This is a genomic window from Burkholderia sp. MSh2, assembly GCF_000731655.1.
Taxonomy (GTDB): domain Bacteria; phylum Pseudomonadota; class Gammaproteobacteria; order Burkholderiales; family Burkholderiaceae; genus Burkholderia; species Burkholderia paludis.
Genome location: NZ_JPGM01000066.1, coordinates 1 through 56491, shown reverse-complemented (window position 1 = coordinate 56491; position 56491 = coordinate 1). Strand labels below are relative to the sequence as shown.

At 62.9% G+C, this 56491-nt stretch carries 48 protein-coding genes and 1 pseudogene; 11 read left to right on the top strand and 38 right to left on the bottom strand.

Features of this window, described 5'->3' with window-relative positions:
• Window positions 1–498 precede the first annotated feature (498 nt).
• From GQ57_RS31485 to tssH, 10 genes are all read right to left on the bottom strand, one after another.
• Entirely contained in the window at window positions 499–948 is a 450-nt protein-coding gene (locus GQ57_RS31485; RefSeq protein WP_031402507.1) for a hypothetical protein, read from the bottom strand.
• 74 nt (window positions 949–1022) lie between these two features.
• A complete protein-coding gene (gene icmH, locus GQ57_RS31480) occupies window positions 1023–2288 on the bottom strand; it encodes a type IVB secretion system protein IcmH/DotU (protein WP_034199908.1) in 1266 nt (421 codons plus the stop codon).
• Between the two features lie 18 nt (window positions 2289–2306).
• On the bottom strand, window positions 2307–6374 hold the full coding sequence (tssM, locus tag GQ57_RS31475; RefSeq protein ID WP_031402505.1) for a type VI secretion system membrane subunit TssM: 4068 nt from the start codon (window positions 6372–6374) through the stop codon (window positions 2307–2309).
• 25 nt (window positions 6375–6399) lie between these two features.
• Window positions 6400–7662 carry a type VI secretion system protein TssL, long form gene (gene tssL / locus GQ57_RS31470; RefSeq protein ID WP_034199898.1) on the bottom strand — a complete coding sequence of 421 codons (1263 nt, stop codon included), beginning with the start codon at window positions 7660–7662 and terminating at the stop codon, window positions 6400–6402.
• Between the two features lie 51 nt (window positions 7663–7713).
• Complete coding sequence (tssK, locus tag GQ57_RS31465) at window positions 7714–9060, bottom strand: type VI secretion system baseplate subunit TssK (protein WP_031402503.1); 1347 nt, start codon at window positions 9058–9060, stop codon at window positions 7714–7716.
• A 31-nt stretch (window positions 9061–9091) separates the two neighbouring features.
• Window positions 9092–9595, bottom strand: coding sequence for a type VI secretion system lipoprotein TssJ (gene tssJ / locus GQ57_RS31460; protein WP_034199897.1), 504 nt, complete (start codon window positions 9593–9595; stop codon window positions 9092–9094).
• Between the two features lie 169 nt (window positions 9596–9764).
• Window positions 9765–10250 (bottom strand): Hcp family type VI secretion system effector, encoded by a 486-nt coding sequence (locus GQ57_RS31455; protein ID WP_031402501.1) that lies wholly within the window; start codon window positions 10248–10250, stop codon window positions 9765–9767.
• A gap of 89 nt (window positions 10251–10339) precedes the next feature.
• Complete coding sequence (tssC, locus tag GQ57_RS31450) at window positions 10340–11833, bottom strand: type VI secretion system contractile sheath large subunit (protein WP_031402500.1); 1494 nt, start codon at window positions 11831–11833, stop codon at window positions 10340–10342.
• A 27-nt stretch (window positions 11834–11860) separates the two neighbouring features.
• Entirely contained in the window at window positions 11861–12400 is a 540-nt protein-coding gene (tssB, locus tag GQ57_RS31445; RefSeq protein WP_031402499.1) for a type VI secretion system contractile sheath small subunit, read from the bottom strand.
• 36 nt (window positions 12401–12436) lie between these two features.
• The gene (tssH, locus tag GQ57_RS31440) at window positions 12437–15118 is read right to left on the bottom strand and encodes a type VI secretion system ATPase TssH (RefSeq protein ID WP_034199896.1); all 2682 of its coding nucleotides are present in this window, start codon (window positions 15116–15118) and stop codon (window positions 12437–12439) included.
• A gap of 547 nt (window positions 15119–15665) precedes the next feature.
• Between tssH and GQ57_RS31435 the strand changes: the two genes are divergently transcribed.
• From GQ57_RS31435 to GQ57_RS40620, 7 genes and pseudogenes are all read left to right on the top strand, one after another.
• Window positions 15666–16328, top strand: a complete 663-nt coding sequence (locus GQ57_RS31435) for a TagK domain-containing protein (RefSeq protein ID WP_034199895.1) — start codon at window positions 15666–15668, stop codon at window positions 16326–16328.
• Window positions 16325–17176 (top strand): type VI secretion system accessory protein TagJ, encoded by an 852-nt coding sequence (locus tag GQ57_RS31430; protein ID WP_034199894.1) that lies wholly within the window; start codon window positions 16325–16327, stop codon window positions 17174–17176. Before GQ57_RS31435 ends, GQ57_RS31430 begins: the two co-directional genes overlap by 4 nt.
• On the top strand, window positions 17169–17726 hold the full coding sequence (gene tssE, locus GQ57_RS31425; protein ID WP_031402495.1) for a type VI secretion system baseplate subunit TssE: 558 nt from the start codon (window positions 17169–17171) through the stop codon (window positions 17724–17726). The genes GQ57_RS31430 and tssE overlap by 8 nt, the downstream gene beginning before the upstream one ends.
• A 38-nt stretch (window positions 17727–17764) precedes the next feature.
• Window positions 17765–19654 (top strand): type VI secretion system baseplate subunit TssF, encoded by a 1890-nt coding sequence (gene tssF, locus GQ57_RS31420; RefSeq protein ID WP_034199893.1) that lies wholly within the window; start codon window positions 17765–17767, stop codon window positions 19652–19654.
• Window positions 19654–20715 carry a type VI secretion system baseplate subunit TssG gene (tssG, locus tag GQ57_RS31415; protein WP_031402493.1) on the top strand — a complete coding sequence of 354 codons (1062 nt, stop codon included), beginning with the start codon at window positions 19654–19656 and terminating at the stop codon, window positions 20713–20715. Before tssF ends, tssG begins: the two co-directional genes overlap by 1 nt.
• A gap of 7 nt (window positions 20716–20722) precedes the next feature.
• Window positions 20723–21856, top strand: coding sequence for a type VI secretion system protein TssA (locus GQ57_RS31410; protein ID WP_031402492.1), 1134 nt, complete (start codon window positions 20723–20725; stop codon window positions 21854–21856).
• A gap of 206 nt (window positions 21857–22062) precedes the next feature.
• Window positions 22063–22272, top strand: a pseudogene (locus GQ57_RS40620) (IS256 family transposase); the annotation flags it as partial.
• A gap of 804 nt (window positions 22273–23076) precedes the next feature.
• Here the strand turns inward: GQ57_RS40620 and GQ57_RS31405 are convergent.
• The 15 genes from GQ57_RS31405 to GQ57_RS31335 form a co-directional block, all read right to left on the bottom strand.
• The gene (locus GQ57_RS31405; RefSeq protein WP_034199892.1) at window positions 23077–24231 is read right to left on the bottom strand and encodes an acyl-CoA dehydrogenase family protein; all 1155 of its coding nucleotides are present in this window, start codon (window positions 24229–24231) and stop codon (window positions 23077–23079) included.
• A 21-nt stretch (window positions 24232–24252) separates the two neighbouring features.
• On the bottom strand, window positions 24253–25332 hold the full coding sequence (locus GQ57_RS31400) for an acyl-CoA dehydrogenase family protein (RefSeq protein ID WP_034199891.1): 1080 nt from the start codon (window positions 25330–25332) through the stop codon (window positions 24253–24255).
• Between the two features lie 97 nt (window positions 25333–25429).
• Window positions 25430–26593, bottom strand: coding sequence for a CaiB/BaiF CoA transferase family protein (locus tag GQ57_RS31395; RefSeq protein ID WP_160257572.1), 1164 nt, complete (start codon window positions 26591–26593; stop codon window positions 25430–25432).
• A 154-nt stretch (window positions 26594–26747) separates the two neighbouring features.
• Window positions 26748–27866, bottom strand: a complete 1119-nt coding sequence (locus GQ57_RS31390) for a porin (protein ID WP_034199890.1) — start codon at window positions 27864–27866, stop codon at window positions 26748–26750.
• Between the two features lie 255 nt (window positions 27867–28121).
• Window positions 28122–29135 carry a 4-hydroxy-2-oxovalerate aldolase gene (dmpG, locus tag GQ57_RS31385; protein ID WP_034199889.1) on the bottom strand — a complete coding sequence of 338 codons (1014 nt, stop codon included), beginning with the start codon at window positions 29133–29135 and terminating at the stop codon, window positions 28122–28124.
• 13 nt (window positions 29136–29148) lie between these two features.
• Entirely contained in the window at window positions 29149–30090 is a 942-nt protein-coding gene (locus GQ57_RS31380) for an acetaldehyde dehydrogenase (acetylating) (protein WP_034199888.1), read from the bottom strand.
• 13 nt (window positions 30091–30103) lie between these two features.
• Window positions 30104–30892, bottom strand: a complete 789-nt coding sequence (locus tag GQ57_RS31375) for a 2-keto-4-pentenoate hydratase (RefSeq protein ID WP_034199887.1) — start codon at window positions 30890–30892, stop codon at window positions 30104–30106.
• 10 nt (window positions 30893–30902) lie between these two features.
• Window positions 30903–31769, bottom strand: a complete 867-nt coding sequence (locus tag GQ57_RS31370) for an alpha/beta fold hydrolase (RefSeq protein ID WP_034199886.1) — start codon at window positions 31767–31769, stop codon at window positions 30903–30905.
• 77 nt (window positions 31770–31846) lie between these two features.
• On the bottom strand, window positions 31847–32581 hold the full coding sequence (locus GQ57_RS31365; RefSeq protein ID WP_034199885.1) for a class II aldolase/adducin family protein: 735 nt from the start codon (window positions 32579–32581) through the stop codon (window positions 31847–31849).
• Entirely contained in the window at window positions 32578–32916 is a 339-nt protein-coding gene (locus tag GQ57_RS31360; RefSeq protein WP_034199884.1) for a non-heme iron oxygenase ferredoxin subunit, read from the bottom strand. Before GQ57_RS31360 ends, GQ57_RS31365 begins: the two co-directional genes overlap by 4 nt.
• A gap of 8 nt (window positions 32917–32924) precedes the next feature.
• Window positions 32925–33695: an SDR family oxidoreductase gene (locus GQ57_RS31355; protein WP_031402481.1), complete on the bottom strand. Its 771-nt coding sequence runs from the start codon at window positions 33693–33695 to the stop codon at window positions 32925–32927.
• A 5-nt stretch (window positions 33696–33700) separates the two neighbouring features.
• Window positions 33701–34645, bottom strand: a complete 945-nt coding sequence (locus GQ57_RS31350) for a VOC family protein (protein WP_034199883.1) — start codon at window positions 34643–34645, stop codon at window positions 33701–33703.
• A gap of 12 nt (window positions 34646–34657) precedes the next feature.
• Complete coding sequence (locus GQ57_RS31345) at window positions 34658–35200, bottom strand: aromatic-ring-hydroxylating dioxygenase subunit beta (protein WP_034199907.1); 543 nt, start codon at window positions 35198–35200, stop codon at window positions 34658–34660.
• Window positions 35201–35210: 10 nt separating this feature from the next.
• A complete protein-coding gene (locus GQ57_RS31340) occupies window positions 35211–36554 on the bottom strand; it encodes an aromatic ring-hydroxylating oxygenase subunit alpha (protein WP_235215157.1) in 1344 nt (447 codons plus the stop codon).
• Window positions 36548–37756, bottom strand: coding sequence for an NAD(P)/FAD-dependent oxidoreductase (locus tag GQ57_RS31335; RefSeq protein ID WP_034199882.1), 1209 nt, complete (start codon window positions 37754–37756; stop codon window positions 36548–36550). Before GQ57_RS31335 ends, GQ57_RS31340 begins: the two co-directional genes overlap by 7 nt.
• 113 nt (window positions 37757–37869) lie before the next feature.
• Here GQ57_RS31335 and GQ57_RS42365 point away from each other — a divergent pair, with 113 nt between their 5' ends.
• From GQ57_RS42365 to GQ57_RS31325, 3 genes are all read left to right on the top strand, one after another.
• A complete protein-coding gene (locus tag GQ57_RS42365) occupies window positions 37870–38391 on the top strand; it encodes a hypothetical protein (protein WP_152603399.1) in 522 nt (173 codons plus the stop codon).
• A gap of 11 nt (window positions 38392–38402) precedes the next feature.
• Window positions 38403–39077 carry a dienelactone hydrolase family protein gene (locus GQ57_RS31330; RefSeq protein ID WP_034199905.1) on the top strand — a complete coding sequence of 225 codons (675 nt, stop codon included), beginning with the start codon at window positions 38403–38405 and terminating at the stop codon, window positions 39075–39077.
• A gap of 62 nt (window positions 39078–39139) precedes the next feature.
• A complete protein-coding gene (locus tag GQ57_RS31325; RefSeq protein ID WP_034199881.1) occupies window positions 39140–40858 on the top strand; it encodes an AMP-binding protein in 1719 nt (572 codons plus the stop codon).
• Window positions 40859–40994: 136 nt separating this feature from the next.
• Here GQ57_RS31325 and GQ57_RS31320 read toward each other — a convergent pair whose 3' ends face one another.
• The 12 genes from GQ57_RS31320 to GQ57_RS31265 all read right to left on the bottom strand — a co-directional run bounded on the left by GQ57_RS31320 (window position 40995) and on the right by GQ57_RS31265 (window position 53068).
• Window positions 40995–41627 (bottom strand): TetR/AcrR family transcriptional regulator, encoded by a 633-nt coding sequence (locus GQ57_RS31320; RefSeq protein WP_034199904.1) that lies wholly within the window; start codon window positions 41625–41627, stop codon window positions 40995–40997.
• A 142-nt stretch (window positions 41628–41769) separates the two neighbouring features.
• Window positions 41770–42060: a cytochrome C oxidase subunit IV family protein gene (locus tag GQ57_RS31315; RefSeq protein ID WP_034199880.1), complete on the bottom strand. Its 291-nt coding sequence runs from the start codon at window positions 42058–42060 to the stop codon at window positions 41770–41772.
• Complete coding sequence (locus tag GQ57_RS31310) at window positions 42057–42707, bottom strand: cytochrome c oxidase subunit 3 (protein ID WP_081895000.1); 651 nt, start codon at window positions 42705–42707, stop codon at window positions 42057–42059. Before GQ57_RS31310 ends, GQ57_RS31315 begins: the two co-directional genes overlap by 4 nt.
• On the bottom strand, window positions 42700–43488 hold the full coding sequence (locus GQ57_RS31305) for a hypothetical protein (RefSeq protein ID WP_031402471.1): 789 nt from the start codon (window positions 43486–43488) through the stop codon (window positions 42700–42702). The genes GQ57_RS31310 and GQ57_RS31305 overlap by 8 nt, the downstream gene beginning before the upstream one ends.
• 164 nt (window positions 43489–43652) lie before the next feature.
• Window positions 43653–44966, bottom strand: coding sequence for a protoporphyrinogen/coproporphyrinogen oxidase (locus GQ57_RS31300; protein ID WP_034199879.1), 1314 nt, complete (start codon window positions 44964–44966; stop codon window positions 43653–43655).
• Window positions 44967–45019: 53 nt separating this feature from the next.
• Window positions 45020–46375, bottom strand: a complete 1356-nt coding sequence (locus GQ57_RS31295) for a phytoene desaturase family protein (protein ID WP_052001540.1) — start codon at window positions 46373–46375, stop codon at window positions 45020–45022.
• A gap of 33 nt (window positions 46376–46408) precedes the next feature.
• Window positions 46409–47791, bottom strand: coding sequence for an OmpP1/FadL family transporter (locus GQ57_RS31290; RefSeq protein WP_034199878.1), 1383 nt, complete (start codon window positions 47789–47791; stop codon window positions 46409–46411).
• A gap of 189 nt (window positions 47792–47980) precedes the next feature.
• Complete coding sequence (locus GQ57_RS31285; protein ID WP_034199877.1) at window positions 47981–49036, bottom strand: 2Fe-2S iron-sulfur cluster-binding protein; 1056 nt, start codon at window positions 49034–49036, stop codon at window positions 47981–47983.
• A complete protein-coding gene (gene styC / locus GQ57_RS31280) occupies window positions 49036–49572 on the bottom strand; it encodes a styrene-oxide isomerase StyC (protein ID WP_152603398.1) in 537 nt (178 codons plus the stop codon). The genes GQ57_RS31285 and styC overlap by 1 nt, the downstream gene beginning before the upstream one ends.
• 23 nt (window positions 49573–49595) lie before the next feature.
• The gene (locus tag GQ57_RS31275; RefSeq protein ID WP_034199876.1) at window positions 49596–50726 is read right to left on the bottom strand and encodes an alkane 1-monooxygenase; all 1131 of its coding nucleotides are present in this window, start codon (window positions 50724–50726) and stop codon (window positions 49596–49598) included.
• A gap of 49 nt (window positions 50727–50775) precedes the next feature.
• Window positions 50776–52260: an aldehyde dehydrogenase family protein gene (locus tag GQ57_RS31270; RefSeq protein ID WP_052001538.1), complete on the bottom strand. Its 1485-nt coding sequence runs from the start codon at window positions 52258–52260 to the stop codon at window positions 50776–50778.
• Between the two features lie 49 nt (window positions 52261–52309).
• Window positions 52310–53068 (bottom strand): SDR family NAD(P)-dependent oxidoreductase, encoded by a 759-nt coding sequence (locus GQ57_RS31265; protein WP_034199899.1) that lies wholly within the window; start codon window positions 53066–53068, stop codon window positions 52310–52312.
• 387 nt (window positions 53069–53455) lie between these two features.
• Here GQ57_RS31265 and GQ57_RS31260 point away from each other — a divergent pair, with 387 nt between their 5' ends.
• Window positions 53456–56212, top strand: a complete 2757-nt coding sequence (locus tag GQ57_RS31260; RefSeq protein ID WP_160257571.1) for a LuxR C-terminal-related transcriptional regulator — start codon at window positions 53456–53458, stop codon at window positions 56210–56212.
• 166 nt (window positions 56213–56378) lie between these two features.
• On the opposite strand, the gene GQ57_RS42360 is transcribed toward GQ57_RS31260, so the two are convergent.
• Window positions 56379–56491, bottom strand: a 113-nt coding sequence (locus GQ57_RS42360; protein WP_152603396.1) for an integrase core domain-containing protein, incomplete at its 5' end; no start/stop codon positions are given.

Here is a 56491-nt window from a genome sequence, read left to right as displayed (position 1 = left end):
TAGACGGGCAGCGTCGGTATGCTCAAGGTCTTGAGTTCCAGCGTGAATTCGGAAAGCTCGCCGAGCGCTTCGTTACCCCGAAGCTTGATCGGCAGGAGAATCGCCTCTCCAGCGACCTCAGGCAACGCCATACCCTTGATCGACACGACACGGGACTGCGTGGGTAAGTACATGAATTCCTCGTCTCAGCAAGAGCAGCGCCTCGATTCACTTCATCGTGTTGACGCTTCGCGTGTCTGCACAGATTCGCCCATCTCGATTGATGCAATACGACGCCCTTCAGAAATTACACGGCGGCGGCACGAGCACCAACACGGAAGGCATGAATTTTCGATATTTGACAATCAAAAATATCGACTCATTCATCAGTTAAAAATCATTGATCATTCAATCATCAACATCAGTCACTCAAATACCTGACATTCCAATCAACGCCACACCACTTGCCTTTTTAGTTCCAACACAATTCTTTACTGGCGAACACAATCCATTAGCCCGCTATCCTCCGCAGACTGCCTGATAAACAATAGCGACATCAGATCCTTCCATGAACGAAATTCCCTCATGCGAGGGATCATCCAGGAACGGATGCTCCAGTTGCTTTTTGACATCGGCTGCGCTGTCGATAAAAAGAATCGGCCAGTCCCTCTTGATTCCACACTTGAATAGCGCGCCGCTCAGACGAATCTTCCTTTCGTTCGTCAGATCTGGCTGACGATACAAGACCATCACTGCGCCATCGGGTCGACGGCCCACCACAAGGTACTTGTAGTCGGGACTTCCCGCGGACGGATCCTGCTTCCAGAGCTTCGAGTGCGGGTTCTTCAACAACGCGTCGGTGACGTTGACCTCTACCTGGAACCCGCTTGCGGCAAAAATTGAACTTGCATGAATAGCCGCTATCGCCAGAAGGCATGCCGCAACTACTTTGTGATTCCTTGAAAACATTTCCACAATCCTTTTCAAAAAAATACTTCATTTCCCTTTGGCATCAGCCAATCCGCCGCACATCGACTCGTGATTCAGCTTGATACGGTGACTTCGACGCGACGATTTCTGGATCGCCCCTCCTTCGAGGCGTTATCGGCCAGCGGCGCTGCATCGCTCTGGCCGGTTACGCTGATGTGATCCTTGGGCACGCCTGCCGCCACGAGAATCTGCGCAACCTGCTGCGCACGTGCCTCGGAAAGAACGTGATTCGAGCCCTGTTGCGTCTGGTTCGCCGGGAGGTTGTCGGTATAGCCGGTTACCAGCACGTGAGCGTTCGGTGACGAACTCGCAATCGCGTGCCCGACCGACGCCATCATCGACGCCCACCACGGTGCGACCGTCACGTCACCCGACGCATACATTCCGTTGAACCGGAGCGTCACACTGTCGGTGGCAGCATTCCTGATCAACGCCACGTTTCCGGCAGCGATTTCATCGCGCAGTTGCGCACGCAACACCTGATCCAGTCGATCGATCGGTGTCGACGGGTGAACGGACGGGTCCGCACGCTCCAGCTTGCCGACCGCGATGTAACCTCCCGCTCCCACCAGCAATGCCGTTGCAACGCCGATGACGATCCACCAACCCGACCGACGCCGGCGTGCCGGACGTACCCACGGATCAACCGTTCGTCTCGCCGATGGAGTCGCCTCACCCATCCGATCGGCCGCACCGACGCGCTCGACCGTCGCATCGTCCATAACAACGGGGGCCACGCTCTGTCCGCCTGCCATCACGACCCCGTGCAGACGCTCGCGGATATTCCACAGCCGTATCGAACCGTCGTGCTCGAAGCGGTATCGCCCGCGAAAGCCGAGATCGAGGACGTTCTGAAACAGTTCGAGCAGATCGAGATGGCCATGCGGGTTCCCGAGCACTTCGTTGATCACGTGGAAGACACGATCGCCGCCTTGTCGATCGTGGCCCATCGCCACTGCCAGGCTGTTCGTCTGCCACTCGACACTGGCGCCCTCGCCCCTGCCCCAACGCGTCTGCATGGCCGCCTCGTCGAGTGCCGCGCTCAGGCAATAGGTCGCTCTCACGACGTGGTCTGACGGAATCTGCAACTCGCGGCAAACCCGCAAGAACATGCGCAGCTCCTGTTCGAGCCACTTTCGCCGCTGTGCAACGGCGCCTGGCTCCAGCGCCTTCGGGGTATCGGCCAACGCCATCAGCAGGATCCGCGCCGACTCCAGCAACGGATTGGCTGCCTGCGCGGCTGCGTCGAGTCGCGCGCCGAGCGGCGGCGACGCCAGAATCCCGGCGTGCTTGCGTGTATCGACTGTCGAGATCGTCACCCTGTGTGCCCTCACGCGTTATTGGGTGACATTCGCCGGGCTGCCCGGCGTCGTACCGCGCGGTAGCCCCGGGGGCGGACCGCTATCCGACAGGTTGAACACCGGCATCGAAGTCGGACAGCGGAAAGTCCTCAGCACATCGCTCGTTAGCGGATTCGCCACGCTACCGGCGCTCGAGATGTCGAGCACCGCCTTGCGCCCGTCAAAATCGAATGCGACTCGGGTGCGGCCGGGCGTGGCGGTCTCGACTACCTGCCCCCGCTGGAGCAAGCGCATCAGCGCCCACGGGCCATCGGTCCCGATCGTCGACGTATCGGGACGAATGCGCGGATTCGCCGTGATTTCCGTATGGACGCCACCGCGCGGCCCGGGCCACGACACGGCAAACGGCGCGACCGGACCGTGCTGATAGAGCGAGGTCTGCCCGTCGATGTCGAGCGACAGGCTGGTGATGGTCGGATCCAGTTCGGGAATCCGGATGTCGGCCTTCCATGTCAGCTGCTTGTGGCCGGGATCGTTGAAAAAGACATCCCGGATCGCCTTTGCATGCTCGAACGGCTCCAGGTCCGGCCCCTGCACGGGCTCCGTTGCGCCCGCCAGCGTCTTGTAGCGCCAGGGCTTCGCGGAAGCATCGACAAACGGCGCCAGCGTCTTCACAAAGAAGTCGTCGATCACGCCACCCTGCGCAAACACACGGGTAAAGTCATCGATACTGACGTCGCGCTTGCTGTCGGGAGAGAACGGATAGTTCCCTTCGATGGTGAGTCGGCACGTGTCGCCGACGACCGCCTGCATCTGCCGCGACAGCAACTGACCGATCCCCTGATTGACCTCGTGCGAACCGTCCGCGGCAAGCTGCATCAGCACTGCCCGGAAAGGCGCCGGCATCGTGTTGGCGGTCATCTTGAGCTTTGCGGCCGTGTCGCTCGCCGGCGGCATGCTGTTGTTCGACAATGCGTTGTCGGAAACCGTCAGCGCCGTGTAGTAATCGTTCAGCAGGTTCGTCACGCCATCGAGCCCGGTCTTGCCGGCCTGCGCGGCCGCTGCTTGCTGCCCCGCCTGACTATCGGCATTCCCGGTCACGACCTCGCGCAGCGCAGCGAAATGGTTGTCGACCACATCACGCTCGACACGCTCCGAGGCACGAATACCCAGTGCCTTGTCGGCCTTCTGATTGAGCTGGTCGGCCGCCTTCTGCAAAAAAGACCCGTCCGTGCCTGTCACCGGTGCCGTGAGCGTCGTTTCGTGCACGGCCGCACGGGCAAGGCGGCCCAGCGGCGAATCAGGTGCGGCGAAGCTGCGCAGCACCTGGAGGTTGAATGCCAGGCTGGTGCCGCTCACCGTCCGGATGTCGTTGAGAAACGCATCCCACTGCTGCGCATACTCCATCAGATACTCGCGGCGAACGGCGTCCGTCAGTGCATCGTCCGTGCCGGTTGCCGTGCTCACGATCTCAGCCGTTTTTTTTTGAGCATCGCCCAGGTACGAGCGCCCCATCACCCATGCATCGTCGTCACGCGCGATCTGGACGAACTCGGGGAGACGTTTATCGAACAGGTTCCGATAGCCGTCGAAGGTGAACAGACCCGGCACGCCCCGCGACAGCGGCTGGCCGCTCGCCCGCGTGAACACGGTGCCGGCCTGCGGCCCGACCGCACGCAGCAGCGTGAACTCGTCCGGCGACTCCTTCAGCATCGCGGCCTTCGCACGCTCGTACAGGCGATCGGTCGCATTGCTGCCGTCCAGAAACGCCCGAGCCTGCTGGATCAGTGCATCGTTGCGGATAAGCGGCGATTTCACGACACGTTCGCCGGAAAAGAGCTGCTGCACGTGATCGACCATCGACGCCCGCCCGCCGAAAATTGCGGCACTGTCGTTTTTCGCCCAGTCGTCGAGTACCCACGTCTTCACGTCGCCGGCATTGAACTTCGCGTTGTCGTAGAGCATCAGGTAGACACGCAATGCATCGTAGGCAGTCTTCGAGTCCTTGCTGGCGATGGCCCCGGACATCACGTCTTCCATCCGGTGCACGATCTGCGGCACCAGCAGGTTGTCCTCCAGCGCGTCGTAGGTCCTGCTGCTCTGCGCCACGATGTTCGGCGGCGTATAGAGACCGTAACGCCAGGTACTGCCCGGATTGGACAGGTCCAGATTCGGAAAGGTCGGCAAATAACGCGCTTCCGTCAGCGTGTCGGGCACGGCCTCCGGTTTGGGCTCCTTGTACAACTGGGTCACGCGAGCCGCCAGGGCCTGAACCTTGCGGCCGATGACGTCGAGGTAGTCGCTATTGTTGCCAAAGCTCGCGCGCAGTCCGAGCGCGAGCCAGACGAACAGCAGCAACGCGAGCGCGTGGCCGATCAGCCGCAGCAATCGGTAGCGGTATTCCCAGCGCAGGTTGGGACTGACCAGGTGCGCCTCGGGAAACACGACCCGGGTCAGGACGTCGTGCAAGAAGTAGCTTCGGCTACCCTCGTGCGAGCCGAAACCCGTCGAATGCTCCTGTTTCGAAGCAAGACGCTGCACGACCGTGTCCCGTTCCGCGACGACCGGCTTCCCGCCTTGCTGCGCGCTCGTGAAATAGACGCCGCGCAGCGTCGAATGCAACTGGGTATCGTCGTAGCGCGAATCGAGAAACACCCGGTCGATCAGGTCGACGAGCGGCCCGATCAGCGCAGCGAACTCCTCCGGCAACGCGGCGAGTTGTCGACGCTTGTGGGTTTCGTCCTCGTCCTGAAGACGCGTGTGAATCATCCCCGACAGTCGGTCCGACAGTTGTGTCAGTTCATGGTGGCAACGTGCGCGCAGACCTTCCTTGACGACGGTTTCCTTTCCGTAGGGCAGCGTAAAGCCCCAGGCTTGCGCACGGCTCTCCGCCGCCAGCCCGGCAAAATACTCGGCAAACCCGGTCAGGCGGTCCATTTTTGTGACGAGCACGTAGACCGGGAAGCGGATGCCCAGCTCATTGCGCAGTTCGCCCAGTCGAGCGCGCAGCGCCGACGCCTCCGCGAGACGTTTCTGCTCGTCGGCATCGACCAGCGATTCAAGATCGACGGCCAGCAGCGCGCCGTTGATCGGAGCACGCGGCCGGTGGCGACGCAGCATGCCGAGGAAACCGAGCCATTCCGCGTGATCGAGCGCCTTGTGCTGTTCGGAGCCGGCACGCAGCGGAACGAAGGCGACGCTCGATCTGGCGACCGCGGCCGCCTGGGAATCGCCAGGCGTTTCGCTCTTCCTGTCGTCATCGGCTCCGGCCGCTGTTTCGCTGTCGGGGTAAGCGGCGGTCGATCGGTCCGACGGTGCGGCCAGCCCCTCTCCCTCCTTCACGGTCGAGGTGCCGGGGCGCGTGTAATAGCCGGCCGTGTCGATCAGCACCGCCTCGTTGGTCAACCACCAGTCCACGGCAGCCGCGTCATTGGACGACGTTCCGGCCGCCCGCTGCATTTGCTCGGCGATCGGAAACGTCAGGCCACCGTTGAGCAGCGCACTCGTCTTGCCCGCCCCACGTGAACCGAGTGTGATGTACCACGGCAGTTCGTACAGATAGCGCTTGCCCTGAAACAGCTTGCCCGGCCCTCGTGCACCCGTGCGCATCGACTTCAGCCGCGCCAGTGCGCTCGCTACGATGATTTCGACTTTTTTGAGGCGCGGTGCAGCGGGGGATGCTTCCTTCCTGTCGCCGAAGCGAAGCATCTTCTTCAGGAATGCCTCGTCTTCGCGCATCTTCTGCCAAAGCCGGAACATCCAGAACAGCGCGAACACCGCCCATACCAGCGCGATCGCACCGAGCCGGGCCGATACCGATTCGAACGGCGACGTGTGTCCGAACGACAGCAGCGGCGCTGCATACCAGATCAGCAGACACAGTAGCGCGACGAACACGATGCTCGTCGACCAGCCAGCGAGCCAAAGCAGCATGCCCGCGAGCACCAGTGCAATCAGCAACACGCGCATGCCGGCACCGGCCAACGGCTTGAGACCGCCGAACGCAAAGAACGGTCCGATGAACCAGATCATCAGCGCCACGACGATCAGCGCGAGGAACGCGAGAAACTGGCGCGACGTGATAAAGGACTGAAACTTCTTCATGGTTTATTCCGAAAACGGCTCCGGCCTATTGCGCGACGACAATCTCGACGCGACGGTTCTGCGCGCGTCCCGCGGCGGTGCTGTTGTCGCCGATCGGATCGGCGTCGCCCTTGCCAACCGCTTCGAGTCGGTTGGCCGGCACGCCAGCGGCCTGCAGCATCTGCATCACCTGCGTCGCCCGCTCCTCCGACAGCGCTTCGTTCGACGGAAACTGGCGACTCCGGATCGGCAGGTTGTCCGTGTAACCCAGAACGGTGACCTTGCCCGGCACCTTGACGGTCTCACCCGCGATCTTCGCGATAAGCGGCGCCATGGCACTCTTGATCGTGACGCCACCGGGCGGAAACATTGCGTCGCCCCGGAACGTCACGGCGCTGTGGCGTGCATCCTCGTCGACGCTCACCGTGCCCGCCGCAATCTCGTCCTTGAGCAACTGCTTCAAATGCAATTGAGGCGGTGCGGGTGGCGGCGTCATCCGGCCGATGTTGGCGATCTGCTTTTCCATGCCCGCGCTGCGGCTCATCAGTTCGTATTTGAACCAGCCGAAGAGACCAAGGAGCAGCACCGACAGGAACGCAACCGTGATCCAGACCGGGAAGTCATGGAAAGACGCCCGCTTTCCCTTCACGTCCGACTGCCAGCGCGGCGACAGTGCCGTGGGGGCGATCCCGCGCTGTGCCGTGATTTCGCTATAGAGACGTTGACGAACGGCATCGTGCTTGCGCTTGCCGTTCGCGTCCCCTCGATAGCGCCCCTCGAATCCCAGGCTGAGAATCTCGTAGATGACTTCAAGCAGGTCTCGATGCTCGCGCGGTTCGGCGAGCAGTCGGCCAATCAGCAGGTAGACCTTCTCGCCCCCCTGCCGGTCCTCGTGGAAGGTGGTCGCAAGACCACCTTTGATCCATTCGATGCCGGACGACTCACCCTTCCCCCAAGTGGTCTGCGTTGCAGCCTCGTCGAGTGCCGTACACAGGCAATAGCGTGCGCCGATCGTGTGGTCGCGGCGAATGTTCGCCTGCTCGCACAGCTTCTGGAAGGTGCGCACCTCCTGTTCGAGAAGATCGCGAAGCGCGAACGTCTCCTCCGCAACGAGGTGATCCGGCATATCCGCGAGCGCACGCAGAAGCGGCCGCGCCGCTTCACGCAACGGATTGGGCGCCTGCTCGACGGCCGCGAGCCGATCCCGAAAGGAAACGGCTGCCTCCCTGGAAGAAGCGGACGACGGCCGGGCGAAAACGGGCGGGTGCCGTTCCTCGGTCACATCGGTGCCGGTAGATGAATTGCTCATGACGGGACGTAGCAGATCGTGGTTCGTGATTTCATGGTTGCCGATGCGTACTTACGTACGTACGCCCCACAGTTCCAGCTTGATCGACGGGAAGTCGCCCGCCACGTGCAGCGCAAGACCACCGTGCCGCACCACCTCGTCCCAGAGCGGTCCCCCTTGGGTCAGCTCGTAATAGATGTAGCCGGCATTGAACGGGATCTGCCGCGGCGGCACCGGCAACGCCTGCAAGCCGATGCCGGGCAGGTGACTGCGCACGAGGCTCGGCAGCTTGTCGGAGGGTCCGGCCTTCGCTTGTGCGAGGAATTGCTGCTGCAACACGTCCGGCGGCATGGCCGCGTGCACGGCGAGCACCAGCGCGGTAAATCCCTGCATGTCGACCGGATCGACCACGGCGTTTCGCATGCCGTGGCCGCGGTCTTCGAGCGCAATGCTTTGCGCACTGCGCACCAGCACGGCATTCAGCAGCCGATGCGTATCGTCGACGATCGGTTTGAGACACAGGTGCGGCGCCGTGTGCTGGTACGGGGGATGCGAATCGAGGGGCCGGCGGGTGTCCGTGCGCAAATGCGTCGACAACTCGCCCGCCATGCTGATCAGCAGCGTATAGACTTCGGCCGGCGACGTCGTCGGCACGCGCAACATATGCTGCAGCAGCGGCTCATACCGGTTCAGGATTTGCAGCAGCAGGTAATCGGTAACCGTCGCGGCGCTTGCCGTGGTGTCGTCGGTGCCCGCCAGCCGCTGCGCCAGTGCGTTCGCGCGCAGCCGGGCCAGATCGTGAATTTTCGTGACCCAGCTCGTCAGCAGGCCGCTCGCGCCATAGCCTGAAACGGGGGGCACCAGCGTATCGTCGAGCTCAATGCTGCCATCCGCGCGAATGGTCCTCACGCGCGTGAGCGCAAGACCGATCCACGCGTCGCCAAGCTCCTTTTCGGGCATCAGGCGCAGGCGCAAGTTCGACAATTGAACCGGCTCGGGCGCCAGGCCGATCGAATTCGTGTCGCGCAGCTCGGTATCGAACACGAGGTAGCGCGCCAGCGAATCCGGTGTGTTCTCGAACGTCGTCTCTTCGCAATTCGGAAGCCGGACCGGCACCGCAAGATAGATCACCTGATCGAGGTGCTCCGGCCGGATCGTCAGCGGCGGCGGCAGCGGCGTGTTTCCCGGTGCGTCGAACGGCGAGCCGTCGGCGAACACGCCGGCGGCCGACTTGACGATCACCTTGCCCAGCGCCAGCGACTCCAGATCGAGCGCATAGTGCGCGAAGCCGAAGAAGAACGGCGACAAGGGGGCCGCACGCATGTGCGCATACTTTTCGAAGTAACGATCCTGTTGCTGGAACAGTTGCGGACGGAAAAACAACCCCTCCTGCCAGGCGACCTTGGCGTACCAACTCATGCGTATCGTCCGTTTCGTTGAGCGATGTGATTCATTTCCTGGCTTCCTCGATCCTGACCGCCTTGGCATCAAGATCGACAGTGAGTTTCAGCTTCGGCGTGGAGATGCGATACCACGCCTTGTCGGGGGCGACCGGCATCGTGTACACCGCGCGCCAGACGGAATTCCCCAGATCGCGATAGGCCGCAATCACGCCAATGGCAGTCGTATCCGCGCCGGGACGCCGCACGATCGTCTGGCGATCGCCGGGACGCAACTGCAACTCGTCGCGTTTGACAACGTCATCGGCCAGCACGGTCTTGTCCTGGGTCTGCAACGTGAAGAAGTCTGCTGCCTTGAACGCGTTGTCGTTCTTCAGCTCGTAAATGCGTACGACGATCGGTGCCGCCCGCCCGCGGTCGTCCGGATTGACATCAGCCCCGGCGTCGACGGTCATTTCGAGTCGGATCGGTTCCTTCGGTTTCGGCTCGCCGCTCGCACAGGCCGAAAGCAACACGACACCGGCGAGCGCGGCAACAGTCAGAATCGAACGCATGCTGAATCCATCCAGATGAACCTCTAGTTGCGCCGCGCACAAGGAAGCCGATCCTCCATTTGCGCACGACGCATGGCGGGCTCGCGCTCTCGCGCAGCCCTTGAGTAACCTGAAGCTGCACCGCACACGGCGAAGCCGATCCTTCGCCCGTGCGCGGTGCATCCCCGGCTTACGCTTCCTTGTTGCCCTTGATGTCGTAGCTGGCCGTGACGGCGCCGCCGCTGCCGCCCTGCGCGTTCTGAACGACATACTCCTGCTTCACCTTCGCGAACGACAGCGACACCGTCTCGCGGCTCTTTTCAGCGTCCAGCTTGCTGCCCGACGGCTTCACGCGCGTGACGATCACATCGCTCATCGTGACCTTCAGGTATTCGAGCGGGTTGCCGCCGGCCTTGCGCATCACCAGCGTCGCCTGGTCGATGTGCTTGCCCGTCAGCGCGTACTTCATCAGGTTCGGGCTCGCACGATCGATGTTGTGTTCGAACGTGAGATCCTTGACCGTCGCCTTGCCGGCGCCGCCGCCGCTGCCGGCATGCATCGACGATTCCTGGAGGATTTCCCAGTCCCAGTTCAGGACTTCGATTTCGTCCTTGTGCTTGTCGTCGAGCGACTCGCCGTTGATGCCGTCGATCTTCAGAAAAATATCCTGCGCCATCTGTAGTACTCCTTTTCTTTAATAAATAAAAAGATGCCGCGCACCACGAGAGTGATGGCTTTACGCGCGGCCGAACAGGCCCTTCACCCTCAAGCGGCTTCTTTGATCGACGGCAGCTTCGTCACGAGTCGCAGCGAAACCGTCAGACCTTCGAGCTGGAAGTGCGGACGCAGGAAGAATTTCGCCTGGTAGTAGCCGGGATTGCCTTCGACGTCCTCGACGAGGACTTCGGCTGCGGCAAGCGGCCGGCGCGCCTTGGTGTCCTGTGACGAGTTGACCGGATCCGCATCGACGTAGTGCATGACCCATTCATTCAGCCAGCGCTGCATGTCCTCGCGCTCCTTGAACGCACCGATCTTGTCGCGCACGATGCACTTCAGGTAATGCGCGAAGCGCGAGCATGCGAACAGGTACGGCAGACGCGCGGACAGGTTCGCGTTGGCCGTTGCATCGGGATCGTGGTATTCGGCCGGCTTCTGCAGCGACTGTGCACCGATGAAGGTCGCGTGGTCCGTGTTCTTGCGATGCACCAGCGGAATGAAACCGTTCTTCGACAGTTCGGCTTCGCGGCGATCCGAAATCGCAATCTCCGTCGGACACTTCATGTCAACGCCGCCGTCGTCGGTCGGGAACGTATGGCAGGGCAGGTTCTCGACCGTACCGCCCGACTCGACGCCGCGGATCAGCGAGCACCAGCCATACTGCTTGAACGAACGGTTGATATTGACGCCCATCGCGTACGCGGCATTCGCCCAGCCGTAGCGGCTGTGGTCCGAGCCGTTCGTTTCTTCCTCGAAATCGAACTCGTCGACCGGATTGGTCTTGGCGCCGTACGGCAAGCGCGCGAGGAACCGGGGCATCGCGAGACCCACGTAACGCGCGTCTTCGGTGTTGCGCAGCGAATTCCAGGCAGCGTATTCGAGGTTCTGCGTGAAGATCTTCGTCAGGTCACGCGGATTCGCGAGTTCCTGCCAGGACTCCATCTGCAGCACGGACGGAGCGGCACCGGTAATGAACGGCGTGTGCGAGGCTGCCGCGACCTTCGCGATGGAGCCCAGCAGATCGACGTCGGGCGGCGTGTGGTCGAAATAGTAGTCGGCGACGAGACATCCGTACGGTTCGCCGCCGAGCTGACCGTATTCCTGCTCGTAGATTTGCTTGAACAGCGGGCTTTGATCCCATGCCAGCCCCTTGTACCGGCGCATCGTGCGATGCAGTTCGGTCTTCGAGACATCGAGGACGCGGATCTTGAGATGCTCGTCGGTTTCCGTGTTCGACACGAGGTGGTTCAGGCCGCGCCAGGCCGATTCCAGTGCCTGGTAATCCTCGTGGTGCAGAATCAGGTTGATCTGCTCGGAGAGCTTGTGGTCGATCTGCGCAATGATGGCCGCAATGCTCTTGTACGCGTCGTCGCTGATCGTGATCGATTGCGACAGGGCCTGTTCCGCCAGCGTCTGCACCGCGAATTCGACGGCCTCGCGCGCCTGCTCGGTTTTCGGACGGAATTCCTTTTCAAGCAGTTGCGTGAAGTCGGATTGAGTTGCCGCGTGCGCCTGGACGGCCTGTGCTTGCTGTTTCGCCATGGTGGTCTTCCTCGGTCGGTTCGTCGGTCAGTTCGCTTCGTTTGCCTCGGCCGCGTCACCATCGTGACGCTCGGGCTTCGGCGCGGCGGCGAGCGACTTGAGCAATGCCGGGTCTTGCAGCAGTTGCGTCACGAGCGCTTCGGCGCCCGACTTGCCATCCATGTACGTCTGCAGATTCGCAAGCTGCGTACGTGCCTCGAGCAATTGACGCAGCGGCTCGACCTTGCGGGCGATCGCGGCCGGCGAGAAATCCTCCATGCTCTCGAACGTCATGTCGACCATCATCTGGCCTTCACCCGTCAGCGTGTTCGGCACGGCAAACGCGATGCGCGGACGGATCGCCTTCATGCGCTCATCGAAATTGTCGATGTCGATTTCCAGGAACCGTCGATCCGTCACGGCCGGGAGCGGCTCGACCGGATGCTTGCCGGACAGATCGGCCAGCACGCCCATCACGAACGGGAGTTCGACCTTCTTCTCCGAGCCGTAAACCTCGACGTCGTACTCGATCTGCACACGCGGCGCACGATTGCGCGCGATGAATTTCTGCGAACTGCTAGCGGACATGAACAATCTCCAGACGGTGGTAGAGAACTCCCAAGCTCAATGCGACAGCTCGGCGACATGGAAGGGCATCGCCTCAAACGTCAGTGCTTGTGCAGGCGGTGCGGAAGAATCGGCGACGCTGATCTCGATATGCGCCAGCGGGGCCTTTGAAGTGAAAGCATCGAGCCAGAGCGCGGACAGGCGCGGCAGGATGTGTTGCTCGATAAAACCGATGAGCACGCGCGCCCCCGTTTCCTGTACGAGACAGCGGCCGACGATGTAGTCGACCACCGCGTCGTCGAACGTGAGCGTGATGTCGTGACTGTCGGCCATGCGCTCGACCACACGCCCCAGATGCAGGCGAACGATGCGGGCGAGCCCGTCGTCGGCAAGCGGCCGGTACGGCACGACCGCCACCCGCCCGAGAAAGGCGGCGGGAAAGGCTTTGAGCAATTCGGGGACGAGCGCGTCCCGCAAGCCGTCCATGTCCGGCGCGAGCGCCGGATCGGCACACAGGCTCGCACTCAGGTCGGAGCCGACGTTACTGGTCAGCAGGATCGTCGTGTTGCGAAAATCGATGTGACGGCCGTCGCCATCTTCCATGTAGCCCTTGTCGAACACCTGGAAGAACATTTCGTGTACGTCGCGATGGGCTTTCTCGATCTCATCGAGCAGGACCACTGAATACGGACGTCGGCGCACGGCCTCGGTCAGCACCCCGCCTTCACCGTAACCGACGTATCCGGGCGGCGCCCCTTTCAGACCCGACACGGTGTGGGCCTCCTGATACTCGCTCATGTTGATCGTGATCAGGTTCTGTTCGCCACCGTACAACGCCTCGGCCAGCGCCAGTGCGGTTTCAGTCTTGCCAACGCCCGACGGTCCTGCCAGCAGGAACACGCCGAGCGGCTTCTTCGGGTCGGTCAGGCCGGCCCGTGCGGTCTGCACGCGCTCGCCGATCAGACGAAGCGCATCCGTCTGCCCGATCACGCGCGCCTCCAGCGTTTCAGGCAGCCGGCGCACGGCCGCGATCTCGTCGGTGACCATGCGGCCGACGGGAATGCCTGTCCAGTCCGACACGATCTCCGCGACGATCGCCTCGCCCACCTCCGGAAACACGAGCGGCGTATCGCCCTGGAGGGTTGCCAGCGCGCGTTCGAGTTCGCGCAGCGCGCCGAGCGTCGGTCGCCCGGTTTCGACCTCTCCCTCCGCGGCTTCACGCGCGGCAAGCAGCGCCTGCGCAGCCGCAGCCTCGTCGCGCCAACGGGCTTCAACCGCAGCCGCTTCCGTCACCAGCGTGTCGATGCGTGCGCGCACGTCGGCCAGTGCCTTGTCCGCCTCCAGGCCGATACGCGCCTCCCGTACGAGCAGCGTTTCTTCCGCACGCGCGGCCGCGAGACGCTGACGCACGTCGTCGAGTTCGCGCGGGGTCGCATGTTGCGACAGCGCCACCCGGGCGCAGGCGGTATCGAGCAGGCTGATCGCCTTGTCCGGCAACTGGCGTGCCGGAATATAGCGATGCGACAACGTCACCGCGCCGCGGATTGCTTCATCACGCACCACGACACCGTGATGCGTCGAAAACGTTTGCACGAGCCCCCGGACCATGTCGATGGCCGCGGCTTCGGACGGCTCCGCGACCTGCAGCACCTGAAAGCGCCGGGTCAATGCGGGATCCTTCTCGATATGCCGCTTGTACTCTGCCCATGTGGTCGCGCCAATGGTGCGAATCGTCCCGCGCGCCAGTGCCGGCTTCAGCAGGTTCGCGGCGTCACCCGTGCCCGCCTGACCACCCGCGCCGATCAACGTGTGTATCTCGTCGATAAAGAGAATCACGGGCACGGGCGATCTGGCGGCCGCTTCGAGCAGCCCCTTCAGACGGGCTTCGAACTCGCCTTTCATGCTGGCACCGGCAAGCAGGGCCCCGACGTCGAGGCTCAGCAGGCGCACATCTTTCAGTTTCGGCGGCACATTGCCGGATGCGATGGCGCGCGCAAGGCCTTCCACCACGGCTGTCTTGCCAACGCCCGCCTCACCGGTCAGCAGCGGATTGTTCTGCCGGCGACGCAACAGCACATCGATCATCGTGCGAATCTCGAGCTCGCGGCCGATGACCGGATCGATCTCGCCGGCCCCGGCGTGCGCCGTCAGATCCGTGCAGTACTGTTCAAGCGAGCCGCTCTTTTGTCCGTGCTGCATCGCGCCGGACGCCTCGCCCGGCGTGGCGGGCAACAACCCGGTGTTGTCGTAAGGAGCGTCGGCAGCCTCCGGCGAGCCAGCGATCCAGGCCGGCAGCACGTCATCGAGACCATCGACCGGAATCTTGCCGAAGGCAGGAGAAATGGAAAGCAGCACCCGCCGCAGGTCGGGGGTGGACACGAGCGCCCCGATCAGCCACGCACCGCGCACGCAGCGGTCGCCGTATTCGAGCGTCGCGAGCACCCAGGCGCGCTCGATCGCCGATTCGATATGCCATGAAAAATCGCTGATCGAGCTTGCGCCGGCGGGCAACGCGGCCAGCGCGCGCGCCAGGTCGCGCTCGAGCGCATCCCGATCAATGCCGGCATGGCGCACGATTCGTTGAAAATCACCATCCGGCTGCTGCAGCAACTGATGCAGCCAGTGGACGAGTTCAACAAACGGGTTCCCGCGCAACTTGCAGAAGTTCGTTGCGGATTCAATGCCACGGTAAAGCTGGACCCCGAGCTTACCGAATAGTGCTTGACGTGAAATCGTCATGTTGGTCTTTATTTTTACTACGACGGCCAGAACACCTGTCACTCCTGTCAGGATTACTAACTCAAAAACCTGACCTGATGGAGCCGAAAGTTCTCAATATATCGCTCTCTCACCGATGCAATTCAAACCACCCGAACCGCACGAGCTTCGCATTATCAACACGAAACAGGAAGGCCGTCAACGCATTATTCATGTCAATAACAGCGAGAACGAATCACGATCAATGCACCGAATCTCCACGCTTTTCCGGCAGCAATCCATCTTCCAGACCACGTTATCGGAAGGTACATCACACCGACAACACATACCGTAAACCATTGTTATCTCTAAATAAAATTCGAACGCATACAGACAATCCATCACCGTAACCCCGATTACTTCTTGATTTTCAACGAATCCGATCTTTCATTTAACTGTTTTTTACACTTAGGCTCCAATCTCAAAAATACCCCACCCATGAATTCACCGCGCGGATTATCAATATCAAGATGGACGAGACGCCAGCACTCATGTTTAAAATGCGAACTTCTTGTCATCGGACTCCCAGATGCGCTCTCTACGCTTCCGGTGGCGCCGTCAACCGGCGCCCTTGCACACCGAGCCTTTACTCGGCAATGCGCACGCGCTGCACACTTCCGACCAGGCAGACTTCGACCTTGTGGCGAGCGAGATGGGAGATCTTCCTCATGGTGACGGGGACGTGCTCGAACAGTTGGGAATCGGATTCCGGGACAGCACCTCGGCACATGTGAGCCCATCGGGCCATGCCCCCCACACTGCACCTGCGAGCGCCGATGCGCTGATCGACACGCTGCACGCGCAATACTGGCGCACCCTGAACGATCCCAACGCAGCGATCAGTCCGGAGTGGGCGCCGGCGGCAGAGGAAACCGAGGCGCCTGTCGCCAGGCCGGATTCGTCTGCTCCCCGCCACACGTCCGGTAGCGGCGGCGAATCCGATTCGATCGAAGCCCTGTTGTTCGGCGATCGCACGCTCAACGACGAGTTCGAACAATTGGACGGGCACGCCGAACCCGCATTCGACATCGTCCCTATTCCGGAGGTGTTGCGATTGTTCGCGCCACCCGAATTTCAAGCCGCAGCGGCTCGACGCGGTCCGGCGCTACCGCCCGCGCTCACGCGGCGCGAACACCACGCGCTGACCGTGGACAGTCCGCTCTCCGCCCCCTCGCAGAAGGACGAAGGATGACCCGGCTCACAGCCCCCGACACTGCCCTCACCCTTCGCCTGAGTGAGGCTTCGCTCGCCGAACAGATCGAGCGCGTCTCGGCCCGCCTGCGGGCGCAGCCGACCACGGCCGCCCATCGTTGGGCGCTGTTCCAGCTCATGTGTGTCACCGGTGAATGGACACGGGCGATTCAACAGTTGCAGACGTGGGCAAGGCTCGAACCGGATCAGGCGGCAACGGCTCAGGTCTATCGCGACCTGATCCGGGCCGAACGCTGGCGTCGGCAAGTGGTCGAAGGACACGAACGTCCGGGCTTCGTACTGGAGCCTCCAGCCTGGGTCGATGGTCTGCTCGACGCCCTGCGCCTTGCGGCGAACGGCCAGACCGAGCAGGCGGATGACGCGCGGGATACCGTATTCGACGTCGCACCGAGCCGTCCAATTCGGATTCCTGAAGGAAAAGCAACCTGGATCGTCGACAGCGATTCCCGTTTCGGCCCGATCTGCGAGGTCATCACGGCCGGACACTACCGATGGGTGCCGTTCGCCGATCTGGCCGCGTGGCGCGTATCGCCACCGACGAAGCCGATCGACCTGGTCTGGGCGCCCTGCACCCTCACCCTCGTCGACGGCGCGATCGTTCACGGCTTCATGCCGGCTCGGTATCCGAATTCCGAGGCAGGTGACGATGCCATGCGCCTCGGGCACACCACCGTCTGGCGGGAAAACGGGCGCACCGGCATCACCGCACTCGGACAAAAGACCTGGGCGACGGATCAGGGCGATTTCGGCCTGTTCGAACTGGCAAACGCGGAGTTCGGCGCGCGTGTCGCCGGCGCCGTCTCCCTCGGCGAGCAAGTCGATGACTGAACGCAAGAAGCGCTCGCCAGTGGACGGGCTCGCGGTTCGTACGCCTCGACGAGCGAATACGCACCTGATGCCGACCTTGCTCGACCGGCTTCGCGACGATGCACCGCATCGGCAGACCGAAGCTCCCGAGGAATATACGGTTACGCGCAAACAAATGCGCGACATCGTGCAACGCGACCTTGCCTATTTGCTCAATACCACGAGCATCGAGGACCAGATCGATCGCACGCGCCATCCACACGCCGCGGCATCGACCGTCAACTTCGGGGTGCCGCCGCTAGCGGGCGCATTTATCGCCTCGCGGCAGTGGAACGATGTCGAGCAGATGGTTCGGCAGGCCATTACCGATTTCGAACCTCGACTGCTTCCCGATTCGCTCGTCGTGTCCCCCCGCCCGAGTCATGACGCCGCGGGCGATCACCACAACGTCCTCGCATTCGAAGTTCGCGGCCTGATTCACATGGATCCGTATCCGCTCGAATTCATGGTGCAAAGCTCGCTGGATCTCGAAACGAGCGAGATCCGCATCACCGGCATGCGCACCAGCTAGCCACCGCGCGACCCAACGACAACAACGAGACCACACCGATGGACCCGCGACTGCTCGACTACTACAACCAGGAACTCATCTACATGCGCGAGCTGGCTGCCGAATTCGCGCATGCACACCCCAAGATCGCTCGGCGCCTGGGCATGCAGGCCGGCGAGGTAGCCGATCCGTATGTCGAGCGGCTGATCGAGTCGTTCAGCTTCATGGCGGCACGCATGCAGATCAAGCTCGACGCCGAATTTCCGCGGTTTACCGAGCGGCTGCTCGAGGTGATCTATCCGAACTACGTTGCGCCGACGCCATCGATTGCAGTCGCCCGGCTGTATCCCGGCCGGACCGAAGGCAACCTCGTCGGGGGGTACCGCATCGCGCGCGGAACATCGTTCACCGCCCGCATTCCCGAAGGGGAAAGGACCGCGTGTCAGTTCACGAGCGGACAGGACGTGACGTTGTGGCCGCTCACGATTACCGAAGCGCGCCTGACCGGCATTCCGCCGGATATTCCGGGGCTCTCCCGATACGTCCCGCCCGACACCCAGGTACGCGGCGCGTTGCGGCTGCGGCTGGCCACGACCGGCGACATGCGGATCGCCGATCTGAAGGGACTCGACCGGCTTCCCGTGTATCTGGCGGGCGACGAGCAGGTCGCTTCCCATCTGTTCGAGTTGCTGCATGCCGGCGCAATCGCTTCCGTGATCGGCGCGCCCGGCGAGTTCGGCGCCCCCGGTCGCCCGCCCGTCGCAGTCACCGGCAATGCGGTGGATCACGAAGGCTTGCGCACCGATCAGAACCTGCTGCCCCTGACATGGGCAAAGTTTCACGGGCACAACCTTTTGCACGAGTATTTCGCGTGTCCGGCAAGGTTCTGGTTCTTCGCCCTGAACGGTCTGGCCGAAGGCTTCTCGAGAGTGGTCGGACGCGAGGTGGAAATCGTCGTGCTGCTCGATCGCTCGCCCGCCGAGCTGGGCAACCTCGTCGACGCATCCCGCTTCGCCCTGTTCTGCACGCCGGTCATCAATCTGTTCAGCAAACACACCGACCGGATCGAGATCTCGCCGCGCGAAACCGAGTTCCATCTCGTGCCGGCGCGGCTCGCCCCCCTCGATTACGAGGTGTTCGCCGTCGAGAATGTATACGGCCGTGCGGCTGCGACGTCCGCGGAGCTCGAGTTCCGCCCGCTCTACCAGACACTGAACAACGACGAAGGCAATCACGGACGCTACTTCTCGATGCGACGCGAACGACGGCTCGTGTCCGATTCGGCACGCCGCTACGGCACGCGCACGCCGTACGTCGGAACCGAGGCCTTTCTGTCGCTCGTCGATCAGAACGAGGCACCGTACAACGAGAACATCCGCTTTCTGTCCGTCGATGCCCTGCTGACGAACCGGGATCTCGCCACGCTCGTGCCGCGCGACGGCGTGCACGATCTGGAGACGGCCGAATCGGCTCCGGTCGAGAGCATCGGCCTCATCCGGTCGCCGAGCCCTCCGCTGCCGCCGTACGCCGAGCGTGAAATGGCGTGGCGCCTGATCCGCCAGCTCAATTTCAACTACCTGCCGCTCGACGAGCTCGATCATCGTGAAGGCGGTCAAGGATTGCGCGACCTGCTTCGCCTGTACCTGGCCGACGGCGACTCCGGGCAAGGCCGGCAAGTGGAAAGCCTCGTCGGCGTCAAAACGCGCCCCGTGACGCGCAAGCTGCCGGGAACGGGGCCAATGACGTTCGGGCGCGGCATCGAGTGTGCGCTGACGGTCGACGAAACCGGCTTTTCCGGCGTGAGCCCTTATCTCTTCGGCGTCATCCTCGAGCATTGGCTCGCGCGGCACGTCTCGATCAACAGCTTTACTCAAACCGAGTTGCATTCGATGCAGCGTGGCCGGATTGCCCGCTGGCCCGTGCGCACCGGCTCGCGCGGAGTGCTGTGATGAAGCGCGCGACGCTACCGGCCCTGTTGCGCGACAGCACGCTTTCGCCTGAACTGCTTGAGCGGTTGCAGGCCGAACCGTGGCGGTTTGGCTTTCTGTCGCTGTTGCGACGCATCGGCGCGAACCCGGCGATCGACCCGATCGGCACCGCTCGCCGGCCGCGCGCCGAACCGTTTCGGCTCGGGCAGCAGCCAAGCCTTGCCTTTGCGCCGCGCGAGCTCGCGAGCGTACAGGAAGCCGAGGGGCGACTGAAGGTGCGCCTGTTCGGCCTTGGAATGCTCGGTCCCAACGGTCCGCTGCCGATTCACGTCACCGAGATGGCGAAGGATCGTGAGGACAGCCGGCGCGACGTGACGACAGTGGATTTCTTCGACATCTTCCACCATCGCTTTTTTACGCTGTTCTATCGCGCATGGGCCTCGGCCCAGTCGGCCGCCGGCCTCGACCGGACGAATGAAGAGCGGTTCTCGTTCTACGTTGCCAGCCTCACCGGACAGGATGTTGACGAGATTGGCCAGCGCCCCCTTCCTTCACATGCGCGTCTGGCGGCATCGGCGCACCTCGTGCGCGAATCGCGTAATCCGGACGGCTTGCGTGCCACGCTCGAACGCTACTTCAACGTGCCGGTCGCCATCGAAGAAAACGTATTTCACTGGATTGAAATCGATCCCGCCGATCGCGGCCGCATGGGGCGCCCTGGAGCGGCCGCAACGATGGGGCAAGGTGCAATGCTCGGCCGCGTCGCGCCGGATCGCCAGCATCGGTTTCGCATCGTGATCGGACCGGTGGATCTCGACGCCTATCTGCGCTTTACGCCACAGGGCGAGGATCTGCCACGGCTCGTCGAATGGGTACGAGCGTTTGTCGGCTACGAGCTGGAATGGGAGCTCGAGCTGCGCATCAAACCCGAAAGCGCGCCCGCAGCAGTCATGGGCGGACAGCAGCGCATGGGCTGGTCCGGGTGGCTGGGCCGTCCGTCGCCACACAAGCCGATTACCGGCATGCGCTTCGAGCCCGAGCGCTATGTACGCCACTTCGATCGTCGCGCCACGCATTCCTGAAAAGACCATGAGCAAGAAGCCATCCGCCGCACCGAAACAGCCCGGCCAGACACCCGCAGCAGGCAAGCCGCACCTCGACTGGCTCGCGCCCGTGAGCGACGCTGCGCCCTGCGGCCCGGATCTCGAATACGACCACGATTTCGTGGTGCTGTTCGCGAGCGCCGCACCCAAGCAGGATGTGCAATACGGGAATTTCGTCGGCGGAGCCGACCCGCTGAACTGGAGCGAGATCGAGCGGGATTGCCGGCGGCTCATGCTGCGCACGAAGGATATGCGTGTCGCCGTCATCCATACGCGTTGCCGCGCACGGCTGGGCGGCGCAGCAGGTCTTGCCGAAGGAACCGGGCTTCTGGCCGCATGGCTGCAGACGTTTCCCGACCAGATCCATCCGCAGGCGGGCGTCGAAGACGATCGCGAGGCCGTGCTGGACATGCGGATGAATGCGTTGCAGGGGCTCGCCGACCCCGATGGACTCCTGGCCGACGTACGGGAGATCGTGCTGGTGAAGTCGACCGCCACTCGGCTGCAGGTGCGCGACGTCGAACGCGCTTTCGCGCATCCGCGCCCGGCCGACGCCCTCGCACCCGATTCGGTCATTCAGCAGTTGCAGGATCTGCGCCTGCAACAGCCGGCAACGATGAAAGCTTTCGACGAGACCATGTCGAATCTCGCCGCCATCGACAGGTGGTGCACTGAGTTTCTGGATGCGTATCTGCCCGACTTCTCGTCCTTGATGCGCGTTCTTCAACTCCTGCAGCAGGGCGAGCAGCGCATCGAATCGGTACGGGATACCGCATCGGAGCCTGACGCCGACGGTCACGATCGGCGCACGATGGATGACGCGCATACGACCGACGCCTTTCCCGATCAGTACAACGACGAATACATCGATGCCGACCGGCCGTCGGGTGCAGCGTCGCGCACCGACGACCCGCCCGACGACCGACAGGAGGCGCTGGCATTGATTCGTGCGGCGCGACAATGGTTCGAGATGCATGAGCCCAGCAGCCCGATCCCGGTATTGCTGAAACGCGCCGAACAGTTCGTTGGCAAACGCTACGCGGAAGTGGTCAAGGCCATCCCCGCCGAGCTTCTGGCGCAATGGGAAGAAGATTCCGTCGCAGGAAACGGTCCGGATTGACAGGCAAGATTCGACACGGCTTCTACCCACAATCAACGTCATACATCCGGATCCGGAATCCGAGTGTTATGAGATTCCTTGATGTGGATCGGTATTCACGCAAGCGCTTGAATGCCCAATCTACAAGAGTTACGCGGGAAATTTCCAAATTTTTATACCGACCGCTCGGCGCGGAAACGCGAGGCACCGGCTAGATCATGCCGGTTACGAGCGCTATCGAGAATATCAACTCGCAGCTACGCAAGATCGCCCAGACCCGGGGCAACTTCCCGACCGACAAGGCGGCAACGAAACCAATTTGGCTAGCACTTCGCAACATCACGGCTGACTGGGGACATGCCGCTCACGACTGGAAAACAGCCATGAACCCGTTCGCTATCTTTTCTGCGGATCGATTCATTCGACCATCCGCCTGAGTCTCAACCTCGTCTTGAACACGGAAATTCTGACATCCCCGCCGTGCACTACTCATGCATTGTTATAACGAGTTCATGTTCCTGTCGCGTTTCCTTCCGTTGCTGTTCCCCGGCGATAACCGGGAAACACTCGACATCGCGTTTCCATGGTGAACCCACTCACACGCGCCAATTGCCACGAGAAGCAACTTCTGTGCATTGTCGCCCCGATTGACGAGCCGCATCGACGCGCTGCTCGTCTCCCTTCGCGGCTGGATGTGCGCCGCGATCAAGCTGTGCGCCCAGGGCGAAGTCCTCTTTGTGCTTCGAGATATCGAGCGCTGCGAGACAGGGCACGCAAAAGCAGGCGGAAAGTGCAGTGCTGGAATCGACACCGGGTCACAAAATGAGGCCGAGAATGACGACTTATCACGCTCATTCAATTCGTGACGAACACAACCCGACTGCTTACCCTGGCAAATCCTGACACACTCGTCTGGATACCTACACTTTCGATGTCGACCTCCAAATGGGTTCACTGTGTCAGATTCGGCAGCTTGCCACGCTGTTCCAGTCGAGCACGGGAGGCGGCTGTTCGGCTGTTCGGCTGTTCGGCTGTTCGGCTGTTCGGCTGTTCGGCTGTTCGGACGATCGGACGATCGGACGATCGGAAATGAAAAGTCCGGGGGGAGTAAAAAACCTGCTTCGGCATCGGCCTGCGGGCTCACGCCGCCTATCCGGAATCCCCCCGGTATTTGGTCGTCTCGGGCTCAATCGATCTTCGATCGTCGTTTCCTCACAGCGCGTCTCCCGTGTCAACCGATCCTAGTTCAGTTCCTTGTTCGAATATCCGAGCAGCCATCGGGCAACGATCAGACGGTTGACCTCGCCCGCACCTTCGAAAATATCGAATATGCGGGCGTCGCGAAACCACTTCTCGGCCAGTCGCGCCTCCGTCAACGCGAGCGGGCCGAGGATCTCCATGCAATCCTGGCTGATGCGCCGCGTAGCCGTACCGCCTAGCGCCTTCGCCATCGAGGCCTCGATCATCGTTCGCTCGTCGGTCACGCCGTTCTGCTGCTCGGCCCATTTCGCATGCAGGATCATCAGTTCCGTCGCGTCGTGCAGCGCTTCAAGAGCGATGATGCGATCCTGTACCGCGGAGCGCGCATTGCGCCCGCATTCGTAATCGATCGCGCGTCCTTCGTCTAGCAACGTATCCCGGACTTCGTCGAGCAAATTCCTGGCGGTCTTCAACCCAAAGGCGGTCACCATCGCGCGCGACCCGTTGAACACCATCAACGTACGCTTGAGATCCGTATCGAGCTTGTGCGTCGGCGGCACCCGACAGTCCTGCAGCACGAAATCCGCGGTGTCCCATGCGCGTATGCCCATCTTGTCGACCTGGCCAAGCAGCACCAGGCCCGGCATATTCTTCTCGACCACGAACGAGTGGAACGGGCGGATACCCCGTTCATCCGGCGGCCCCTTCAGCAATACGACCGCACCTGCCGCTTCGCCGAAGCCAGAACAATAGATCTTCTCGCCATTGAGTACCCACTCATTCGTGGCTTCGTCGTAGCGCGCGTGCCCGGCCATCGCGCGCGGATCGGAGCCGGCGCCCGGCTCCGAGATCGCGATCGAAAGCAGCTTGTCGCCGAACCGGTCGACCTGATCCGGCGTCCCCGCATATTCGATGATCCTGGTTCCGAGGAACCGGCTCGTGTCGCGCCTCATGCGAACGTCCGGATGCTCCAGAAACAGCAGGGACTGCGTCACGATCGGGCCGCTCGTTCCGGCAGGATCCGCGTCGAGCAGTGCATAAGGATCCGGACGATCCGCCGATTCCGGAAGCGCAACCGGCTCCAGTTCTTCGTGATTCTGATCGTAGTACCGTGCATATTTCCGGGCAATCTTCGCATCCTCGCGAGCCATGCTCACCAAGTGCTCGTCCCGCGGCGTGAGCGTAAAGTCAACCATGTTCGATCTCCTTGGTTTATGTCAGATCCCTGCGACGCCTTCGAGCATCGAGACGGCCCGGGCATTGCGATACCACATTTCGATCGGATGCTCGCGCACGAATCCGTGCCCGCCGAAGATCTGCAAACCCTCGTCCGCGATCAGCATCGCCTGACGAGCGGCATAGGTGTAGGCAAGTCGGGCCGAGCGCGTGGCGTGTTGGCCGTTCCCCAGCTCGAAAGCGGCACGCCATGCCATCAGTCGCATTGCCGACACATCGATGTACGCATCCGCGATACGAAAAGCGACCGATTGCTTGCTCGCCAGCGCCGCGCCATGCACCACGCGGTCCTTCGCGTAAGGGATGACGTATTCCAGGATCCCGCGCGACAAGCCGACCATCACGGCGGCAAGACCCGCGCGCGACGAATCGACAATGCGTTGAATGTCGGCGTCCGCGTGTTCACCCAGGCGCGCCTTGGGTGCAATCTGCACGTCGTCGAAACACACGTCGCTCATCGCGAGCGCGCGCAGTCCGACGGTCGGAACGGGCGCCTCCACGCGGACGCCCGGCGCGGCGCGATCGACGATGAAGGCCGCGCGTTCGCCGTCAGCTTGAGCAATGACCAGGAAATGGCTGGCGGCGGAGGCAAGCGGCACCAGGGTTTTGCGTCCCGTGAGCCGCCACCCGTCGCCATCGCGAACGGCCTCTGTCTTCGGCATCGAGACATCGGCGTCGACGTGCGGCTCCATCACCGCAATCGCGGCGGCATGAAACGAGTTGCGTTGGAAGAGCGGCAGCAGAGCCTGACGCTGTGCCACCGACCCCTGCCCCATGATGGCTTGCTCGAATGCAATCGGTGTTGCGAGTGCGAGCGCCAGCGTCGCGTCGGCAGCGGCCAGTTCCTCGAGCACGATCGCATTGAGAACCGAGCCTTGACGCTTGTTCTCGGTGTCCTGCATCTGGGCGAGCCCGGTCGACCACAGCAAATCCAGCGTCGACGCCGGAATGGCCGACTCGCGGTCCAGCTTCTGCGCGATCGGCCGCAATTCCCCTTCCGCGAAACTTCTCATCGCGGATCGTGCGATTTCCTGTTCTTCGCTCAAATCGAAAGTAATCACGTGTCTCTCCTGTTCTCCTGCACGATGCAGTTCAAGTCATTTCCGCGATGCTCGTCGATATGCAACCGGCATCAGCAAGCGGCGCCGGGAAAAACGGTCACGAACGCTTCTCTTGTTGTTTCGTCATGCCTGTCACTTCTTCGGTATGCTCGCCAAGAACCGGTGCGCGTCTTCTGACGTCGATCGTCGAGCGTTCGAAACGCACCGGAAAATTCATCTGTCGAATCACGCCGAATTCAGGGTCTTCGTGATCGACATAGATGTCGCTGGCCCGGACCTGCGGATCCTCGAAGAATTCGTCCAGTGTGTAGATCGGACCAAGCGCCACACCCTCGGCTTTCGCGCGCTCCAGAACGTCGGCGCGGGTCATCGCAGTCGCCCGCCTGCCGAGCAGTTGCCACATTTCGCCATTTCGTTCGATTCTTTTCGCCGGCGACTTCCAGGTTTCGTCATCGAGCAGGTCTTCTCGCCCGAAAAGGCGACAGGCCGCCGCAAACTGGTCGTCGGTCTGGATGTGGCCGATGACCCATCCGTCGCTGGTTCGAAGCGGGTGATGGATGTCAAGAGGAGACGCCTTCCGGGCGTCCGGCGTCAGGAACGTGTGGTTCCCGATATTGTCGGTAAGCCCGAACCACGAAAAGGCGTTCAATAGCGACGCATCGATGCGCTGCCCGCGTCCGTCGTTGCGCGTTCGGTGCAGCAGCGCCGCCAGAACCGCACTCGCCGTGATCGTCGCGGTGGACTTGTCCACCAGCAGGTTGCGGATGGGTTCCGGCGTATCGCCACGCCCCTGGAGATACATGACGCCGGTCATACCCTGCAGAACGTGGTCGTACGCAGGCTGGGACGCATACGGCCCTGACTCGCCAAACCCGGAGATCGACGTGTAGACGAGCCTCGGGTTGGCATCGCGTAGCGCGTCGTATCCGAGGCCGAGACGGTCCATCACACGAGGGCGCATGTTGTGGATCAACACATCGGCCGACAGCGCCAGCCCGACCGCTTGCTCCAGATCCCTGGGCGATTTCAGATCCAGAACCACACTCTTCTTGCCCCGGTTCACCGTCATGAACAGCGCACCCATGCCCTTGTGGAACGGTCCGACACGGCGCATCGGATCGCCTTCCGGCGGCTCGATCTTGATGACCTCCGCACCCATGTCCGCCAGGATCTGACCAGCCAACGGCGCCGACACCATCGATCCGAACTCCAGAACGCGCAGCCCTGAACATGGCCCGCTTGCCTGTGCTTCTTCGCTCATCATTTCCTCCAGTAACCACGCGCCGGCAACGATTTCCCGATACCTGTTTCCATCAATAAAATTAATAGTAGTCCGAATTTATTATTCGACTACTTCCGACTCTCAAACCACCTTCAGAAGGCGTATCAATACGCCCGGCGCGTCGATGCCGCGATCAGAACAGGTGCCGGATACCGACCATTGCTCCCGCCTGCCCCACGCCCGCGGCAGGAACGGCCGTAACAGGACTGCTCGCCGAAACCGAGTAAACCGCACCGCTACCGCTGTTCTTCATGTACGCAACCAGGCCGTAGACGGAAGTCCGCGTGGAAAGCCGGTAGTTGGCGCGCACCACACCCATCGTTCCGTCCGCATCGTACGAGCGATTCCTGACATGAGAGACCTGGGCGTCGAAGGTCCACGCCACATAGCTCACCGATGCGCCGAGGTAGCCGAGATCCGTTCGCACGGTCATGACATCTCCGTTGATTTCCCGGTGCACCCATCCGCCCGCGACCTTCACGTTCCCGACGAGAACGTAGCCGTTTACCTGATAGCGCCGGTCGCTATCGCCTGAACCGCCGAACGCGACACCGCGCACGCCCGGCACGACCGTTATCGCAGTCGCACCTGCGCCGCCGCGCTGTTCGTCGTAAATGAGCGCGGTGCCCCAGGCAGGACGGTCATACTTCAGCATGGCGGTCACGGCGCGGCACGACATCATGTCGCCCGGCAACTGCCCGCCGCAATTGCCGGCCGGCAGGCCGTCGCGTCCGAACGAATAGCTGACGCCCAGCGTCAGGTCCGAGAATGTGCCGCGGTATTCGATGCTGTTGTCGGCGCGTGCCGCGGCAAGATAGCCGTCGAACGACCCCAGGCTGAACGCTGCCGGACCGATCACGTCCGCATCGGCCATCCCGTACATCGTCATGTTCATCTGCCGCCCCATGGTCACCTGTCCCCACTCGCCCTTGATCCCGACGAACGACTGGCGGCCGAACAAGCGGCCGTTCTGAAGCAAGGTCCCGTTGGCCGGCGCGAAGCCGCTTTCGAGCGTGAACACCGTCTTGATTCCACCGCCCAAATCCTCCTCGCCACGTATCCCCCAACGCGACGGCAGGTCACCGCCGCTGATCGTCGGGAATCGCACCATTGCACCGCCCGTGGCTGACGCATGCGTGAAGAACTCCACGCCGGTATCGACGATTCCATACAAGGTAATGGCCGGTTGTGCACATACGGGGGCGCAGATACTCCCCGCTATTGCGAATAGCGCTGCTCGTTGATGCCTCATGTGTCTCCTTCACCTCTATCCGACGGCTTTTTTTTATTCCTGAACAAGAGACGTCCGGCAGATCGCCATTGAAGCTGCGTTGCCGAAGTGCACGTGTTCATTCAATACAGGCTCGTCTCTCTTATTTCGTGACGCTGGTCTCTGGTGGCCTCCTTTTGACAATGCGGATCTCCGTCTCGCGGCGATATCGTCAGGGGGCGAAACAACGGCTCGACCGACGCGTCCGGTGTTTGCCCCACGCTTGCGGCTTCGGCGTTACGCGGTGTCGCGCAACAGATCCAGTGCGACATCCACGATCATGTCCTCCTGCCCGCCCACCATGCGCCGCCGGCCAAGCTCGACGAGGATGTCCACGGTCTTCAGGCCGTATTTCCGCGCGGCCGCTTCCGAGTGGCGCAGGAAGCTCGAATACACGCCCGCATAACCAAGCGCGAGCGTCTCGCGATCCACCCGTACCGGGCGGTCCTGCAGCGGGCGCACGATGTCGTCGGCCGCGTCCATCAGCGTGTAGAGATCCGTGCCGTGCCGCCAGCCGATGCGCTCCGCAGCCGCGATGAACACCTCCAGCGGCGCATTTCCCGCACCGGCGCCCATGCCGGCGAGGCTCGCATCGATGCGGTCGCAACCCTCCTCCACGGCGACGATCGAGTTCGCGACACCCAGGCTCAGGTTGTGGTGCGCATGGATGCCCGTCTGCGTGTCGGGCTTCAGCACCGCCTTGATGGCGCGAAAACGGTCGCGCACGTCGTTCATGCTGAGCGCACCGCCCGAGTCGACGACATAGATGCAGGTCGCGCCATAGCTTTCCATCTTCTTCGCCTCGACGGCCAGTTTCTCCGGCGTCGTCATATGGCTCATCATCAGGAAGCCGACCGTATCCATCCCGAGTTCGCGCGCATACTCGATGTGCTGCTTCGAGATATCCGCCTCGGTGCAATGCGTCGCGATGCGCACCACGCGCGCACCTGCACCGTATGCGGCTTTCAGGTCATGAATCGTGCCGATGCCGGGGAGCAGCAGCGTGGCGATCTGCGCGTGCTCGACGACGTCGGCCGCCGCCTCGATCCACTCGAGATCGCTGTGCGCGCCGAAGCCGTAGTTGAAGCTCGATCCCTGCAGGCCGTCGCCGTGCGCGACCTCGATGCTGTCGACGTGCGCGCGATCCAGCGCGCGGGCGATCGCCTGAACGTTTTCGATCGAGTATTGATGGCGAATCGCGTGGCTGCCGTCACGCAGTGTCACGTCGGAAATATAGAGTTTCTCGTTCATGCCCGTGCTCCAGTCAGACGACACGCATCGATCGCGCCATGCGCTCGCCGGTGGCGAGCGCGGCTGACGTCATGATGTCCAGATTGCCCGCGTAGGCCGGCAGGTAGTGCGCCGCGCCCTCTACTTCAATGAGGATGGACGTCTTCAGGCCGCTGAATTTTCCGATCCCCGGAATGCTGAGCGGCGCGCTCGCGGGAATCTCGTCGAACTGCACCTTCTGCTTGAGCCGATACCCCGGCACGTACGCGCTCACCGCCTTCGCCATCTCTTCGATCGACGCCGCGATCTCGCCGCGGTTCGCGGCCTCGGACAGCACGTAGACGGTGTCGCGCATCATCAGCGGCGGCTCGGCCGGGTTCAGGATGATGATCGCCTTGCCCTTGGTCGCGCCACCGACCGCCTCGATCGCCTTCGATGTCGTTTCGGTAAACTCGTCGATGTTGGCGCGCGTGCCGGGCCCCGCCGATTTGCTGCTGATTGACGCGACGATCTCCGCATAATGGACGTTCGCGACGCGCGAGACGGCCGCGACCATCGGAATCGTCGCCTGGCCGCCGCACGTCACCATGTTGACGTTCAGCGCATCGAGGTGCGCGTCGAGGTTCACGACCGGCACGCAATACGGGCCGATCGCGGCAGGCGTGAGATCGATCACGCGGACACCGGGTTTCAGCGCGTGCAGCAATGCGTCGTTCTTCACATGCGCGCCGGCCGAGGTGGCATCGAACACGAAATCGATTTCGTCGAACACCGGAAGGCGTACGAGCCCCTCGACGCCTTCGTGCGTCGTGGCGACGCCGAGCCGCTCGGCGCGCGCGAGACCGTCGGACGCAGGATCGATGCCGACCATCGCCGCCATCTCGATGTGCTTGCCGTGACGCATGATCTTGATCATCAGGTCGGTGCCGATGTTGCCCGAACCGATGATCGCGGCCTTGTGCGTGTGATGAATCATGTGAAAACCCTCGTCAGGAGAAGATCGCCCGCACCGGGGCGAAGCCGTCGATGTGCGCCGTATAGGTCAGGCCCGCCTGCACCGGTACCATCGGCCCCAATGCGCCGGTCAGGATCACGTCGCCCGCACGCATCGGCGTGCCGACCTCGACCAGCGTGTCGGCCAGCCAACGCGCGGCGTTCAGCGGATTGCCGAGGCACGCGGCTCCCATGCCCTTCGACACCGTCTCCGCCCCGCAGATCATTCGCATCGATAGCCCGGCAAGGTCGAGCGTCGACAGCGCAACCGGCTGCGTGCCGAGCACGAACAGGCCCGACGAAGCGTTGTCCGCCACCGTATCGACGAAGCGGATGTTCCAGCCGGCAATTCGGCTGTCCGCCACCTCGATCGCCGCCAGCGCATAGGCCGTCGCATCGATCAGATCGGCAACGGTGTTGCGCTCGTGGACGAGATCCTTGTTCAGTACGAGCGCAATCTCTGCCTCGACCTTCGGCTGCATCAGACGCGACGTATCGATCGGCTCGCCGTCGACGATCGCCATGTCGTCCAGCAGCGTGCCGAAATCCGGACGGTCGACGCCAAGCTGTTTCTGCACCGCCAGCGATGTCAGGCCGATTTTCCTGCCGACGATTCGCCGGCCCGCCGACAACTGACGCTGGATGTTGAGCTGCTGCACCGCATAGGCGAACGCCGCCTGCGCGTGCTCATCCATGCCCTCCAGGCGATCGCGGACCGGCGGACACGGCTCGTTACGCTGCTGCGCGCTCCACAGTCGTTCTGCAATGGTGTTTTCTTCGGTCATTTTCGGATGCTCACTCCACCTTCCCGGTCTTGAAGAATCGGACCGCGAGGTCGTTGAACTCGTCGATCGCCTCGTATTGCGGCCAGTGGGCCGCGTCGCCCTTCATGAAATACAGGAGGCTTCCCGGCACCCGTGCGTGGGCGGCCTTCACGGATTCGGTGTCGTGGATCGGGTTGTCGTGCGTCCACAGGAACAGCGTTCCCGCCGGCAGCTGGTCGAGCGGAATCAGGTACTCATCGTGGCGCGCGAGGATTTCGTTGAGCTTCGGCAGCACGGCGCGGCTTTCGGGACGCAAGTAGATGCGCAGGCGCAAATCGACGAGTTCGTCGTCGACGAGATGGCGATTGTTCGGGTGCATCAGCCAGTGCATGCGCGCCTGGACGGAATCGTAGGTCGGCGTGTTGTCGATGTTGCGTTTGTTCAGCCCGATGAAGGTCTGCAGATCCTGCTTGCCCTTGTCGGTCACGATCGGAATGCCGCCCGCCGTATTGAGCATCAGGCGTCGCACGCGATGGGGGTTTGCCGCGGCGAAATGGCCGGACACCCAGCCGCCGAGCGACTCGCCCGAGAGGTGGGCGGCCTCGATCCCGAGGGCGTCCATCAGTTCGCCCAGTTGCCCGGCCAGCATGATCGGGCTGTATTCCCGAACCGGCTTGCTGGACAAGCCATGCCCGACATAGTCGAACGCGACCACATGAAAGTCTTTCGACAGCGGGACGATGTTCTTTGCGTACGCTTCCAGATGGCCATTGATGCCGTGCAGGAAGATGATCGTTTCGGGATTGCCTTTCCCGGCCTCGGCGATTCGAATCGTGCCGAAGGTCTTCGTGTCGACGTAGCGGATTTCCGCGCCGAGCAAATCAAGCCAGAGACTCATCGTATGTTCCTCGAGTAGAAGCAGGCACCGCGACGTGCCGCTCAGGGTTGTAGCGGGGTATTACGGATCGCCGGCCATCACGACCCGCTCCCCCAGAGTGGAACGGGAAACCCGGCTTCGTTCGCCGCAGCCTCGGGGTCCCCTGCCGTCAGGAATTCCCACAGACGTTCGAATACCGCGCCGGAGCTGACTTGCCGCGCGCCGACCTCGTCGGGCGTCAGGCCCTCCGCATCGGCAATCCGGTCGCCGGTCATCGACCGCACGAGCCCCTCGATCCGAGCAGCGTCTTCGAGACACCATGCGAAGCCCGTGGCCAATTCGATGCCCGGTCCGACCGTGATGGCGCCATTTGCGCGCATGACCAGCGACGGCGCATCGCCCAGGCGGGCGGCCAGTTGCGCGGCCAGCCCGTCGTCGCGCAGCAGCCGGGGGTCGTCCCAGAACTTGCAGGCCGCATTGAATGCGCCCACGCCATGACGGGGCGTGGGCACGAGCCGGAGCGTGGACAGCGCGACGACGTTGGGCGGCATCACACGACATACGCCCCCGACGTCGGGACGCAGCCTGTAGACCTGCTGGTGAATGCGCACCTCGCCCAACACACCGGGCGGCAGCGGTGCGTGGATCGGCACCACCGTGCCCGGCTCTCCCGGGGCGATCTGCCCCATCGGCCGCGATGCGCAGACCAGAAACGACGCGTCGTCGATTCGTGCGCTGCAATGGCCCCATGCCTGCACCAGGCCATGGCGCGCGAGCGCGCGCGCCGCAACGCGCACGCGACGCTGGAGGACGGTGAGATCGATGCCGCTCATGGCGCGTGGGCTCCCGCATCGACAAACACGCGGCCGCCTTCGATCGTCACCGGCCAGGTGCGGATCGCATGCTCGCACGGCATCGCACAAGGCTGGCCGTTGCGAATATCGAAACGCCCGAAATGCCAGCTGCATTCGACTTCGTAACCTTCCAGCGAACCGTCTTCCGACAACGACGCATCCCCGTGCGAACAGATGTCGTCGGTCACGTAGAACGCGCCGTCGACGCAGTAGATCGCCACCGCGTGCCCCGACGGCAGCGTCCCGCGGCGGATGTCGCCGTCTGCCAATTCGTCGGTTGCACACAGGTCTGTCAATTCAGTGATCGTATTCATCCTGATCCTCACAGCATCGTGCTGCCGCCATTGACGCTGATCACCTGCCCGGTGACGAACGCCGCTTCCGGCAACGCCAGATACCCCACCATCGAAGCAACCTCCTCGATTTCGCCCACCCGGCCGACCGGGATGACGTCCACGAATTCCTGCGCGAGCCGCGGGTTCGACTTCTTCACCATGACCCAGGCCTCGGTATTCACCGCGCACGGGGCCACCGTGTTGACGGTCACGCCACTAGATGCGAACTCGCGCGCCAGTCCGGTCGTCAGGGCATGCATGCCGCCCTTCGCCGCGTTGTATCCCGCGTGGGCCGGCAGCCCGTTGCGAACCGAGTCGGCGCCGATATTCACGATCCGGCCGTACTTCGCAGCGAGCATGCCGGGCAGGAAAATCCGGCTGCACCAGATGCCCGTCCAGAGATTCCGGTCGATAGTCGCCTTGAGCGTCTCCGGCGTGTGTTCCAGGAACGGACGAATGACACCGCCGCCCGCGCAATTCACGAGAATCTGCGCGGCGCCGAATCGTCTGGCGACCGCACGGTGCAGCGCCTGCGCACCGCGCTCCTTCGACAGGTCCGCCGCGTGCGTCGCGATCGAACGGCCGAACGACTTCGCGAGCCGTTCGCGCGCCGCCGACAGCGACGCCCGATCGATGTCCGACGCCACAACGCTTGCACCCAGTTGCAGCAAGCGCTCGACGATGCCGAATCCGATGCCGTGCGCGCCGCCGGTCACCACCGCCACCTGGCCTTCCAGATTGGTTTCTGTTTTCTTCATGGCGCTCAACCGATCACTTTCTGCATCATGGGCGCAGCGATGACGGCCACGTCCCGTTCGATCGGGCCGCTGCGACCGAACTCGCCATCCGGTACCGCGCCCCAGACGTCGAGCGATTCGGGCACGGGCTCCAGGTAGCGCGGCGGACGTGCGCCGTGTTCAGCAAACTCTTCCATCCCGAAGCTGTACTCCACCGTGATGCCGTCCGGATCGAGAAAGTAGAAAAACACGCTGTCGGAAGGCGGATGCCTTCCCGGGCCGAACACCACCTTCACGTCATGTTTCTTGATCCGGTAGAGCGCCTGCCCGATGTCATCGATATTCGTGACCATGAAGTTCACGTGATGGAAGTGACTGCTGCTCGCGGGACCGACGGCGAACGTGTGATGGAACGGATTCGGATGGCAGCGCATGAACACGATGCGATCCTCGATCAGATCGGAAATCCGGAAGCCGAAATCCCGAACCAGCGAATCCCGGCTCGCCTCGAAGTTCTCCGCGCCGATCACGATATGGCCGATCCGCGCGATCTTCGCGACCGTCGGCACGAACGGTTTGCTCAGGTGCATGCTGCCCGCGAACAACTCGAACAGCAGGCCGCTGTGCCGTTCCCGTACGCGGAAGCCCGGCCCCTGCTTCATCCGTCGGGCTTCGTCCTTCGGCACCCATACCGGCGCCATGTCGAGCTGCTCGAAATGCGCGAACGCGGCCCGCACGTCGCTTTCCTGCTCCAGCTCAAAGCCGACGCGCTTGAGGCCGTGCCCGGCCGCCTGGCAGAGCACGACGTTGTGATGGTCCCGGCTGCATCGGAGGTAGGCAATCTCTTCATCCTGCTGCACCACCTCGAGGCCGACGACCTGTTCGTAGAACGCGACCGAACGGCTCAGGTCGGTGACGTTGATCGCGGCGTAGCCGAGCTTCTTGTAGCGAAACGGAAGCGTGATATCCATGGTCACCCCATTTCAAAGAATGATGCTCACCCGCCCGTGCGGGCGGAGCGCTTCGAGGTCCAGGAAGCAGCGCTTCTCGACGATCCTGAGCTGCTGGTCGACGCGGCGCAGGCGATAGTACGAGCTGCCGACATAAGCATCGTTGTTGCCGAACTTGATTCGGTACGTCACGAACGCGGCGGCCACCTTGATCTCGTCCGGGCCGGCTTCGAGAATGCGAACATTGCTCACCAGGTGGCGCGTCCTCGAACGCGGGTACTCGGAATGGGCGGTCTTCTTCATCAGCCGGATCACGCGTTCGCGCAACCGGACCGGATCGTCCGCGATATAGAACAGGCTGTCGTCCGCGCTCGCGGTGCGCGGCAGATCGGTCGACGGCACGTAGTAGCATCCGTCGCCGGCGAACAGGGCGAGCCAGTCGTGGAGCTGCCAGGTGTCGAGCAGTTCCGCTTCGTGGTAAAGCAGGTCTTCCACTTCCGTGCGCGTGACGTACGGCGCGAAGTCGCTCGACGAGGGGACGCGCATGGGCGCGCTTTCGAGTGTGACGGCATTCATGGGCGTGTCCTCAGGCTGCTTGAGCCGGCGCGGGCCGATCGGCATCCGGCTGCCGAGCCGGCGCGCCGCCGATGGTCTGGTTCCAGCGCGTCCAGAAAGCGCGCATCTGCAGCTCGTCGTCGTAGTTCGGCATCTCCTTGCCCATGCCCTTGGAGATGTCGCTCCACGGAACCAGGCGATGGTTGCTGAATCCGTTCTGGCACGACTCCAGCGCCTCGACATCGTCCGGCGTGGCGAATCCGCCCGGCCCGAGGAACTCGAGGAAGTTGCTGAGCCTGAACTTCCTCGCCCAGTCGGACTCTTCGTTGGGTGCCAGCGACCAGCCATTGACCAGCATGTAGTCCGGCGCCTGCGGGTAGAACGTGCGAACCGTGATCGCCATGATGTCGTTGATGACCAGATTCGGGAAAATCAGCAGATTGCGGTTCTTGTGCGCCATGCGGTCGGCCATCTCCTCGCCGTGCAATTCGACGAGGCGCGCGAAGATCCGGTCGATCTCCTCCTTGCCTTCCTCGCCCCAAAGCGGCACCCATGACGCGATCGGCCGCCCCCACGGCGCGGTGTATTCGAGCACCGCGTGGCCGTTGCCGAGGTCGTGGCTGCGGCCCTCGAGCTTCGCGCTCGTCAGGCCGCCGTTCGTGTTCTTCAGGTAGTCGAGGTAAGTCGCATGCGTGCTCACGGCGTGATAGCCGTCGACGCTGTTCTCCACCAGCAATTTCCAGTTCGCGCGAATCGCATATTCCTGCGTGCCGCTGGAGATCGCCATGCCGCTCTCGGAGTACTTCGACACCAGATCGAGGTACTCCTTGGCGCCCGCCAGGTAATCGGGCAGCGGCTCCACTTCCGCGTTAAAGCTGACGAAGCAGAAGCCGGCATAGATGTCGAAGCGCGGCACGGGCACGAGATTGCCAGCCCCGCTCGCGATGAAATCGGCGCAATAGCGCTCCTTGCCCGGCTGGCTCTTCAGATTGCCGTCGCAGCCGAAAACCCAGCCGTGATAGAAACACTGGAAGTTTTTCGAATTGCCCGCGCGATCCCGGCAAACCGTCGCACCGCGATGCGGACACGTATTGAAGAACGCATTAATCTGCTGGTCCGTTCCCATCGTCACCAGCAGGTTGCGGCGCGCGATCGTACGCGTGACGAAATCGCCGGGCTTCTTGAACTCCGATACGTGTCCGACATAAAGCCAGCAGGTATCGAAGATCCTTTCGTATTCATCGGCCAGGATGCCGTCGCTGACGAATGCCTCCCGCCTTACCTTGAACTGGAGGCGTGCTTCGTCAACCTCCACCAACCTCGTGTCTCTCTCCATGGTCTTTTCCTCGTGGTTCTGACCTTGCGTGTTCAGCACGCACAACTGCGTAATGCAATGCCCGGATCGGCGAGCCGCTGCGGGTCGACCCGGCTTCCCTGCTTCACCCAGCGACGCGCCATTGCCATGTCCTTGGGTGAATTCACTGTCGCGCACCCCGTCACGCGGTCACCGTCGTCGAGCCAGAAGACGCTGAAGGTGTCCGCATTCGCGTCGCCGCGCACGATCCGGTTGCCTCGCGTCGCATTACCGGCCACCTGAAGATTGATCTCGCCCTGATCCGACCAGAACCAGACCGGCGACGTGTACGCCACGGGCTCGCCGAGCAGGTTGCTGACGACGTTCAGCGCGTGGTCTTGTGCATTGGCCCAGGTTTCCACCCGTCCGAATCCATCGCCGATGGGTTGCGACGCGACATCGCCGGTAGCGAAAATCCCGTCGATCTCCGTCCGGCCATACGCATCGACGCGAACGCCGGCAGCGTCGGTAATGCCGAGATCGTCGAAACCTTCGATGTTGGGAATCACACCGATGCCGGCCAGCACGCTATGCGCGGCTACGGTGCTGCCGTCGGACAGCGTCAGGCGACCATCGTCGGGCAGCTCCGTCGCGTGCACGCCGTAGCGAATGTCCACGCCGTTGCTGCGATGCGCGCGGTCGAGATAACGGGACACGGTTTCGTCCACGCTTCGCGACATCAGCCGGTCGGCGGCTTCGATCACCGTGACCTCGCATCCCAATGCACGTGCGGCCGCCGCGACTTCCAGGCCGATCACGCCGCCGCCCGCGATCGCGAGTGGCATGCCGGCTTCCAGGCCCGCACGCAGATGGCCCGCATCGTCGGCGGTGCGCAGGCAGCGCACGCGTTTCGAATCGCCCAGCCTCCCCGGCAAGCGGCGCGGTTTCACGCCGGTTGCGATCACCAACCGGTCGAACGCGATCTCGCGGCCGTCGTCCAGCACGATGTGCCGGCGATCCGCATCCGTCTTGACGACCTTGTGACCCAGGACCAGGCGGATCCGCTGGCCTTCGAATTCGACCTCGGTCTTGATCGACCGGATCTCGCTCCGGTCACGTCGCAACATTTCCTTCGACAGCTGCGGCCGCTCATACGGCAGATACGCTTCGTTGCCCACCAGCGTGATCTCGCCGTCGAATCCACCACGACGCAAGCCGAGGGCTACCGTCGCGCCGGCCTGGCCCGCGCCAACGATCACGACTTCCTTGATGCCTTCTTTCATTCCGGTTCCGCGTGACTTGAATTGATTGCCCGACCATCCACTCAAACAAACAGACTAACCCGTCTGTTTTTTTGAAATTGTTGTGCCGACTGTCACACCTGTCAACGAGAAATGTGCGCTTTCGCTTCTGCGGCGCAGCAATCCAGTGGGCGGAGAAGGCCGATGAACACCTGCCGAAATCGATGTTGTCGGGCCTGTCGGCGCATCGTTCGCGAAGCTGGCGCATCGACGTGCGAATGCGTGGCAGAAACTTCGAAGCGGCGCGGGAGCACGCCAGGCAGGCCTTTCACTGCGACGCGGAGGCACACGTGCCGCCCCCTGCTGCGCTCGTCGTTCGCATCGCGAAGCGGGCACATAACGTCGATGCGGCAGTGCAAGGCAGGTTCGCCCGTTCGCTCTTGCAAATTCACAACAAACAGACAATCCAGTCTGTTTGTATATTGCGAAACGCAGCTCGAGCTTCTATGATGCGCTTCGTCATCGATGTTGCCATCCGAAGAGCGGACGCCGCACGGCACGCGAACGACATCGTCGAGATCCGCTCGACGCCGGCGGCGAATCGCTTGGGAGATGACCGGCTGCAGCGACGTTCCCCTGCGGCTTCGACACAAGCGAGGTTCGCTTTCTATTGTTGAAAGAGGTGCAGATGAGTCATTGGATCACGTTGGTGACCGCGCACGGCCCGATGAACGGCTGGTTGGCACAACCCGACGACAGGCCGGTCGGCGGCATCGTTCTCGTTCACGAGATATACGGGGTTAACGCCGATATGCGTCACGTCGCCGAACGGCACGCGGCCGACGGATACCTGACGGTCGTGCCCGCATTGTTCGACAGCATTCGACAGGAAGTCGAACTCGATTACGCGCCTGCCAACCGCCTTCTCGGCAACGCACTGGCATGGCGACTCGGCGGCGAGACGGCCACGAGGCTTGTCGCAACGGCAGCCGACGCCATTGGTCACGCGGGTGACGTCGCCATCGTCGGCTATGGATGGGGAGCGGCGATCGCGCTGCGCGCCGCGCGGACCCTGTCGGCCCCCTGTGTCGTTCACTGCGGCATGAGCGATCCAGCCTGGATCGACGAGGAAACGAACACGCCGACGCTGGTGCATCGCGGCGAGATCGACTCCCAATACTCACCCGGGGAATGGTACGCACTCGAACGCGCCGCATCGGGGCCGGCCGTGTACACCCATCTTGCGGGACCAGGGCTCCACCGGGCAGGCGATTGGCCGTGCGACGCGCCGGGAAATGTCGCGGAGGCGTTCGAGAGAACCCGCGAATTTCTTCACGAGAACGTCCATCGCACCGGCGATTGACCGAAACACGATCACCCGTTTCAGTTTCCCGGCAGTAATCCAGCTACACAGGACAGCATGAGATGACAACCACCCACTCTCCCCCTTCCACCAAGGCTTTCCTCGATGCACGCGATCTGCTGCTGCGGCATCGCACCGATTACGAGCGCGCACGCCAGGAATTCGCGTGGCCCCGGCTCGACACGTTCAACTGGGCACTCGACTACTTCGACGTGATCGCCCGCGACAACGACAATCCGGCATTGTGGATCATCGAGGACGCCGCCGCCGGCGGAACACGATTCTCGTTCGCGCAGATGGCCGACCGCTCGGCGCGCATGGCGAACTTTCTTCGCGCGCAAGGTGTCGCGCGCGGCGATCGCCTGCTGTTGATGTTGCCGAACCGGGTCGAGCTGTGGGATGTGATGCTCGGCGCGATGAAGCTCGGCGCCGTGGTGCTGCCCGCGACGACGCAGCTGTCGCCGGACGATGTTCGAGATCGCATCGAGGCCGGCGGCGTGCGCTACATCGTGGTCGACGCCAGCCTGGTCGCGAAATTCGACGAGCTCGCTGTCGACGTGAAGCGCTTCTCCGCAGGCACCGTCCCGAGCGGGGTTGAAGGCTGGATCGATCTTGCGGCCGCGTATGAAGCGTGCGCCCGATTCGAGCCGGACGGCCCGACGCAAGCGACCGACCCGCTGCTGCTGTACTTCACGTCAGGGACGACGTCGAAGCCGAAGCTTGTCGAGCATACGCATCAGAGCTACCCGGTCGGGCACCTGTCGACGATGTACTGGATCGGCCTGCAACCCGGCGACATCCATTGGAACATCAGTTCTCCGGGATGGGCAAAGCACGCGTGGAGCTGCCTGTTCGCACCATGGAATGCGCAGGCATGCGTATTCGTCTACGACTACGCGCGCTTCGTGCCGAAAGACACACTGAACGTGCTGGTGCGGTGCGGCGTCACGACGCTCTGCGCCCCGCCGACCGTCTGGCGGATGATGGTGCAGGAGCCGCTCGCCACGTATCCGGTCAAGCTGCGCGAGATCGTCGGCGCAGGCGAGCCGCTGAATCCGGAGATCATCGAGCGCGTGCGTCATGCGTGGGGCATCACGATACGCGACGGGTTCGGCCAGACCGAGACGACCTGCCAGATCGGCAACTCACCGGGCCAGCCGATCGTTGCCGGATCGATGGGAAGGCCCATGCCGGGTTTCCACGTCGAACTGGTCGATGCGGACGACCAGGTCGTCGACGAAGGCGAGATCGCGCTGTCGCTGTCATCGCGTCCGCTTGGACTGATGTCCGGATACGCCAACAGCACGAAGGCAACGGCGGAAGCGATGCGCAATCACTTCTATCACACGTCCGATGTCGCCATGCGCCGTGACGACGGCTACTTCGTGTACGTCGGCCGCGCGGACGACGTCTTCAAGTCGTCGGACTACCGCCTGAGCCCGTTCGAACTGGAAAGCGTGCTGATCGAACACGAGGCGATTGCCGAGGCTGCCGTCGTACCTAGCGCGGACCCGTTGCGGCTATCGGTGCCGAAAGCCTTCGTCACGGTGCGACAGGGTTATGAGATCGGTCCGGAACTTGCGCGCACCGTGTTTCGTTTCTCGCGAGAGAAACTCGCGCCGTACAAGCGCATTCGCCGCATTCAGTTCAGCGAATTGCCCAAGACGATTTCCGGCAAGATCCGCCGCATCGAGCTGCGGCGTCGCGAGATGGAGCGCACGGCTGAGCCCGCGCGGCTGCCCGACGAATACTGGGAAGAGGATTTCCCGGAATTGCGCTGATATATCGGCCCTGCGATCGGGCCAGCGGACAATGCCCGAACGCGCGCGGTAGCAGCGCTGCGCCACTCCTGCGGACCCCTCAAGGGTGGCGCCGTATAACCGGAAATGCGTGGGCACCGGCCGCACGCATGCGGTTTCAGCTTGACGAAGCGCTGCTCTGGTCCATGTACGCACGTGCGATCTTGGACCACTGGTCGACAGTGAAACGCGTGTATTCGGGATCATTGCGCAGGAAACGGCGCATCACCATGCCGCGGTAGATGCTCTGCGTAATGTTCAGGACGGTTCGCGCCGGCTCTTCCGCAAGCCCCGAGCGAAGCAGCGCGTCCAGCCAGGCTTTCTCGATCGGCAACCGGTACTTGCGCGAGACCGCGCGCACCTTCTGCCTCAGCCCGGGTTCGTGATCCCCAAGATTCAGCAGCGACATCGAAATGATGAAGTTCGGCCCCAGGTAGAACTTGGACGAATCCCGCATCAGCGCATCCAGCAGATCGTCGCCGGGCTTCAGGCCGTCGATCAGCTTCATGCTGGCTTCGGTCGACGCTTCGTAGAGCTTTTGCAGCGCCGCCATCACCAGATCTTCCTTGGTCGGAAAGTGATGGGTTTGTGCGCCGCGCGATACCTGCGCGGTAGCCGCGACCTGCTCCACCCGGAAGCCGGCGTAGCCCTTGTTCAACAGTTCGCTGACAGCCGCTTCCAGTATCCGCGAACGCGTCTCCTCGCGTCTCTCGGCCTGCGTGCGGCGTCGCTCGGGAACTAACTTTGTCATCGTCATGTGCTGAGTCAACCGGGAGGGATATTACACTATCCCGCCCGGCCGCCTGGCAACCGCCTCCCTGCAGCCGCGGCCGCTCGAACCTGGGCGCCGTGATGCGCCCTCCCGCCCCTGATCGGCGGCCGCCGGGCGCGCGTCAATATCCACGCGCGCCGATAGCCCAGAGCCCGACAATCGCCCCGCATACCGCCCATATCCATCCCTCGAACACGAGGCGCCACGACCACGGGACAGCCTTGATCTCCATGAAATGCAGCATCACCGCGCGGCACTTGATGGCCGCGATGAACATGATGGCCACGACGGCTGTCAATCCGCCGCTGAAGCCGTGATGCTCGCCCAGCAAGCCGCTGCAAAGCGTGGCCAGTATCAGGAACGACCACACCCGAAACGCGCCGGCCAGCGTGGTATGCGCTTCTCCTTTCATTGTCGCCCCACCAGATAGAGCATCGGAAATATCACGATCCAGAGCAGATCGACCATATGCCAGTACAGCGCGCCGCCCTCGATCCATGCGAACAGCGGCCCCTCGTGCACCGGTTCGCGCGCTGCCCGGAACCAGAGCGCCGCGAGCACGATCATTCCGGCGAGAAAGTGAATGAAGTGCGCCCCGGTCAGCACGTAATAGAACATGAAGAAATCGTTGGTCAGCATGCCGATGCCGTGAGAGAACTTGTCGCCGTACTCGATCGCCTTGTTGACGCCGAACCCCACGCCGACCAGCATCCCGTACATCAGCCACCGCCGCACTTCGGCGGCCCGCCCGCGCCGTGCCGCATCGACGGCAAACGCGACGAACATGCCGCTCGTCATCAAGATCAACGCATTCAACAGACCGGCCTCGACATTCAGGCTGCGCGACGCCCCATCGAACACGCTGATTTGTCGACGTCGTTCAATCATGAAGGCCACGAAGAAAATGCCGAACGTCGCGATATCCGCGATGATGAAGAACAGGATGCCGGGCACCAGCGCCGCCCGGGCATCCTGCGGCACGACATCCGCGAACTCGTCGATCGAAACCCGCGTGTTGAAATCATCCATGGCGCCTCTCAGGTTTCCCGGGTCACGCATTCGACAGGCCGGCAGCGACCGGCGCAACCGCCGCTTTGCCGGCCGGCGCCGATTGATTCACGCGCTCGCGCTCCAGCCGCGGAATCGCCTTGAAGACGTAGAGCGTGACCACGACGATGTAGCCGAACCAGACGAGGAATTCGATCCAGAAATTCAACCAGCCTTGCCGTGCAAACGGCCCCGTCTTGAAGACCGGCATCATCAGCTCGAACAGAAAGCTCAGCCCGGCCCAGATCGAATACCAGCAAGCCCAGCGGGGAAAGAGCGGCTTCGCGCGAGGATCGGTCAGCCCGGCAACCCCGATGGCGACCATCGGAATGGTCGTGATCGCATAGAACATGTCGATCAGCAGCCAACCCATGTCGTAGAGCATCTGCAGCGTGACCGGCGAGAGCACGTCCGGGCGATACGCGCCGGTCAGCCAGAACACCGACGACGTCACCAGCGGCACGACCGTGATCCCGCCCCCCCACATCTGCAAGACCGGAAGAATGTCGTTTTCCTTCGGGTTGATCCGTTCCATCACCTTCGTGATCGACAAGGTCCACGGCAAATACAGCACGCCGAACAACATCGCGCCAGCCATGCCGGCACGCACTTCGCCATAGTGCGTACGGAAGAAATCCGCCATCTGCTCCGGGGTGCGGTCGGCCGGGATCGGTGGAATGTTGTGTCCCAGAATGCCCCAACACACGATGAACGCAGTCAGGAAGATCGGGCCGCACGCGGCACAGAGCCGCCAATACTTGAAATACGCACGATTGCTCATCGTCGAATCCATCACTTTTCTCCTGTTTCGAATTTGCATGGGGATGCCTTGAACGGCATCGGAATTTCGCAGAGCATCCCTCGTTAAGCCGGAAACAACATCGTCGTTTTCTCGTTTATATGGAGTCCTCCATTTATCGTCAGTGCGAGATCATTCGCTCGTGACACGCGATGGGCCTACGCGTGTCCCATCACGCGGTTCGCAGCCAGCTCGCCGCTCAACACGGCTGCCTCAACACCTGCGTGAGCGAAATAATCACCTGCCAGATAGATTCCTTCCGGCATCTCGCGATGCAGCGAGTTCAGCATTGCGTAGTGCCCCGGCCCCGCGATCGAGAGCCCTCGCTTGTAGCGGAACAGGTGTACGAACGTGGGTTCCGGCGCTGCGCCGAACACCTCCGTTACCGCAAGCAGGGCTTCACGCTTGATGTCGTCATCCGTCATTTCCGCCAGCGGCGGCGTGTAGAAGTACACCCCCACGGCTTCCCCGCCAGGCGGCACCGCATCCGGATGCCTTTTGCTCTGCAGGACACAGGCCCCCCAATTGCGGAGATCGTTCGCGGGTAGCGCAACGCTTACCGGGAAATCGGGCCACGGGTTCTTCGCATAGCAGACCTGGACATGGGCATACTCGGAATACAGGCACTGCCTGAGCTTCTCGGCGGACTGTGCCGCTGCAATCCCGTCAAGCAAGTCGGCGGATACACCGGGCTCGGAAGCCAGAATCACGGCGTCCACCGCGTGCAGTTCGCCGTTAGACGCGACGCTGTAGCCGCTGCCATCGTGGCCGCGCTTGCGGATCGCCGTCACCGGGCTCGACAGACGCAGGTCGAGGCCATGCGCGCCTTCAATGAGCCAGTCGCAGATTTGCCCCATGCCTTTCGGCGGCACCTTCAGCGACAGCTTGTAAAACTGCTGGATGATGGCCTGATACAAGGGTGTCGAAAGCCAGTTCATCGGCACGGCGTACAGGAAACCCATGTACGGAACGGTAATGTAGTGATGCCCTTTCTTCCCCAGCACACGCAACGACCAGCTCTCCAGCCGTTCGCCGTTATCGTATTTCGCGAGTTCCGCGCCATCGAAGCAGGACTTCGGACCGGAAGCCAGCAGTTGCCCGAGGACACCGAGGCAGAGCCGGAGCTTGTCGAACACGCCGAAGACCGGCAGTTTCAGGAAACTCAGGATCTGGTCGAACGCAACCGTGTAGCGCTGCCGGTCCCAATCCACGACATGCGTCCTGGCATCCCAGGCAACCAGATCCCCGTAACGTCCGAGTTCCTTGAGAATGGCATTGGTTCTCGGATAGATGCCGCCCATCAGGAACAAGGCACCCGAGCCGAGGTTGAATCCGTCACGATGGACCTGTTGCGTTCGCCCGCCCACCTGCTCCTGGCTCTCGAACAACAGGACTTCGTGCCCGTGTTTCCGCAACGTGTATGCGGCAGTACATCCGGCCGGGCCGGCGCCAATGACAGCGACCTTCACCATTTCTTCTCCAGTTGACCTGTACGTCGTCAGCGATCGGGACGAGCCCGTCCGATTCAATCCTGTACGGCGGCATGTTCACCGCCGGTACGCACCGGCACGCTCGAGCGCAGCGCCTCCAGCGGGTAGCGCGTCCGGACGTCTTCGACCACGAGCCGCGCGACTTCCGCGCAAGCCGCCGTGCCGCCCGATGCCCACGGCTTGACGCCGTCACCGACGTTCCACAAGTTGGCGACCGGTGTCTCCCTCGGCAAGTCGTATCCCGCCACGGCCCGCTGCGCAGGCCATTCGTGCGCGGTGACGTCGATGGCGACGATCTTCGCCCGCTCGAAGCCGGGGAAATGGTCACGAATGTCGTCCAGCAACATGGCCGTTTCCTTCTCGACGTCGAACGGACCGCAGGGCGGGCGCGGGACCGACGCGGCGCAGTACAGGTTCCATCCGGCCGGTGCTCGCCGGAGTTCGGGCGCGCTGAAATTCGCTGCGTACACCATGCGCCGCGTCCTGGCGAATAAAGCCAGCCCGGGAAATCGTGCAAGCGGCCGCTGGCTGGCAAAGTGAACCGTGATGATTGCGGCGGGATTGGTCGCGGCACACACGGACTGCACGTAGCCCGCGGGAAACCTTGCGTCGACGGCGAGTTGCGCGGTGTGAAGCGGGCCGATGTTGCTTACCGCAACGTTGCACGACACCGTCCGCACGACGCCGTCCTGCTCGATGACGGCACCGTTGACCAACCCGTCGTCGGAAAACGTGAGTGCCTGCACGGAAGCCCCGAGCCAGACGGCTCCCCCGCTGGAAACGATGAGATCGACCAGCGGCTTCCACACTTCGATCGTCCCGCCAGGCGGCAACCCGAATTTCCGGAACGCGGTGTCTTTCGTGAAGTAGTGCAGAAAGACGTCCGCGGGAAAGATCGTGCTGTTCGCGGCAAACATCGCGCCGATCGCGTTGTCAATGAGGCCGCGAACCGCCGGACTGTGCGTAAACCGGCTCAACCACGACGAGACCGACTCCCCCGCGGCGGGCGCAAGCCGAGGGAAAAGACGCGTGATCGCAGCGATCGCCTTCGGCCCGGCATGTCGAAGCCACCCGCCGATGCCTTCCGACACGTTCACGTCCTTCCCGGCGACGCGCAGGACGGTCGACGCGCGTCGCGGAATATGGAGATCGAGCGGAAGGCCCAGATCCTCGAAGGTCCGCGCGACGGCGCCGTCCACTTCGATGATCAGCGCGCCGGTATTGCACAGGAAACCATCGACGTCCCGGGTCGATGCGCGCCCGCCGACACGCTCGAGCGTCTCGACGAGCAGCGTCCGATACCCCAGATGCGCGAGCCGGGCGGCCGCGCATAAACCGCCGGCACCCGCGCCAACGACAATGACGTCAAAACTTGAAGCGACTTCGTGCATGATTCACTCCCGCGATGCGATCGCAGAACAGACCTAGAAACGCGCCGTGTAGGAACACGCGACATGAAACATCGAATCGGTTACCGATATGGGCACGCTGCTTCCGATCCCGCCACTGCTGAATACGCGCTTGGGAAGCGAATATCCGACGGCGAAGTCGATCGTTCCACCCCGGTTGAACGTATAGGCGCCGCCGGCCGTCAGGCTGGTGGTCGGGGTCGACGGAATGATCGCGACCAGGCCTGGACTGCTCGTCGCCTCCTGCGCATAGTGGAAACCGCCACGAAACACCCAGCTCGCGTCATACCGGTATTGCAGCCCCACGGAAAATACGTTGGTGTCCCGGTAGTTCAACGGCAGCGCGAGCGTCAGGTCCTGCCCCGATCCGTCCTGCGAGAAGCGGACGCGCAGATCCTTCATCACGTCATGCCAGAACACGCGCTGGAAGTCCGCCGCAACAGTGAGCCGGTTCGTCAGGTCATGACTGATCCCTGCCGTCACCGAGGCCGGCATCTGAAAATCGACGAGGGAAACGGTGCCGCCGATCGGGATATTGCCGGCGGATGCGCTCACCGCGGTAACCAGGGCGTGCCCGCTCAAGTCGCCCATGTGCGTCTTGAACTGGTATGCGAGCCCCACCCGGGTACGTGGCGTTGCCTGGTAGGTCAGGCCGAGCTTGCCGCTCACGCCCCAGGCCTCGGCCGCGCCGCCGGCGATCTTGTTGTTGCTGAACTGGAGTTGCGCGCCTGAAAGCCCCGGCATGCCGATCAACGACGGCAGCAACGCGCCCGACAGCCTGCCTTGGGCAGCAAGCAGGCCAAGCTGGGATGCGTCGAACAACAACCCCATGTTCGCCGCGCCCCACACGGCTTCCACCGCCCCGCCGACAGTGAGCTTGTCGGTCACCTGGTACGCAGCCGACAAGGGGATCTTGAACACCATGAGCCGGGAAAAATTCGACAGCCCGGTATCCACGCCATTCGTCGTTGTTCGCGAGATGAAACTTCCCGTGTCGTACTCGGCACCGACACCGGAAGAAGCAAACGCGCCGATTCCCACTGCGTAACGCCCGTACCGCCACAAGTAGGTCAGGTCCGGCGCGAAATAAGGCCCGTTGTTCCTGCCTCGGGAGCGCGAGTCGGCAATCTCTCCTGTCGCTTCATTCCTGGCCTTGATATTGGCGACGACGACTCCCGCACCGACCTGTGCATAGTTCCCGTCGCCGACGAGCGCCAGCGTTGCCGGGTTCACCATCACGCCGGACAATCCGATGTTGTTGGCCGCGGCCGTTCCGCCCATCGCGAGCGAAGTCGCGCCATAGGCACTAAAGTTGAACGCATCCTGCGCCCTGGCGGTCGGGCTCGACAATTGGGCGAACAGATACCCGATTGACAAGGCGACATAAGATCCCTTCATGCTCTGCCTCCGCTCCTTCCGGTCTTTTCTTCGTTGTTGGGGATGACTGGCTGTTCCGCCAATTCAAATATTTATTCGGATATCGAATTATTTTCGATCGAGATACACCGATCCGGTACAGCGGGTGGTTCTCAATCGCACGTCACCTTCCGCCGGGAACGCGAGGTGGTTTCCCGCGCGGCTGACGGGTCACGCCTGGCCTGTTCTGCCGTCGGTAAACTTGTCGTAGAACACTTTGTCGATCGGGACACCCTGCTTCGCCAGGCTCGCGATCGCCGCGTCGATCATCAAGGGCGGCCCGCACAGGTACCCCTCGGCGCCCGCACAGAACCCAGGCTCGATGTGATCGGTGACCAGCCCTCGCGCACCCCGCCAATCGCTGCCCAGCGGTTCGTGCGACAGAACCGGAATGAACCGGAAGTTGCCTTGCCAGTTGCCGGCAATGTTCCGGATGGCGTCAAGCTGGTAAAGATCGCCCTGGGTACGCGCGCCGAACAGCAGCGTGCATTCGCGCTTGATGCGGTTGGCCCGGGCATGCTCGAGCACGCTCACCAGTGGCGCCAGGCCGCTGCCGCCGGCGATACACACCATCGGCGCGTCGCCTCCGCGCAGGTGGAACGTGCCCAGCGGCGCTTCCATCTCCAGCGATTTCCCGTTCAGTTCTCCATTGAAGAGGGCTTCGGTGAATTCGCCGCCCGGCACCTTGCGGATATAGAACTCCAGCGTCGTCCGACCCTTGCGTTGCGGCGCACTCGCAAACGAGTAGGAGCGCGCCCGCTCGCCATCCGCCTTCGTCAAGTTGGCATACTGACCGGCCGCATAGTTGACCGCACGATCGGTCTGGACCGTCACCTTCAGGATGTCGTGCGTCAGCGCATCGGTCGCCACGATCGTCGCGACGAATTTCTCGGCCGGCAGGAGATCGGCCGAGACCGCCTCGATCTCCACGACGGTGAGTTCGTCGCGCGGAAATGCCTGACAGGCGAGCACGTACCCCGCGTCGAGTTCCTGCTTGGACAAGGTATAGCCGAACGGCGTCGCTTCCCGGACCCTACCCTGCTTCAGGCGGGTCTTGCAGGACGCACATGTGCCGACCGTGCAGTCATGCGGATAGGCAATGCCGCCCGCCAGCGCGGCTTCCAGCAGCGTCTGCCCTTGCCCGACCTCGACCGTCACATCCTGCGGCAGGATTCGGAGTTTCTTGGGTTTCGATCGGCCAAAGGCGGCCTTCAGAAAATCTCGCATCAAATACCCCCCCTATCTTGAGTCGCCGGCCACACTGGGCGTCGGAACGACTGCGCGGCCAGGACCAGAACCGCGACGATGGAAACGACCGCGAACACCAACGCCGGAACCAGCCCGATGAGGGACGCACCGTTGGCCGCCCCGAATCGGTTGCCGCCGAAAGTGAGCGCCCGGTTCGGCGCAAACAGCGCGGCCGCATAGAACAGCGTATTGGCCCAGCCGGTCCCCACGATGAGCCATCCGACGCGCCGCGCGAGCGTGAGCGCGACACCGAGCACCGGCAGGATCAGCGCCACCATCACGATCAGGAACGCGTTGAGCAATTGCCCGATATGGAAGCGGACCCACGCCGCACTGTCGCCAGGCACGCGAACCGCCAGAAGCCTGCCCGGCCACACTTCCAGCCCGCCAGTCAGGCTCACCAGCAGGCCGCCCCCGGCCAGCAGACCCACCAGCAGGATCAGCATGCCGTGCCCGATCATGTGCCGCTGGAGGGTTCTGGCCTGGCTCTGCGCGAGAGTCGAGGTTGTCGTCACACAGGTCTCCGTTCCGTATCCGTTCAGCTTCCGGCCCATGCCGTCTTTTTCGGTGCGCCGGGTCGGGTCGGCGGTTCGTCGAACCAGTCGTCCCACCCCGCGCTGCGGTTTTGCTCCATGGCCAGGCGACGCTCCGCCTGCGACGCAAATTCGTTGTCCCAGCGTCGCAGTGCCGGCTTGATGATCCGGCCGTACCACAAAGGCGGAATGAAACCCGACAGGAAGCACACGATGATGCTCGGCATCATGACGACGTCCTTGTCCGGGACGAGCTTGTAGTACGGAATGTAGGAATTCAGGTGATGGTCGGCGTGGTTGGTGATTTCGAACGCGTACAGGCGCGACAGCGTGCCGTAGTGATTCCACACGTGCCGCTTCTCGATCGGCGTGCCGACCACCCGGACCTGGCCGAAATGCTGGTAGTAATTGAAGGCCTCGACCCAGAAGCGCGCGATCACCATCGCAATCAGGCACAGGCCGGCCGCCTGCCCGCCTCCGATCGCGTAGTTGATGCCCAGGAACACGACGACGGCCAGGATCGCGCGCCAGAGCGAATGCCGGATCGACCAGCGCGAGTGGCCGCGCTTTTCGAGCGTATCGCAATCGAGCTTGAGTTCCAGGCGCGTCGATTCCCACATCGAGCGGGCGACGAAGCGGTACAGATTGGTTCCCCGCCGTGCCGTGTCGACATCCTCTTCGGTGCCGACGTCCCGGTGATGGCCGACCACATGCACTTCCATGCGCATGGAATCGAGAAACGCGACCTGACCATAGCGGCCCGCGAAGCGCGCGAGACGCCCGCGCGAGTGATACAGCTCGTGCGTCGCCGGCACGCCGGGCACGACCGACAGCCATGCCAGCCCCGCGACGCCCCCCGCCATCTGCAGCGCGGTCATGTTGTGCAGACCGACCGACCGGGCAAAGACGAAGTACATGACGGGAAGCAGGACCGTCGAAATCCAGACCGGCAAATAGGCCCAGAAGTGACGCTTCATCCTGCGCTCCGAGAGATCGAGCGGAAGCAGCGCGTCGAGAATCGCAATCGCCGGAAACGCCCCGATCGCGATCCAGGTGAAATCGCCCCCCCGATAAAATCCCCATATCGCCAGCACCTGCACCAGGGGAGCAAAGTAGTACTTAATGTATTCCCACATTTGAGGTCTCCAGTTCCATCGAAACACGTCGCCTTGCAGCGATGTGTCGTCAATCGTCCAGCAATGCGCAGACCGTCTTGGTCTCCGTGTAGGCAACGAGCCCCTCTTCCGACACCTCGCGGCCCCAGCCCGACTGCTTGAAGCCGCCGAACGGCGCCGCAGGGTCGATCACGCCGTGACAGTTGATCCACACCGAGCCGGCCTGCAGGCGGTGGGCCACGCGATGCGCCTTCTTGATGTCCCGCGTCCAGATGTTGGCGGCCAAGCCATAGGTCGTGTCGTTGGCAAGGCGAATGGCTTCCGCCTCGTCCTTGAAGCGGATGATGCTCATGACCGGCCCGAAGATCTCCTCTTGCGCGATCTTCATCGACGGATCGGCATCGGCGAAGACGGTGGGCTGGACGAAATAGCCCTTGTCCCCCACCTTCTGGCCGCCGTACACGAGACTGGCGCCCTGTTCGATGCCGGATCGCACGTAACCCAGCACCCGCTCCTGCTGCTTGCGGGAGACGAGCGGGCCAAGCACGGTGTCGGCGTCCTGACCGTTGCCCACCTTGAGTTGCGACGCCACCGCGGCAATCGCGTCGACGACACGGTCATAGACGCTGTCCTGCACGAACAACCGGCTGGCGGCAAAGCAGATCTGGCCTGAATTGAAGAACACCGCTAGCGCCGCGCCGAGCCCCACCTGATCGAGATCCGCGTCGTCGAATACGATGCTCGGCGACTTGCCGCCCAGCTCGAGCGTCACGCGCTTCATGTTGCCGAGCGAGTACTCGACGATCTTCTTGCCGACCGCGGTCGATCCGGTAAAGGTGATCTTGTCGACGTCCGGATGGCATGCCAGCGCTTCGCCCGCCTCATGACCATAGCCATTGACGATATTGAGCGCCCCCTCCGGCAAACCGGCCTCCAGGCACAGCTCGGCCAGCCGGAGCGTGCTGAGCGGTGTCAGCTCGGTCGGCTTAAGCACCATGGTGCAACCCGCGGCCAGCGCCGACGCAATCTTCCAGGACCCGAGCGCGAGCGGGTAATTCCAGGGCGTGATGGCGCCGACGACCCCGACGGGTTCGCGGCGCGTGTACGTGTGGTATTCCTTCCCGTCGAAGGAAATCGGCGGTGTCGTACCGCTCAGCTTCGAGCACCAGCCGCCCATGTAGCGAAACACATCGACGGTCGACGGCAGATCGATCATCTTGGCAAATGAAAGGGCCTTGCCGGTATCCAGCGACTCCAGCAGCGCCAGTTCCCCGGCATGTTCCTCGATCTTCCGGGCAATGTTCTCGAGCATCCGGCCGCGATCGATGGGCCTCATCCGGCGCCAGGCGGAGGACTCGAACGTCGATCGTGCGGCCTTGACGGCGGCGTCGATGTCGCTTTTCCCGCTCCGGGGGATGTCCGTCACGATTGCTTCGGTCGCCGGGTTTTCGACGCCGATCGATTCGCCGGCAAGCGCCTCCGTCCATCGGCCGCCGATCAGGTTCCGGTTCTGGAATCGGGTCGGGGCCGCGGGGCGCGTCGGGCTTTCATTCATGGTGTTTGACTCCGCGATAAGGTGCGATAGCGAAAATTCGGGCAGGCGATCAGAGGCTCATGAAGATGCCGCCGTCGACGATGATGTTCTGCCCGTTGACATACGACGCCTCGCCGCTCGCGAGCCAGGTCGCCGCGCCGGCGATATCGGCCGGGACCTGCGGGCGCGCGATCGTGCGCATCTGCGACGCCACGCCTTCGAATTGCTCGTGCTGCTGCGCGTTGGCCACCGCGTTCGCGGAATGGGTGTAGCCGGGGGAAATCGCATTGACCGAGATCCGGGATTGGGTCGCCGCGAACTCGCGCGCCATCGCGCGCGTCATCGCCGCGACGGCACCCTTGCTGGATACGTAATGCAGCATGAACGGCACGCCGACGTGCGCAATGACCGACGCGATATTGACGATCCGCCCGCCGCCGCCTTCACGCATCGCACCGGACACCGCATTGGTGCACAGCCACGGGCCCTTGACGTTGACTGCGTAGAGCCGATCCCAGTCGTCGACCGAGATCGTTTCCATCGGCGTGCCCGTGAGCCCCGTAAAAATGCCGGCGTTGTTGACCAGCACGTCGATCCTGCCGAAGCGCTCCAGGGTTGCCGCGGCCATCTCGCGAGTGCTATCGGGATCGGCCACGTCGGTGTCGACCCCGATCGCGACGTCCTGGCCCAGTTCGGACGCGGCCGCTTGCGCACCGCGCACGTCGGCAATCACGACCTTTGCGCCTTCCACGACGTACATCCTGGCAATTGCATTGCCGATACCGGTCGACGCACCGGTAATGATCGCCACCTTACCTTCCAGCCTCATCATCTCGCTCCAAATTGACGTTTATCCAGATCAACGCGTAACAAACAGACCATTCCGTCTTTTGATCGACGATCGGGGCGTGTCACCCCGGCGTGGCCGTCCGAATGTCGTGCAACGGCACCCCTGAGTCATTTGCGCGGGTGACGTCGACGCGTCCGTTACTGGGCAATTTAAAGCGGGCTCGCATACCGCGACCCCATCCTAAAGGACAGGCTGATTCCTAGGAAAAACCCGAAGTTCCGACGAATGGGTACGCGTCCAAAATCCGTGAACACGTGGCGGCTCCGCAGGAACTTGTGCGCCGCAAAACAGCAGCACGCAATGCCGAGGCACCTCTATCCGCGGCAAGCCGCGCGACGCCGTCCATCGATAACGACACGGAAGCGAATGAACCCTGACGATTGGTCCCGAGGAAGAGTGACGCCCCCTGATTTCTGCTTCGAGCGCGTGCCCACTCGCGCGCTCGCGTTGCTGCGGTCGCGATCGCTGCCCCGCCTTACCGTGGTGACCGCGCCATCGGGTTATGGAAAGACCGTCCTGTTGAGCTCGATCTATCGCTGGCTGTGCGCAAGCGGCGAGCGGTGCATCTGGCTCGGTCTCGACGAACGCGAGCGGGATATTCGTGCCGTGTTTGCGCTGCTTCGCCGCGGCATGGCCGGTTCGGCGGCAAAGGCCGATGACCCGAGCGCCGAAACGGCCGGCGGTTTCACCGATTCGATCGAGATGACCGATCCCGGCCATGCGCTACAGGCGATCGTCGGCGACTTGCGCCGGCTGCCGGGTCGTACCGTGATCTTCATCGACAACCTCGATGCATGCGCGGACCCCATGATCCCGGCGTTTATCGAAAACCTGACCTTTCATCGCGCGCCGAACGTGCATCTGGTGGTTTCCAGCGTCAGAAACCTTCCGATCGACCTGGTGCGAATGAAGCTCGAGGTGGACGGGCTGCTGCTCGGAACGGCCGAGCTCGGCTTCGACCGGAACGAGACACGACAATTGTTCGCGCTCGCGGGTTTCGCCCGGCTGGACGACAGCACGCTTCTCGACATCCACGCACATACCGAAGGATGGCCGGCGGCCGTGCGGCTGGCACAGGTACTGATGTCGGAACAGAAGCAGTTCCGCAGCGCTTTTTCTCCGGCGCAGATTCCACCCGCCCCGCTTCACGGTTTCAGCGGAGACCAGCGCGACATCTCTCGGGTATTGACCGACCGGGTTCTCGCGATCATCGATCCCGCTCGCGTGCGCTTCCTGCTGGAGATCGCCCTGGTGCGCGAATTCAATGCGGACCTGGCGGAATTCATGACCGGCAACGTCGATACCCGGGACTGGCTGAACGACCTGCTGCAGCGTAACCTGTTGATCTTCGAGGTGGGCGGCCGGCACCGCTGGTTTCGTTTCCACACGCTCCTGCGCGAATACTTCCTGCAGGAAGCGAAGGAGCGCATCGGTCGCGACAGGCGAACGGCGCTCCTGAAACGTGCGTCGTCGTGGCATGCGGAACACAAGGACTACGTCGGCGCGCTGGGGTACGCGCTGGAAGCGCCGGACATCGAACAGGCGGAACGCCTGATCGGGCGAATCGCGCGAAACGTCGCCGCGGACTGCGGGCAGATGTCGAAATTCGTCACGTGGGCCGAAACCCTGCTCGAGCTGGGCGGCCGCTTGCCGATTCAGGCGCAGGGCTGGTATGTGTGGGCCCTGTGCCACCTGATGCAATACGAAAAGGCGAAATCGGCATTCCAGATGCTGGATCAACGCATCGCCGAAAGCCTCCCTTTCCCGCCCGCGCCCCTCGACACGGCCGACCTTCATTTCCTCGGCATCGTGCTTGCCGTGGCGACCGACGAGCTGGAAACAGCGCACGCGCAGGCGCTGTCGTGGCTGGACCATGTCGAGCACCACGACCCGCTGCACGTCGGCACGGTCGCGGCAGCGGCCGCGATGGTCGCGGTGAACCGGGGCGACCTCGATGAGTGCGAGCGACACCTGGACGTTGCGGAAGGTGCGATCGAGCGATCCGGCAGCATGTTCGTTCGCGCGTGGGTGGCGATTCTGCGCGCCATCCTGGAACTGTCCCGTGCGCGTCCGGATAGCGCCGCGCGGATCCTGGGCCCGATGCGTGCCCGTGTCGCGGCGGAAATTGACGCCAACGCCTCCATCCTGGCGATCATCGATAGTGTGCACGCACGCGCGCTGGTCGACCTTGGCCAATTCTCCGACGCGCAAATGTTGATCGAGCGGAGCATGCAGATCGCCAATCACCACGGCATCGCGCTGACCGCCGAGCTGGGGCTCGGTGCGTGCGTGGCCTGCGCGACCGAAAGCGAGCGTGGCCGCGCGACCGATGCAGCCCTTGGCGAGATCGCACGCCGATATGCGCCTCGCGTGATGGACGCGTTGTCCGCGCAGCGCATGCGCGTCCGGCTGCATTCCGACTCCGAGGCCGACACGACTGCGTTTGTCCAGGGTGTCGCACAAGCCGGCACGCGCCCGGCCGGCAAGGAAATGCATGAACGAGGCGACCGCTTGCTCGCCGGAATCGAGCTGACGATCGCTCGCGGGTTGCTGAAGGACGCGCACAAGGCGATCGAGGCGGCGATGAAACGCGCCACCACTCAAGGGCGGACGAACGATCGCGTATCGCTGTTGCTGGCGGCCATGGACGCCTTCAGCCGGGAGGGCCGCGCGCGGGAAGCGGCGCGTGCGCTGTCACGCGCGATCGGTCTGGCTCACGCGGGGTCGCTCGTCTACCCGTTCATCCTGTATCGGCGGGCCGTCCGCAAAATCATCGAGAATACCGGCGCCCGCGATTTCGGGCTGATTCGGCCGAACGAGATCGATTTTCTCGCCAGGCTTCACGAGATCTGCGGCCAATATCCCAACGGGAACGACACCGACAGCGCTCATCCGGCCGATACGTCCATGGAATCCATCGACCCGGTCCAGCCGCTGACCGAGCGGGAAACGGAACTCCTGCTCCTCGTCAACGAGGGCTTCAGCAATCAGACCCTGGCAGACCAGCTCTCGATCAGCCTGCCGACGGTCAAGTGGCATCTCAGGAACCTCTACGGCAAGCTCGGCGTGCGCAGTCGTTCGGCCGCGCTCGCCAAGGCGCGCGCCTATGGGCTGTTGGCCTGAGCAGGCAGATCGGGCATCCGCGCCTGGATGACGCCTGCAGGCACGGCATTAATGCCAATCAGGTGTGGGCGTGGCGCCGCCTCTACGTTCAAGGCCTCTTGACGGATGAAGCGAATCGAGAGGCAATGGTAATACCCCCGCTTTTAACGCGAGTCAGAAGTAGAGGCTAAGCGGCCATGGCCAGCCGCTGTTTTGGCGTTACGCCACCAAGGCCCATGTTGGGGCGCTCATGATTGTATTGCCACATCCATTCCGTGGCGAACTGCTGGATGTGCTCAA

Coding starts and splice junctions, on each gene's coding strand:
- GQ57_RS31485 (WP_031402507.1), bottom strand. CDS start 948: ATGTTTTCAAGGAATCACAAAGTAGTTGCGGCATGCCTTCTGGCGATA.
- tssM (WP_031402505.1), bottom strand. CDS start 6,374: ATGAAGAAGTTTCAGTCCTTTATCACGTCGCGCCAGTTTCTCGCGTTC.
- tssL (WP_034199898.1), bottom strand. CDS start 7,662: ATGAGCAATTCATCTACCGGCACCGATGTGACCGAGGAACGGCACCCG.
- tssK (WP_031402503.1), bottom strand. CDS start 9,060: ATGAGTTGGTACGCCAAGGTCGCCTGGCAGGAGGGGTTGTTTTTCCGT.
- tssJ (WP_034199897.1), bottom strand. CDS start 9,595: ATGCGTTCGATTCTGACTGTTGCCGCGCTCGCCGGTGTCGTGTTGCTT.
- GQ57_RS31455 (WP_031402501.1), bottom strand. CDS start 10,250: ATGGCGCAGGATATTTTTCTGAAGATCGACGGCATCAACGGCGAGTCG.
- tssC (WP_031402500.1), bottom strand. CDS start 11,833: ATGGCGAAACAGCAAGCACAGGCCGTCCAGGCGCACGCGGCAACTCAA.
- tssB (WP_031402499.1), bottom strand. CDS start 12,400: ATGTCCGCTAGCAGTTCGCAGAAATTCATCGCGCGCAATCGTGCGCCG.
- tssH (WP_034199896.1), bottom strand. CDS start 15,118: ATGACGATTTCACGTCAAGCACTATTCGGTAAGCTCGGGGTCCAGCTT.
- GQ57_RS31435 (WP_034199895.1), top strand. CDS start 15,666: ATGCGCTCTCTACGCTTCCGGTGGCGCCGTCAACCGGCGCCCTTGCAC.
- GQ57_RS31430 (WP_034199894.1), top strand. CDS start 16,325: ATGACCCGGCTCACAGCCCCCGACACTGCCCTCACCCTTCGCCTGAGT.
- tssE (WP_031402495.1), top strand. CDS start 17,169: ATGACTGAACGCAAGAAGCGCTCGCCAGTGGACGGGCTCGCGGTTCGT.
- tssF (WP_034199893.1), top strand. CDS start 17,765: ATGGACCCGCGACTGCTCGACTACTACAACCAGGAACTCATCTACATG.
- tssG (WP_031402493.1), top strand. CDS start 19,654: ATGAAGCGCGCGACGCTACCGGCCCTGTTGCGCGACAGCACGCTTTCG.
- GQ57_RS31410 (WP_031402492.1), top strand. CDS start 20,723: ATGAGCAAGAAGCCATCCGCCGCACCGAAACAGCCCGGCCAGACACCC.
- GQ57_RS31405 (WP_034199892.1), bottom strand. CDS start 24,231: ATGGTTGACTTTACGCTCACGCCGCGGGACGAGCACTTGGTGAGCATG.
- GQ57_RS31395 (WP_160257572.1), bottom strand. CDS start 26,593: ATGAGCGAAGAAGCACAGGCAAGCGGGCCATGTTCAGGGCTGCGCGTT.
- GQ57_RS31390 (WP_034199890.1), bottom strand. CDS start 27,866: ATGAGGCATCAACGAGCAGCGCTATTCGCAATAGCGGGGAGTATCTGC.
- dmpG (WP_034199889.1), bottom strand. CDS start 29,135: ATGAACGAGAAACTCTATATTTCCGACGTGACACTGCGTGACGGCAGC.
- GQ57_RS31380 (WP_034199888.1), bottom strand. CDS start 30,090: ATGATTCATCACACGCACAAGGCCGCGATCATCGGTTCGGGCAACATC.
- GQ57_RS31375 (WP_034199887.1), bottom strand. CDS start 30,892: ATGACCGAAGAAAACACCATTGCAGAACGACTGTGGAGCGCGCAGCAG.
- GQ57_RS31370 (WP_034199886.1), bottom strand. CDS start 31,769: ATGAGTCTCTGGCTTGATTTGCTCGGCGCGGAAATCCGCTACGTCGAC.
- GQ57_RS31365 (WP_034199885.1), bottom strand. CDS start 32,581: ATGAGCGGCATCGATCTCACCGTCCTCCAGCGTCGCGTGCGCGTTGCG.
- GQ57_RS31360 (WP_034199884.1), bottom strand. CDS start 32,916: ATGAATACGATCACTGAATTGACAGACCTGTGTGCAACCGACGAATTG.
- GQ57_RS31355 (WP_031402481.1), bottom strand. CDS start 33,695: ATGAAGAAAACAGAAACCAATCTGGAAGGCCAGGTGGCGGTGGTGACC.
- GQ57_RS31350 (WP_034199883.1), bottom strand. CDS start 34,645: ATGGATATCACGCTTCCGTTTCGCTACAAGAAGCTCGGCTACGCCGCG.
- GQ57_RS31345 (WP_034199907.1), bottom strand. CDS start 35,200: ATGAATGCCGTCACACTCGAAAGCGCGCCCATGCGCGTCCCCTCGTCG.
- GQ57_RS31335 (WP_034199882.1), bottom strand. CDS start 37,756: ATGAAAGAAGGCATCAAGGAAGTCGTGATCGTTGGCGCGGGCCAGGCC.
- GQ57_RS31330 (WP_034199905.1), top strand. CDS start 38,403: ATGAGTCATTGGATCACGTTGGTGACCGCGCACGGCCCGATGAACGGC.
- GQ57_RS31325 (WP_034199881.1), top strand. CDS start 39,140: ATGACAACCACCCACTCTCCCCCTTCCACCAAGGCTTTCCTCGATGCA.
- GQ57_RS31320 (WP_034199904.1), bottom strand. CDS start 41,627: ATGACAAAGTTAGTTCCCGAGCGACGCCGCACGCAGGCCGAGAGACGC.
- GQ57_RS31315 (WP_034199880.1), bottom strand. CDS start 42,060: ATGAAAGGAGAAGCGCATACCACGCTGGCCGGCGCGTTTCGGGTGTGG.
- GQ57_RS31310 (WP_081895000.1), bottom strand. CDS start 42,707: ATGCGTGACCCGGGAAACCTGAGAGGCGCCATGGATGATTTCAACACG.
- GQ57_RS31305 (WP_031402471.1), bottom strand. CDS start 43,488: ATGGATTCGACGATGAGCAATCGTGCGTATTTCAAGTATTGGCGGCTC.
- GQ57_RS31300 (WP_034199879.1), bottom strand. CDS start 44,966: ATGGTGAAGGTCGCTGTCATTGGCGCCGGCCCGGCCGGATGTACTGCC.
- GQ57_RS31295 (WP_052001540.1), bottom strand. CDS start 46,375: ATGCACGAAGTCGCTTCAAGTTTTGACGTCATTGTCGTTGGCGCGGGT.
- GQ57_RS31290 (WP_034199878.1), bottom strand. CDS start 47,791: ATGAAGGGATCTTATGTCGCCTTGTCAATCGGGTATCTGTTCGCCCAA.
- GQ57_RS31285 (WP_034199877.1), bottom strand. CDS start 49,036: ATGCGAGATTTTCTGAAGGCCGCCTTTGGCCGATCGAAACCCAAGAAA.
- GQ57_RS31275 (WP_034199876.1), bottom strand. CDS start 50,726: ATGTGGGAATACATTAAGTACTACTTTGCTCCCCTGGTGCAGGTGCTG.
- GQ57_RS31270 (WP_052001538.1), bottom strand. CDS start 52,260: ATGAATGAAAGCCCGACGCGCCCCGCGGCCCCGACCCGATTCCAGAAC.
- GQ57_RS31265 (WP_034199899.1), bottom strand. CDS start 53,068: ATGAGGCTGGAAGGTAAGGTGGCGATCATTACCGGTGCGTCGACCGGT.
- GQ57_RS31260 (WP_160257571.1), top strand. CDS start 53,456: ATGAACCCTGACGATTGGTCCCGAGGAAGAGTGACGCCCCCTGATTTC.